Annotated in this window: 50 protein-coding genes (2 of these 50 cut by a window edge); 35 read left to right on the top strand and 15 right to left on the bottom strand. The window is 67.8% G+C overall.

The genetic code is table 11. The features are described from left to right. Both trmL and FURADRAFT_RS13205 read left to right on the top strand, forming a co-directional pair. Positions 1-305 carry the 3' portion of a tRNA (uridine(34)/cytosine(34)/5-carboxymethylaminomethyluridine(34)-2'-O)-methyltransferase TrmL gene (trmL, locus tag FURADRAFT_RS13210; RefSeq protein ID WP_008954667.1) on the top strand. 160 nt of this gene lie to the left of the window's left edge, so the window shows 305 of its 465 coding nt (coding positions 161-465); its start codon lies beyond the left edge, outside the window; its stop codon occupies positions 303-305. A 54-nt stretch (positions 306-359) separates the two neighbouring features. Further along, positions 360-1217 (top strand): septal ring lytic transglycosylase RlpA family protein, encoded by an 858-nt coding sequence (locus FURADRAFT_RS13205; RefSeq protein WP_008954666.1) that lies wholly within the window; start codon positions 360-362, stop codon positions 1215-1217. Between the two features lie 209 nt (positions 1218-1426). Here the strand turns inward: FURADRAFT_RS13205 and yihA are convergent, their stop codons facing one another. After that, positions 1427-2050, bottom strand: coding sequence for a ribosome biogenesis GTP-binding protein YihA/YsxC (gene yihA / locus FURADRAFT_RS13200; protein WP_008954665.1), 624 nt, complete (start codon positions 2048-2050; stop codon positions 1427-1429). 92 nt (positions 2051-2142) lie between these two features. Here yihA and FURADRAFT_RS13195 point away from each other — a divergent pair, with 92 nt between their 5' ends. From FURADRAFT_RS13195 to FURADRAFT_RS13165, 7 genes are all read left to right on the top strand, one after another. Next, the gene (locus FURADRAFT_RS13195; RefSeq protein WP_008954664.1) at positions 2143-2760 is read left to right on the top strand and encodes a c-type cytochrome; all 618 of its coding nucleotides are present in this window, start codon (positions 2143-2145) and stop codon (positions 2758-2760) included. 70 nt (positions 2761-2830) lie between these two features. Continuing rightward, positions 2831-4855 (top strand): cytochrome c biogenesis protein ResB, encoded by a 2025-nt coding sequence (locus FURADRAFT_RS13190; RefSeq protein ID WP_008954663.1) that lies wholly within the window; start codon positions 2831-2833, stop codon positions 4853-4855. Further along, a complete protein-coding gene (gene ccsB / locus FURADRAFT_RS13185; RefSeq protein WP_008954662.1) occupies positions 4855-5997 on the top strand; it encodes a c-type cytochrome biogenesis protein CcsB in 1143 nt (380 codons plus the stop codon). The genes FURADRAFT_RS13190 and ccsB overlap by 1 nt, the downstream gene beginning before the upstream one ends. Positions 5998-6155: 158 nt before the next feature. Further along, positions 6156-6440 (top strand): GIY-YIG nuclease family protein, encoded by a 285-nt coding sequence (locus FURADRAFT_RS13180; protein WP_008954661.1) that lies wholly within the window; start codon positions 6156-6158, stop codon positions 6438-6440. A gap of 352 nt (positions 6441-6792) precedes the next feature. Beyond that, entirely contained in the window at positions 6793-8037 is a 1245-nt protein-coding gene (locus FURADRAFT_RS13175; protein ID WP_008954660.1) for a maltoporin, read from the top strand. A 204-nt stretch (positions 8038-8241) separates the two neighbouring features. Beyond that, the gene (locus tag FURADRAFT_RS13170) at positions 8242-8637 is read left to right on the top strand and encodes a PA2779 family protein (protein WP_008954659.1); all 396 of its coding nucleotides are present in this window, start codon (positions 8242-8244) and stop codon (positions 8635-8637) included. 3 nt (positions 8638-8640) lie between these two features. Then, the gene (locus FURADRAFT_RS13165; RefSeq protein WP_008954658.1) at positions 8641-9603 is read left to right on the top strand and encodes a PA2778 family cysteine peptidase; all 963 of its coding nucleotides are present in this window, start codon (positions 8641-8643) and stop codon (positions 9601-9603) included. A gap of 250 nt (positions 9604-9853) precedes the next feature. Here the strand turns inward: FURADRAFT_RS13165 and siaD are convergent, their stop codons facing one another. Genes siaD through siaA form a run of 4 tightly spaced genes read right to left on the bottom strand, consistent with a single transcriptional unit; the run spans position 9854 to position 13622 of the window. Continuing rightward, on the bottom strand, positions 9854-10642 hold the full coding sequence (gene siaD, locus FURADRAFT_RS13160; protein ID WP_008954657.1) for a biofilm regulation diguanylate cyclase SiaD: 789 nt from the start codon (positions 10640-10642) through the stop codon (positions 9854-9856). 15 nt (positions 10643-10657) lie between these two features. Then, positions 10658-11035 carry a biofilm regulation phosphoprotein SiaC gene (siaC, locus tag FURADRAFT_RS13155; RefSeq protein WP_008954656.1) on the bottom strand — a complete coding sequence of 126 codons (378 nt, stop codon included), beginning with the start codon at positions 11033-11035 and terminating at the stop codon, positions 10658-10660. Between the two features lie 10 nt (positions 11036-11045). Then, complete coding sequence (gene siaB / locus FURADRAFT_RS13150; RefSeq protein WP_008954655.1) at positions 11046-11588, bottom strand: biofilm regulation protein kinase SiaB; 543 nt, start codon at positions 11586-11588, stop codon at positions 11046-11048. Positions 11589-11597: 9 nt separating this feature from the next. Beyond that, positions 11598-13622 (bottom strand): biofilm regulation protein phosphatase SiaA, encoded by a 2025-nt coding sequence (siaA, locus tag FURADRAFT_RS13145; protein ID WP_008954654.1) that lies wholly within the window; start codon positions 13620-13622, stop codon positions 11598-11600. A 175-nt stretch (positions 13623-13797) separates the two neighbouring features. Between siaA and FURADRAFT_RS13140 the strand changes: the two genes are divergently transcribed. Both FURADRAFT_RS13140 and FURADRAFT_RS13135 read left to right on the top strand, forming a co-directional pair. Further along, positions 13798-14448, top strand: a complete 651-nt coding sequence (locus tag FURADRAFT_RS13140; RefSeq protein WP_008954653.1) for an MBL fold metallo-hydrolase — start codon at positions 13798-13800, stop codon at positions 14446-14448. Further along, entirely contained in the window at positions 14448-14771 is a 324-nt protein-coding gene (locus tag FURADRAFT_RS13135; protein WP_008954652.1) for an MGMT family protein, read from the top strand. Before FURADRAFT_RS13140 ends, FURADRAFT_RS13135 begins: the two co-directional genes overlap by 1 nt. Before the next feature lie 77 nt (positions 14772-14848). Here FURADRAFT_RS13135 and pgi read toward each other — a convergent pair whose 3' ends face one another. From pgi to zwf, 5 genes are all read right to left on the bottom strand, one after another. Further along, positions 14849-16498 (bottom strand): glucose-6-phosphate isomerase, encoded by a 1650-nt coding sequence (gene pgi, locus FURADRAFT_RS13130; protein WP_008954651.1) that lies wholly within the window; start codon positions 16496-16498, stop codon positions 14849-14851. 9 nt (positions 16499-16507) lie between these two features. After that, positions 16508-17359 (bottom strand): transcriptional regulator HexR, encoded by an 852-nt coding sequence (hexR, locus tag FURADRAFT_RS13125; RefSeq protein ID WP_008954650.1) that lies wholly within the window; start codon positions 17357-17359, stop codon positions 16508-16510. Beyond that, complete coding sequence (locus FURADRAFT_RS13120; RefSeq protein ID WP_008954649.1) at positions 17352-18335, bottom strand: glucokinase; 984 nt, start codon at positions 18333-18335, stop codon at positions 17352-17354. Before FURADRAFT_RS13120 ends, hexR begins: the two co-directional genes overlap by 8 nt. Beyond that, entirely contained in the window at positions 18316-18993 is a 678-nt protein-coding gene (pgl, locus tag FURADRAFT_RS13115; protein WP_008954648.1) for a 6-phosphogluconolactonase, read from the bottom strand. The genes FURADRAFT_RS13120 and pgl overlap by 20 nt, the downstream gene beginning before the upstream one ends. Positions 18994-19335: 342 nt before the next feature. Further along, the gene (zwf, locus tag FURADRAFT_RS13110) at positions 19336-20808 is read right to left on the bottom strand and encodes a glucose-6-phosphate dehydrogenase (RefSeq protein ID WP_008954647.1); all 1473 of its coding nucleotides are present in this window, start codon (positions 20806-20808) and stop codon (positions 19336-19338) included. A gap of 254 nt (positions 20809-21062) precedes the next feature. Here zwf and edd point away from each other — a divergent pair, with 254 nt between their 5' ends. The 14 genes from edd to alaC all read left to right on the top strand — a co-directional run bounded on the left by edd (position 21063) and on the right by alaC (position 39404). Then, positions 21063-22898, top strand: coding sequence for a phosphogluconate dehydratase (gene edd, locus FURADRAFT_RS13105; protein ID WP_008954646.1), 1836 nt, complete (start codon positions 21063-21065; stop codon positions 22896-22898). 5 nt (positions 22899-22903) lie between these two features. Beyond that, positions 22904-23530: a bifunctional 4-hydroxy-2-oxoglutarate aldolase/2-dehydro-3-deoxy-phosphogluconate aldolase gene (locus tag FURADRAFT_RS13100; protein ID WP_008954645.1), complete on the top strand. Its 627-nt coding sequence runs from the start codon at positions 22904-22906 to the stop codon at positions 23528-23530. A 242-nt stretch (positions 23531-23772) separates the two neighbouring features. Next, the gene (locus tag FURADRAFT_RS13095; protein ID WP_008954644.1) at positions 23773-26235 is read left to right on the top strand and encodes a Lon protease family protein; all 2463 of its coding nucleotides are present in this window, start codon (positions 23773-23775) and stop codon (positions 26233-26235) included. After that, positions 26222-27022, top strand: a complete 801-nt coding sequence (locus FURADRAFT_RS13090) for a universal stress protein UspA (protein WP_008954643.1) — start codon at positions 26222-26224, stop codon at positions 27020-27022. The genes FURADRAFT_RS13095 and FURADRAFT_RS13090 overlap by 14 nt, the downstream gene beginning before the upstream one ends. A gap of 124 nt (positions 27023-27146) precedes the next feature. Further along, positions 27147-29024 carry a molecular chaperone DnaK gene (dnaK, locus tag FURADRAFT_RS13085; RefSeq protein WP_008954642.1) on the top strand — a complete coding sequence of 626 codons (1878 nt, stop codon included), beginning with the start codon at positions 27147-27149 and terminating at the stop codon, positions 29022-29024. Between the two features lie 36 nt (positions 29025-29060). Next, the gene (gene dnaJ, locus FURADRAFT_RS13080) at positions 29061-30155 is read left to right on the top strand and encodes a molecular chaperone DnaJ (protein ID WP_081455960.1); all 1095 of its coding nucleotides are present in this window, start codon (positions 29061-29063) and stop codon (positions 30153-30155) included. 88 nt (positions 30156-30243) lie between these two features. Next, a complete protein-coding gene (locus tag FURADRAFT_RS13075) occupies positions 30244-30927 on the top strand; it encodes a response regulator transcription factor (protein ID WP_008954640.1) in 684 nt (227 codons plus the stop codon). Between the two features lie 33 nt (positions 30928-30960). Next, positions 30961-32397 carry a sensor histidine kinase gene (locus FURADRAFT_RS13070; protein ID WP_008954639.1) on the top strand — a complete coding sequence of 479 codons (1437 nt, stop codon included), beginning with the start codon at positions 30961-30963 and terminating at the stop codon, positions 32395-32397. 307 nt (positions 32398-32704) lie between these two features. Further along, entirely contained in the window at positions 32705-33949 is a 1245-nt protein-coding gene (locus tag FURADRAFT_RS13065; protein ID WP_008954638.1) for an ABC transporter substrate-binding protein, read from the top strand. Between the two features lie 208 nt (positions 33950-34157). After that, a complete protein-coding gene (locus tag FURADRAFT_RS13060; protein ID WP_008954637.1) occupies positions 34158-35099 on the top strand; it encodes a carbohydrate ABC transporter permease in 942 nt (313 codons plus the stop codon). Then, positions 35092-35949, top strand: coding sequence for a carbohydrate ABC transporter permease (locus FURADRAFT_RS13055; RefSeq protein WP_008954636.1), 858 nt, complete (start codon positions 35092-35094; stop codon positions 35947-35949). The genes FURADRAFT_RS13060 and FURADRAFT_RS13055 overlap by 8 nt, the downstream gene beginning before the upstream one ends. Positions 35950-35953: 4 nt before the next feature. Next, on the top strand, positions 35954-37063 hold the full coding sequence (locus FURADRAFT_RS13050; protein WP_008954635.1) for an ABC transporter ATP-binding protein: 1110 nt from the start codon (positions 35954-35956) through the stop codon (positions 37061-37063). Beyond that, positions 37060-37959 carry an aldo/keto reductase gene (locus FURADRAFT_RS13045; RefSeq protein WP_008954634.1) on the top strand — a complete coding sequence of 300 codons (900 nt, stop codon included), beginning with the start codon at positions 37060-37062 and terminating at the stop codon, positions 37957-37959. The genes FURADRAFT_RS13050 and FURADRAFT_RS13045 overlap by 4 nt, the downstream gene beginning before the upstream one ends. A gap of 230 nt (positions 37960-38189) precedes the next feature. Beyond that, positions 38190-39404 carry an alanine transaminase gene (alaC, locus tag FURADRAFT_RS13040; RefSeq protein ID WP_008954633.1) on the top strand — a complete coding sequence of 405 codons (1215 nt, stop codon included), beginning with the start codon at positions 38190-38192 and terminating at the stop codon, positions 39402-39404. A gap of 37 nt (positions 39405-39441) precedes the next feature. On the opposite strand, the gene FURADRAFT_RS13035 is transcribed toward alaC, so the two are convergent. Then, positions 39442-40020: a TetR/AcrR family transcriptional regulator gene (locus FURADRAFT_RS13035; RefSeq protein ID WP_008954632.1), complete on the bottom strand. Its 579-nt coding sequence runs from the start codon at positions 40018-40020 to the stop codon at positions 39442-39444. Between the two features lie 304 nt (positions 40021-40324). Here FURADRAFT_RS13035 and FURADRAFT_RS13030 point away from each other — a divergent pair, with 304 nt between their 5' ends. Continuing rightward, positions 40325-42277, top strand: coding sequence for a sensor domain-containing diguanylate cyclase (locus FURADRAFT_RS13030; protein ID WP_008954631.1), 1953 nt, complete (start codon positions 40325-40327; stop codon positions 42275-42277). A 34-nt stretch (positions 42278-42311) separates the two neighbouring features. Then, the gene (locus FURADRAFT_RS13025; RefSeq protein ID WP_008954630.1) at positions 42312-43022 is read left to right on the top strand and encodes a pseudouridine synthase; all 711 of its coding nucleotides are present in this window, start codon (positions 42312-42314) and stop codon (positions 43020-43022) included. Between the two features lie 266 nt (positions 43023-43288). Here the strand turns inward: FURADRAFT_RS13025 and FURADRAFT_RS13020 are convergent, their stop codons facing one another. From FURADRAFT_RS13020 to hemC, 4 genes are read right to left on the bottom strand one after another with little or no spacing between them, the layout of a single operon-like run. Further along, positions 43289-44497 carry a heme biosynthesis HemY N-terminal domain-containing protein gene (locus FURADRAFT_RS13020; protein ID WP_008954629.1) on the bottom strand — a complete coding sequence of 403 codons (1209 nt, stop codon included), beginning with the start codon at positions 44495-44497 and terminating at the stop codon, positions 43289-43291. Further along, the gene (locus FURADRAFT_RS13015) at positions 44494-45534 is read right to left on the bottom strand and encodes a uroporphyrinogen-III C-methyltransferase (RefSeq protein ID WP_008954628.1); all 1041 of its coding nucleotides are present in this window, start codon (positions 45532-45534) and stop codon (positions 44494-44496) included. The genes FURADRAFT_RS13020 and FURADRAFT_RS13015 overlap by 4 nt, the downstream gene beginning before the upstream one ends. Beyond that, complete coding sequence (locus tag FURADRAFT_RS13010; protein WP_008954627.1) at positions 45531-46268, bottom strand: uroporphyrinogen-III synthase; 738 nt, start codon at positions 46266-46268, stop codon at positions 45531-45533. Before FURADRAFT_RS13010 ends, FURADRAFT_RS13015 begins: the two co-directional genes overlap by 4 nt. Continuing rightward, complete coding sequence (hemC, locus tag FURADRAFT_RS13005) at positions 46265-47200, bottom strand: hydroxymethylbilane synthase (protein WP_008954626.1); 936 nt, start codon at positions 47198-47200, stop codon at positions 46265-46267. The genes FURADRAFT_RS13010 and hemC overlap by 4 nt, the downstream gene beginning before the upstream one ends. A gap of 246 nt (positions 47201-47446) precedes the next feature. Between hemC and ppc the strand changes: the two genes are divergently transcribed. The 8 genes from ppc to FURADRAFT_RS21320 all read left to right on the top strand — a co-directional run. Next, positions 47447-50152 carry a phosphoenolpyruvate carboxylase gene (ppc, locus tag FURADRAFT_RS13000; RefSeq protein ID WP_008954625.1) on the top strand — a complete coding sequence of 902 codons (2706 nt, stop codon included), beginning with the start codon at positions 47447-47449 and terminating at the stop codon, positions 50150-50152. A gap of 274 nt (positions 50153-50426) precedes the next feature. Further along, positions 50427-50855: a type IV pilin protein gene (locus FURADRAFT_RS21075; RefSeq protein WP_008954624.1), complete on the top strand. Its 429-nt coding sequence runs from the start codon at positions 50427-50429 to the stop codon at positions 50853-50855. A 2-nt stretch (positions 50856-50857) separates the two neighbouring features. After that, positions 50858-51391, top strand: a complete 534-nt coding sequence (locus FURADRAFT_RS12990; RefSeq protein ID WP_008954623.1) for a GspH/FimT family pseudopilin — start codon at positions 50858-50860, stop codon at positions 51389-51391. Continuing rightward, positions 51385-52032, top strand: coding sequence for a PilW family protein (locus FURADRAFT_RS12985; RefSeq protein ID WP_008954622.1), 648 nt, complete (start codon positions 51385-51387; stop codon positions 52030-52032). The genes FURADRAFT_RS12990 and FURADRAFT_RS12985 overlap by 7 nt, the downstream gene beginning before the upstream one ends. Positions 52033-52042: 10 nt before the next feature. Next, positions 52043-53080: a pilus assembly PilX family protein gene (locus FURADRAFT_RS20725; protein WP_008954621.1), complete on the top strand. Its 1038-nt coding sequence runs from the start codon at positions 52043-52045 to the stop codon at positions 53078-53080. Further along, positions 53080-54078, top strand: a complete 999-nt coding sequence (locus FURADRAFT_RS20615) for a type IV pilus modification PilV family protein (protein WP_008954620.1) — start codon at positions 53080-53082, stop codon at positions 54076-54078. Before FURADRAFT_RS20725 ends, FURADRAFT_RS20615 begins: the two co-directional genes overlap by 1 nt. 121 nt (positions 54079-54199) lie before the next feature. After that, positions 54200-55582 carry an argininosuccinate lyase gene (gene argH / locus FURADRAFT_RS12970; RefSeq protein ID WP_008954619.1) on the top strand — a complete coding sequence of 461 codons (1383 nt, stop codon included), beginning with the start codon at positions 54200-54202 and terminating at the stop codon, positions 55580-55582. A 189-nt stretch (positions 55583-55771) separates the two neighbouring features. After that, on the top strand, positions 55772-56747 hold the 5' portion of the coding sequence (locus tag FURADRAFT_RS21320) for a methyl-accepting chemotaxis protein (protein ID WP_294867965.1). It continues 131 nt past the right edge of the window; 976 of the gene's 1107 nt are visible here — the first part of the coding sequence; it begins with the start codon at positions 55772-55774; its stop codon lies off the right edge, out of view.

The following is a 56747-nucleotide window of genomic DNA, read 5'->3' as shown; positions in this document are numbered from 1 at the left end:
ACGCTCGCCTGGTCGTCCACGAGAACTGGGAAGCCTGCCGCACCGCCCTCTCCGGCCGCCGCATCTTCGCGGCCACCACCAAGGGAGCGACGCGGCATGACCAGACAGCTTTCCGACCCGGAGATGTATTGTTGTTCGGCCCCGAATCGCGTGGCCTGCCGCAGGAAGTCCTGGATTCATTTCCAGCCGACCGTCGTGTCCGCCTGCCAATGCAACCCGAGTCACGCAGCATGAACCTGTCCAACGCGGTCGCCGTCATGGTGTTCGAAGCGTGGCGGCAGAACGATTTTGCGGGAGGAAGCTGAGCGTTCACCTGTTGGCCCAACAGCACAGGGAGGTGTAATGAAGCCTGTATTCCGATGGCTGTGGCTAGTATTTATAGTCTCGCGCTGGTGGCCTGCTCCACCGTCAGAAACGCCAGCGCAACCAGTCAACAAGCGTCGATCCGCTCGACCAAAAAGCCGCTTGCCAGCAACACCGGCAAGTACTTCCAACAAGATGGTCCGGCCGACCACATCCCGGCCAACCTGGCTCTGGTACCCGATGCCGTGCCGCAGGATGAGCCGCTGATCAAGGCGGCCAACCTGCCCTACTCGGCGCTGGGCATGAGCTTCCACCCGGATACCAGCGACAAGCCCTACGAAGCCAAGGGGCGTGCCTCCTGGTACGGCAAGCAGTTCCACGGCCGCCATACCACGTCGGGCGAGCCCTACGACATGTACGCCATGACCGCGGCCCATCCGACGCTGCCGATCCCGAGCTACGCCCGGGTCACCAACCTGAAAAACGGCAAGGCGGTGATCGTGCGCATCAACGATCGCGGCCCGTTCCACAGGGGGCGCCTGATGGACCTGTCCTACGCCGCCGCCTACAAGCTGGGCTTCGTGCATCAGGGCAGCGCACCGATCAAGGTGGAACGCGTCTGGCCGGACGGCAACGACGACAGCGTTGCCGCCACCGCGCCGAGCCGTGCGCTCAAGGCCAGCGGCGACGACAGCTACCTGAAGCTGGGCAGCTACAGCCGCCTGGCCCAGGCCGAGGCCCGCATGAGCAAGATCGAGAAGGAACTGGACGCCAAGAACGATGCCAAGCTCGGCATCGTCAACCGCAACGGTCGTTACACCGTGCAGCTGGGACCGTTCCGGTCACGCCAGGCGGCGCGCACCGTGGCCGAAGCGCTGAACGTGGAGAGCACGGTGATCAGCGGCGGTATCTGACGCCGCGCGGGAAACCGATCCGAAGGCAGGGCGCCCGCCCTGCCTTTTTGTTTGCCTGGCGTCCCCGCCGGGTGCCGGCAATAAAAAACCCCGGCACCTGGGTGCCGGGGTAAACAGCCTTTAGTGTCAGCAAAAGGCACCCGCTCAGGGAGGCAAGCGGGAGGTGAGATCACCTGCCGATTAGGCTTGCCACCCCTGGCAAAGTTCCGTCACGCCGACGGCATCTCGTCCTGGCCCTGCGCCAGGTAGGCGTCGAACCAGCGCTCCACCACCTCTTCCACCGTCTCGCCGCCGGTCTTCTTCAGGCTGGAGAACAGCTGGATGCTCACCGCCGGGTAGTCGGCCAACGCTTTTTTGACCGAGGCCAAGGTTTTCTGCTGTTCCATCCGTGATAATTTGTCGCTTTTCGACAGCAGGATGTGCACCGGCCGCCCGGTCTCGCGGAAGAACTCCAGCATCTTCCAGTCGAGCTCCTTCAGCGGGTGACGGCTGTCCATGATCATGATCAGGCCGACCAGGTTCTGCCGGGTCTGCAGGTAACGCCCCAGCAAGGCGACCCAATGCGTGCGCACCGCCTCCGGCACTTCGGCGTAGCCGTAGCCCGGCAGGTCGACGAGATAGCGCTCTTCGCCCAGGTCGAAGAAGTTGATGTGCTGGGTCCGCCCCGGGGTCTTGGAAACAAATGCCAGACGGGTACGATTGGCCAGGGTATTGATGGCGCTCGACTTGCCGGCGTTGGAGCGCCCCACGAAGGCCACCTCGGCGCGAGTGGGCGGCAAATCCTTCAGGTGGTTGACGGTTGTATAAAAGCGCGCGTTCTGGAAAATCGTCATAGTAGTAACGGTGTAAGCAGTTGGTATAGAATAACAGGTTTGAAATTGCCACTTTTACAGATATTTACGAAATCTCTCTCTGAGGAGCGACCATGAAACGCAAGATGCTGTTGGCGCTGGCTGCCATGACCCTGGCCGGTAGTGCACTGGCCGCCGCCGCCCCGGTAGACAAGGGCGACCCGGTCAAGGGCAAGCAGATCGTCGATCAGGTATGTGCCGCCTGCCACGGCGCGGACGGCAACAGCGTGGCTGCCGCCAACCCGACGCTGGCCGGTCAGCACCAGAAGTATCTGTACAGTCAGCTCAAGGCGTTCAAGGCCGGCACCCGCAAGAACCCCATCATGATGGGCATGGCCGCGCCGCTGTCCGACGATGACATGTGGAACGTGACCGCCTACTTCAGCCAGCAGAAGGCGAAGCCGCGCGAAGCCGCGGACAAGACCCTGATGGAGCTGGGCAAGAAAGTGTACCGTGTCGGCAACCCGGTCACCGGCGTTCCGGCCTGTATGGCCTGTCACGCCCCGAACGGCGCCGGCATGCCGGACCAGTTCCCGCGCGTGGGCAGCCAGCACGCCGGCTACATCCTCAAGCAGCTGAACGATTTCAAGGCCGGCACCGACCGCCAGCATCCGACCATGTCGGACGTGGCTTCCCGTATGAGCGATGCCGAAATGAAGGCAGTGGCCGACTACATCTCCGGCCTGCGCTAAGCGCAACTTCCGCCTCATGCCTTACTCAAAAGGGAAGCCTTGACGGCTTCCCTTTTTGTATGTGAAACCCATGAAAAAACCAAGCCGCCACGCCAGCTTCAGTTATTCCCTGTACGAGCTGTTGAGCTCGATGCGTTTCGCCATCGGGCTGTTGACCATCATTGCCATCGCCTCGGTGATCGGCACCGTGCTCAAGCAGAACGAACCCTACCCCAACTACGCCTTCGAATTCGGCCAGTTCTGGTTCGTCGCCTTCGACTGGCTGGGCCTTTACGACGTCTACCATTCGGCCTGGTTCCTGACCATTCTGGCCTTCCTGGTGATCTCCACCAGCCTGTGCATCCTGCGCAACGGCCCCGGCTTCATCAAGGACATGAAGGCGTTCCGCGAGAAGGCCACTGACAGCTCGCTGGCTGCGATGCAGCACAGCGAGGAGTTCGAGGCGGCCAACGCCTCGCCTGAGCAGCTGCAGGGCTACCTCGCGGCCAAGGGCTTCCGCCTGCGCCAGCACCGCCGCGACGACGGCACCCTGGTGCTGGCCGCCAAGAAGGGCGCCGCCAACAAGCTGGGCTACTTCTTCGCCCATATCGCCATGGTGGTGATCTGCCTGGGCGGCCTCTTGGACGGCAACCTGCCGCTGAAACTAGGCGAGCTGTTCGGCCGGGTGGTGGCGGAAACGCGCGACCTGCCGCAGTCGCAGATTCCGGAGCAGAGCCGGCTCTCCACCCGCAACCTATCGTTCCGCGGCAACGTCACGGTGGCCGAGAACAAGAGCGCCGACGTGGTGTTCCTCAACTCCGGCAACGGCTACCTGGTGCAGGAGCTGCCGTTCATCGTCACGCTGAAGAAGTTCCACGTCGACTACTACAGCAACGGCATGCCCAAGCTGTTCGCCAGCGACATCGTCGTGACCGACAAGGCCACCGGCAAGGAAACGCCGGCCACGGTGCGCGTCAACCACCCGCTGATCGTCGACGGTGTGGCGATCTACCAGGCGAGCTTCGGCGACGGCGGCTCGCCGCTGAACTTCAAGGCCTGGAACCTGGCGTCGCCCGAGATGCCGCCGGCGCCGATCACGGGCGTGTCGCTGAGTTCGCAGCCGCTGCGCGCCAACGGCCACCAGTACAGCCTGGAGTTCGGCGAGTTCCGTCAGTTCAACATCGAGAACATGGAGCGCAGCAAGGCCGAAGGCGCCAAATCGCTGTCCGAACGCATGCACGACGCACGCGAGGTGAAACGCGACAAGAACCTGAAGAACGTCGGCCCGTCGATCACCTTCAAGCTGCGCGACGAGCAGGGCCAGGCGCGCGAGTACCACCACTACATGTCCCCGATCGAGCAGGATGGTGCCAGCTACCTGATCGCCGGCATGCGCAAGACGGTGTCGGAGCCGTTCCAGTATCTGCGCCTCCCGCTCGACGACGAGATGAAGATCGACACCTTCATGCGTCTCAGGGCGGCGCTGAAGAACCAGGCGCTGTACGACGAGATCGCGCGGCGCAGCACCGCCAAGGCGATGCAGGGTTCGGCGATCAGCCCGGCGATGCGTCAGCAGTTCGAGGAGAGCGTGAAGTGGATTCTGGCGCGCTTCGGCGAAGGCGGCTTCAGCGCGCTCGAGCAGTTCCTCGATCAGCGCGTGCCGGCGGACAAGCGCCAGGCGGTGGCGCAGACCTATATCAAGATTCTGCAGGGGGCGGTGGTGGACGTGATGGCGGTGGCCAACGAACGCGCCGGCGCCAAGCCGCTGACGCAGGATGGCCGTCACTACCGCTTCCTGCTCGACAGCCTGGTGGCGGCGAGCAGCCTCAACGACTACGGTGTGCCGGTGTTCCTGCAACTCGACGGCTTTACCCAGGTCCAAGCTTCCGGTCTGCAGATGACGCGCTCGCCCGGCAAGACGCTGGTCTACCTGGGCTCGCTGATGCTGGTGATCGGTATCGTACTGATGTTCTATATCCGCGAAGTGCGACTGTGGATTAGGCTGGGCAATGGCCGGGTGCGGCTGGCGATGACCTCCAATCGTCACAACCGCGATCTGGACGAGGATTTCCGGCGTCACCGCGACGCCATTCAACAGCTTGTACGGGGTGCCTGATGGAACTCGCTTATTCCTTTGACGAACGGCCGCTGTGGCAGCGGCTGAACCTGGCCGACTGGCTGTTCGCCGCGCTGCTGGTGGTGGCCGCCGGGGTCACCTATTACCGTTACGGCGCCTACATGGACGTCTACGAGCAGGGCATCCTGGCCGGCAGCACCGTCGGCCTGATCGCGCTGGGCTGGTTCTGGAAGGCCTGGCGCCTGTTCCTGCCGCTGGCCGGCGCCATCGCACTCGTGGCGATCCAGCTCTACCAGGGCGACCTGGCGCGCGGCCAGAGCGCGTTCTGGCTGCGCTTCGTGCTGTCGAGCCAGTCCGCCATCATGTGGATGTGCACGCTGTTCTTCCTCGCCACCGCGGTGTACTGGATGGGCCTCCTGACACGCTCGGCGCTGCTCGGCCGCATGGGCACAGGGCTGACCTGGAGCGCGGCGGTGCTGGGCTTTGCCGGCATGCTGACGCGCTGGTACGAGAGCTACCTGATCGGCAGCGACATCGGCCACATCCCGGTCTCCAACCTGTACGAAGTGTTCGTGCTGTTCTGCCTGATCACCGCGCTGATGTACCTGTACTACGAGGCCAAGTTTGCGGCGCGCCAGATGGGCGCCTTCGTGCTGCTGGTGATCTCGGCCGCGGTCGGCTTCATCCTGTGGTACACCTTCGATCGCCAGGCGCACGAGATCCAGCCCTTGATCCCGGCCTTGCAGTCGTGGTGGATGAAGATCCACGTGCCGGCCAACTTCGTCGGCTACGGCTCGTTCTCGATCGCCGCCATGCTCGGCATCGCCCAACTCTTGGTCAGCCATGGCTGGCTCAAAGACAAGCTGCCGTCGGCCGAGTTGCTGGACGAGGTGATGTACAAGGCGATCGCGGTCGGCTTTTTGTTCTTCACCATCGCCACCATCCTGGGTGCGATGTGGGCGGCCGATGCCTGGGGCGGCTACTGGAGCTGGGACCCCAAGGAGACCTGGGCGCTGATCGTCTGGCTCAACTACGCCGCCTGGCTGCACGTACGCCTGGTCAAAGGCTGGCGCGGCACGCCGCTGGCGTGGTGGGCGGTGATCGGGGTGTTCGTCACCAGCTTCGCCTTCCTCGGCGTCAACATGTTCCTGTCCGGCCTGCACTCCTACGGCACGCTGTAATAGTTGAAGGTTGGCCGAAGCCCTCCCGCCGCGGCCACTCCCACCCCCGACGCCCGGCCCCGTGCCGGGCGTTGTCGTGTGAGCGATGGGCGGTCCAAGCGCTTGGCCAAAACGCCGCGCTGCGCTAGCGTAGCGGGGTCTTGTCCTGGCAACCCCGAATGAGCTGGTTTCTCTACATGCTGCAATGCCGTGGCGGCAGTCTCTACACCGGCATCACCACCGACGTGGCGCGACGCTACGCCGCACACGCCGCCGGCAAGGGTGCGCGCTACACCCGTCTGCATCCTCCCGAACGCATCGCCCTGGTGCTGGCGTTCGACGACAAGTCGGCCGCGCTCAAGGCCGAATACGCCGTCAAGCAGCTCTCTGCGACACAAAAACGCGCCTTATGCGCGGCTCACGGCGCCCCGGACGACACCACACCGGACCACCACCCCCTCTGAGCCCTCCCCTCGCCACACACCCCGCCGTTGGCGGCCGTGGAAGAAAAACGACATTTTCTTACAGTTCCTTACAATGTAATTTTGCGACAACATAAAGTTTTGTCATGATCCAACACACCTCGGCGCCCCCGCCGTGGCGCGATTGCGACGGCGCTATTCTGTGCCGTGGCAAAGGCCAGCCACCTGGGGACGGAGCGCGCTGAAATCGGCATAAATAGCGGATTTCATGGCGCCACGGGGACGCATCACCCCGCCGCGATGACGGACCACCCCACGGCAACGCACCGGCCACCAGAGCAGGGAGGGGTGAAGCACCACACAATAAGTAGCAAAACTACAATCAGGAGACATCATGAAGCACATCTCGGCAAGCCTGCTGGGCGCAGCCCTGCTGGCCGGCGCCCTCGCCCCGGCCCAGGCCTTCGACTTCCACGGCTACGTACGCGCCGGCGTCGGCAGCAGCGATGGCGACAGCCAGGCCTGCTTCAAGCTGGCCGGCGCCCAGAGCAAGTACCGTCTGGGCAACGAATGCGAAATCTACAGCGAACTGACCGGCGAGCAGGACCTGGTCCAGTTCGACAACGGCATGAAACTGTCGGGCCTGGCCATGGCCAGCCTGTACAACGAAAACGACCGCACCCCGACCTTCCACAACAGCGACGGCAACAGCGGCAGCCTGCGCCTGCCGCAGTCCTACCTGCAGCTGACCAACATTCCCGGCCTGCCGGGTGCGCGCCTGTGGGCCGGCCGCATCTACTACCGTCGTAACGACGTGCACATCAACGACTTCTTCTACTGGAACCCGAGCGGTCTCGGCGCCGGTCTGGAGAACTTCGCCATCGGCGACAAGCTCAAGCTGAGCTACGCCTTCTTCCGCAACGACGGCATCTTCCAGGAATACGACTCCAACCGCCACGACCTGCAACTGTCGGGCATCGACGTCAACCCCGGCGGCGAACTGCAACTGGGCGTGAGCTACATGGACCCGTCCGGCAAGGTGGACGTCAACGGCCAGAAGGTCGATCCGCACAGTGGCTGGGCGTACACCGTGCAGCACATCCAGAGCGGCGTGCTGGGCGGCAAGAACAAGCTCGCGCTGCAGTACGGCACCGGCAGCGGCACCAGCCTGTCCGGCACCGTCGGCCCGATCACCAACGACAGCAGCGACAAGAGCTGGCGCGTGCTGGACGCCTTCGACTGGCAAGCCACGCCGAATTTCGGCGGCCAGCTGGTGGGTCTGTACCAGCGGGACCGCGTCGACGGCGGCACGCAGAAGTGGATGTCGTTCGGCATCCGCCCGAGCTACGCCTTCACCGAGCACTTCAAGCTGGTGACCGAACTGGGTCACGACCGGGTACAGCCGGCCAGCGGCCCGACCCGCACCCTGACCAAGTTCACCATCGCGCCGACCCTGGCCATGGGCAAGTCGTTCTGGAGCCGCCCGGAGCTGCGCCTGTTCTACACCTACGCGCAGTGGAACCAGGCCGCCCAGGACGCCGCCGGCGACAATGCCAACGACCCGCTGTCGAGCAGCGGCGTGTTCGGTTCGCGCCGCCACGGCTCCACCGTCGGCCTGCAAGTGGAAAGCTGGTGGTAAGCCGCCAGCCGGCCTGACGCCGCGCCAACCGCCCCGGGATGCCTCGTGCCCCGGGGCGGTTTTCATTTGACGGATCGAACAGGCCGGCAAAGTGCCCGGGTTGACTTCCTCTCCCCGCTTGCATATCTGTTAAAGAACTTATCCGGCGCGCCGCGCTCTTATCCACTCTTCGACACTACCCCCACCTGAGAAGAAGGACGAACCATGCTCGCACGCAAAACCTTTATCGCCACCTCGCTGGCCTTGTCGATCGGTTTCGTCGGCATCACCCAATCCGCCCAGGCGGCGATGATCGGCGTGGAACAGCTCAACCAGGGCGCCACCAGCGCCGGCGACGCCAACCGCGCCCGCATCCTGGAAACCCTCAGCCGCGCCGACGTCGTCGCCGAGCTGGAACGCCAGGGCGTGTCGCCGGAGCAGGCACGCGAACGCATCGCCGCCCTGAGCGACAAGGACGCCGCGCTGCTGGCGGAGAAAGCCGCCAAGGCCCCGGCCGGCGGCGACATCGTCGGCGCCGTGCTGTTGGTGTTCTTCGTGCTGCTCCTGACCGACATCCTCGGCCTCACCAAGATCTTCCCGTTCACCCGCTCCATCCGCTGAACGATGGCGCGCTCCTGGTCGATACCGCTGTGGCGCGGCCTGCTCCTGGCGGCCGTGCTGCTACTCTCCGCCTGCGCGACGCCGGTGGTGCGGCAGCAACTGGCACGCACCGACCTGCCGCGCCAGGTCGAGCTCACCGACACCCCATTCTTCCCGCAGGAGGAGTACCAGTGCGGCCCGGCGGCGCTGGCCACGGTGCTGACGGCGTCCGGCAAGACGGTGGCGCCGGACGAGCTGATCAGCCAGGTCTACGTGCCGGCACGTCAGGGCAGCCTGCAGATCGAGATGCTGGCGGCGGCGCGCCGCCACGGCCGGGTGGCGACCGTGCTGCCGCCGCGGCTGGACGCGCTGCTCGACGAGGTGCGCGCCGGCCACCCGGTGCTGGTGATGCAGAATCTGGGGCTGTCGTGGTGGCCGTCGTGGCACTACGCCGTGGTGGTGGGCTACAACCTGGAGCGTGACGAGATGGTGCTGCGCTCCGGCACCTTCCGGCGCCAGCTGATGAGCCTGACCGCCTTCGAGAACACCTGGGCGCGCAGCGAGCACTGGGCGGTGGCCGTGTTGCCGCCGGGCACGCTACCGGTGAGCGCCGACGAGGCCGGCACGACGGCGGCGCTGGTGGCGTTCGACCGCCTCGCCACGCGCGCCGACGCGCGCAGCGGCTATGCCACGGCGATCAAACGTTGGCCGAACAACCCGACGCTGGCGATCGGCCTGGGCAACACCGCCTACGCCATGCATGACCTGCCAGCCGCACGCCACGCGCTGGAACAGGCGCTGGTGGCTCAGCCCGACAACGCCGCCGCGCACAACAATCTGGCCGTGGTGCTGGCCGATCTGGGCGAGCTGGAACAGGCGCGGAGCCACGCCGAACGGGCGCTGGCGCTGGGCGGGCCGTGGCAGGAGACGGCACGCGCCACCTTGCAGGAAATCGAGAAGAAGGCGGCCAAACCTGGCGTGCGCTAGGGTAAATGCCGGAGCCGGGGCGGACTACTGGAACCGCCCGGCAAGCGGGCCTTGAAAAGGCTGGGGACGGCCGGGACGCCGGCACCGGAATGGATACGGCGCACATGGGGATGGCGCATCGCCGGCTCATACCTACCCCGGCCTGGCAAGCGATGACGCGCCACATCGGACGTGGTGGACGCGGATTAAAGAGGGTGCGCCGTGCGCTGGCACCCAAGACGGGCCGGCGCCGCCGCGTGAAGCGGGGCGCTTAGCCGATGACGACGCAATCCCGCCCTTGCCCCTTGGCCTGGTACAGCGCCTGGTCGGCGCGCTGCAGGATGGCGTCGAGCGGTTCGGCAGCGTCCCGGCAGAGGGTGAGCCCGAACGACAGCGTCAGCCCGGCGGCACCGGCCGGCAACAGCTCGCCGCTGAGCACCCCTACCTGGCGCCGCAACCGCACCAGCACGCTCTGCACTTCCTCGATGCTGGAGTGCGGGAACAGCAGCAGGAACTCCTCGCCACCCCAGCGCGCGCAGACATCGTAGTCGCGCACCCCTTCGGACAAACCATGGGCAATGGCCCCCAGCACGCGGTCGCCCACGTCGTGGCCGTAGCCATCGTTGATGCTCTTGAAGTGGTCGACGTCGGCCAGCGTCAGGCAGAACTGGCCGCCGCTGCGGCCCAGCCGCTGCAATTCCTCGCGCAGGCGAACCAGCGCGTGGCGGCGGTTGGGCAGGCCGGTGAGTTCATCGCGGCTCGACAGCCAGTGCAGGCGCTGGTTCATGTCGCGCAGCATGTTCTGGTAGCGGTCGCTGATGCGCACGATCTTCTCGACCTGGCGCAGCTGGCGCTGATAGCGCGCGGCGTAGCTCAGGCCTCGGTCACGCTCGGCATCCTGGTAGCGGTCGGCGATGCGGCTCACCCGCTCGATCTGCCGGGTCTGCTCGCGATAGCGCTCGAAGAGCGAGGCGAGCGCCTCGTGCAGCGGATGGTCGGCGTAGGCCGGGTCTGCCAGCAGGGTTTCGATGCGGCTTTCCAGCTCCTCGTGCTGTTTCATCGCGGCTCCGCGGGTTCAGTCGTGGGCGAGGATATCGAACGGGAAGGTGTAGTCCTCGCGGAACTCCTCGGCCAGTTCGGCCACCCGTTCGTTCTCGCGCTCGTAGCGCCATTCGACGCCGACCGTGCGGCCGTCGTCGAAGGCGCCCTGCAATTGGTCGAGCATGTCCATCATGGCGCGAATGCTGCTGGTATTGAGGTAGAGCAGTTGCAGCTGCAGCCGCAGCGGGCGGTCCTCGCGTGCCAGGAAGGCCTCGATCCAGTCGATGACCGGCTGGTACAGTTCGAAGGCGTTTTCCGGGTAGGAATCGCCCTTCATCACCACACATCCTGCTTCCCAGTCTGCCCGGATGGCCGGAATCGAACCGGTCCCCTCGACGATCAGATCTTGCATGTCAACCTCGTCAAATCACTACGCGTAAACTGAAAAACGCCACACCGCCATCCAGCGCGGTGAGCGAGCACTGCAGCGGCTCGTAGGCGCGGCGCGCCAGGTCGATCAGGCCGAGCCCGGCGCCGGTCTTGGCGGACGGATCGCGCGGCTGGCGCAGCTGGTTCTTGTACTCGGCCTTGAGCCCGGCCTTGTCGAGCCGCGCCAGCGCCGCGATGCGCTCCACCAGCGCGTCGCCATCGGCCGGCAGCACCACGTTACCGGCGCTGACCACGTAGCGGCCGTCCTCCGAGCGCGACACGATCAGCGTGGCGTGCGCGTCGGCCCCCTCCAGGCCGTGCAGGGCGGTGTAATGGCGGATATTCTGGGTCAGCTCGATGTACACCGAGAACACGTCGGTCACCGCCGACTGCGATTCCTGCAAGCCCTGCATATGCTTGCGCAGCGCCTGGCCAATCTCTTCGATCAGCGTTGCCGAGAACGGACCGTTGAAACACAGCATGATGCCCTGCTGGATGAAGGCTGCCCTCAGCGATAGTACATCGACCTGCTCCATGGACTCTCCTTATCTGTCGTGATCACCCGGCAACGCGGGCTGATCGGCCTCGTCCTGCCGACCGAAACGGAACCCCAGCACCGTGATGTCGTCGCGCTGGGCGCGCTCGCCCTGGTACTCGGCCAGGCACTGCTGGAACGCCTCGCGCTGCTCGGCCACCGGCAGCTGGGCGTGGTGGCGCAGCAGCTCGGCGAAGCGTCGCCGGCCGAAACCGTAGCCCTTGTCGCCGCCGGACTGGTCGAGGAAGCCGTCGGTGGTGAGGTAATAACTGACCTCCGGGCGCAGCGTCATGACGTGGTTGCGGAACGACGTCGGCTTGCGGTCGGCGATGCCGCCGCGCTCGCCGGCCACTTCGCCGACCTGCGCGCCGTCGCTCCAGTGTAGCGACAGCCGCGCCCCGGCAAAGGTCAGCGTGTTGTTGATCAGGTCGACCGCGCACAACCCGGCGTCCATGCTGGTGGCAAGATGGCGCGCCCCGGTTTCGTGGCGCAGCATGGCGCGCACCACCTGGTCCATGCGCTCCAGCAGCGCCGCCGGGTCGGCGAGGCCCAGTTCGCTCACGGCGACGTCGAAGGCGGTCTGCGCGATCATGGTCATGAACGCACCTGGCACGCCGTGACCGGCGCAATCGACCACGCCCAGGAGGCAGCGGCCGGGGCCGGTACGGCACACGAAGAAGTCGCCGCCGACCACGTCGCGCGGCTTCCACAACAGGAAGTGCTGCTCGCCCAACAGTTCGCTGAGCGGGCCGTGCGGCAGGATGGCGTTCTGGATCAGGCTGGCGTAGCGGATGCTGTCCTGCATCGCGCGGTGCGCCTGCAGCACCTGCTCGTTGGCCTGGGCCAGGTCGCGCGTGCGCTCCTCGATGCGCTGCTCCAGCTTCTCGGTGTGGACGCGAATCTCGCCCGCCATGTGGTTGAAGGCGCGCGTCAGGTCGCCCAGTTCGTCGTCGCGGCGCGAACGCAGTTCGATGCGGTAGTCGCCGGCGGAGAGCTGGGCCACCGAGCGGTGCAGCCGCGCCAGCGGGTTCAGCACCAGGCGGTCGAGGCCGAAGATGACCAGCAGCCCCAGCGCCAGCAGCACCACCAGGCCGCCCGCCGCCAGCGTGGCCAGCAGGCGTTCGTCCAGCACCGCGGCGGTGGAGAGGTCGACCGCGCTGATCACGTACCAGTCGAGCTGGGGGATGTACGAAATGCCCAGCAGCCGCGGCTGGCCTTGCAGCGTGACGCTGGCGGTCTGGGTGCCCTCCGGCGTGGCCTTGAGCGCGGCCAGGGCGCCGGCCAGGCCGGGCTGCTCCTCGGTGCGGATCAGCCGGTACACGGTCTTGGCGGAATTCAGGGAGGAGACGGAAGCGTACTGGATCAGGCGGGCGTCCGGGTGGGCCTGGATCACCCCCTGGCCGTTGACGATGATGTTGCTGACGCCGCGCTGGTGCGAGGCCACCAGATCGCGCAGGAAGTGCGACAGGTCGAGGCCGGTGCCGGCCATGCCGAGCACCTCGTCGCCGTCGTGGATCATCACGTTGAACCACACCTTGGTGACGCGCACCTTGCCGTCCACGTTGACGTTGAGCGCGTAGTCGCGCACGTTCTGGCGCGTGGCGAAGTACCAGCCGTCCTCGGCGTCGTTCGGCTTGAGGCGGTAGCGCGGCACGGCGGCGTTGGCCGCCAGCTTGTCGTCGCTGAAATAGTAGCTGAGCGAGCGATCGGCGACGACGGAGAAGGAATGATCGGCAAAGGCCTGGCGGAAGTTTTCGGCTTCGCGGAAGAACGCCCGGCGCTTGGCCGGGTCCTGCTCGTCGCGCAGCCAGTCGCGCGTGACCTCGAGCCCGGCCAGGCGCTGCGACAGCGCCAGTTCGCGCGACAGCTGGGTCACCAGGGTCTGCTTTTGCAGCAGGGCATGATCGCGCGCGAAGGCGGCGCCGTAATGCTGGCGGATCGAATGCACCGCCAGGTTGCCGGCAAACAGCGCCAGCACCAACAGCACGGCGAACAACGCGGCCAGCGCCAGCGCCGATTTCCATCTCAAGCTCAAGTGACACTACTCCGCAGATTGCCGTTCCAGCGACGTCGACGGCCAATGCCGCATGTTACGCCAGAGCCCTGTCCGCCGTCATGCAGAATCCGTTCATCATGTCACCCCCGGCGATACCCGCTCCCTTGACGGCGTGGCACAATGCACTTTTGCCATTCCCAGCCCCGCCCCCGCCATGAGCCTGAAACTGCACACCGTTCCCGTCACCCCGTTCGCCCAGAACTGCTCGCTGTTGTGGTGCGACGTTACCCTGAACGCCGCCATCGTCGATCCGGGCGGCGATATCGAACGCATCCTGGCCGAGGTGGCGGCGCGCGACCTCACGGTGGTCAAGATCCTGCTGACCCACGGCCACATCGACCACGCCGGCGCCACCATGCCGCTGGCGCGCCGCCTCGGCGTACCGGTGGAAGGCCCGCAGCGCGAGGAGAGTTTCTGGCTCGATCAGTTGCCGAACCAGGGACAGATGTTCGGCTTTCCGCCGGCCGAGGCGGTGACGCCCGACCGCTGGCTGGAGGAAGGCGACACCGTGACGCTCGGCGAGGAAACGCTGGCGGTGCTGCACTGCCCGGGCCACACCCCCGGCCACGTGGTGTTCTACAGCGCGGCGGCCGGCCTGTTGATCGCCGGCGACGTGCTGTTCCAGGGGTCGATCGGGCGTACCGACTTTCCGCGCGGCAACCACCAGCAGTTGATCGACGCCATCCGCGGCAAGCTGTTCGTGCTGCCGGAGGAGACCGTGGTGGTGCCGGGCCACGGCCCCTACACCACCATCGGCGACGAGAAGCGCCACAACCCCTTCGTCGCCGACGCGCGCTACCGCTGATGCCGCCGGAGTTCGCGCGCGCGGTGCTGGGGCTGGTGGCGCGCATCCCGCCAGGCCGCGTCAGCACCTACGGCCGGCTCGCCGAACTGGCCGGCTGGCCGCGCCATTCCCGCCATGTCGGGCACCTGCTTGGCCATCTGCCGGACGGCGTCAGCGTGCCGTGGCAGCGTGTGGTGGGCGCCGGCGGCCGCATCGCCCGCCCCGGCACGCCCGGCGCCGACTACCAGCGCCTGCTGCTGGAACACGAGGGCGTGGTGCTAAGCGCCAGCGGCCGCGTCGACCTCAAGCGCTACGGCTGGCCGGCGGCGGCGGAAGATGTCTGATCCCGGCTTCGGCCAACCGTGCGAAATAAAAAACGCCACCGGCAAGCCGGTGGCGTTTTTGCGAGCAAAACATACGGTCAACCGCGCCCGTTGGCCTGCTTGTAGGCCGCGATCAGCCGCGCCGTGGAGCTGTCGTGCGGCGCCGGGCCGCTCTTGCCGGCCAGTTCGGCGTGGATGGTCTTGGCGAGCTGCTTGCCCAGCTCCACTCCCCACTGGTCGAAGCTGTTGATGTGCCAGATCACGCCCTGCACGAAGATCTTGTGCTCGTAGAGCGCGATCAGCGAGCCCAGGTTGCGCGGATCGAGGCGCGACATCAGCAGGGTGTTGGTGGGGCGGTTGCCGCCGAACACCTTGTGCGGCACCAGCTTCTCCAGCGCCTCGCCCGTCACGCCCTGCGCCGTCAGCTCGGCGCGCACTTCGTCGGCGGTCTTGCCGCGCATGAAGGCTTCGGCCTGGGCGAACACGTTGGCGAGCAGGATCTCGTGGTGGCCGGGCAGCGAGCTGCGATTCTCCAGCGAGGCGATCAGGTCGATCGGCGAGATGTGCGTGCCCTGGTGCAGCAGCTGGAAGAAGGCGTGCTGGCCGTTGATGCCGGTCTCGCCCCAGATGATCGGCGCCGTTTCGAAATCGACCGGGTTGCCGTCGAGCATCACCTGCTTGCCGTTGGACTCCATGTCGAGCTGCTGGATGAAGGCCGGCAGGCGGTGCAAGTACTGGTCGTACGGGGCGATGACGTGCGAGCCGCCGCCGTAGAAGTTGATGTACCACACCCCGATCATCGCCAACAGCACCGGCATGTTGGCTTCCAGCGGCGCGTTGCGGAAGTGCTGGTCCATCAGGTGCGCGCCGTTCAGGAGCTCGACGAAGTTCTCTTCGCCGAGGTAGAGCATGATCGGCAGGCCGATCGCCGACCACAGGCTGTAGCGCCCGCCGACCCAGTCCCAGAATTCGAACATATTGGCCGGGTCGATGCCGAAGTCGGCCACCGCCTGCTGGTTGGTCGACACCGCGACGAAGTGCTTGGCGACTGCCTTTTCGTCGCGCGCACGCTGGACGAACCAGTCGCGCGCGGTGAGCGCGTTGGTCAGGGTTTCCTGCGTGGTGAAGGTCTTCGACTCGATCACGAACAGCGTGGTCTCGGGGTGCACGCGCTTGAGCGTTTCCTTGAGCTGGGCGCCGTCGACGTTGGAGACGAAGTGCATGTTCATGCGCGGGTGGGCGTACGGGCGCAGCGCGCTGCACACCATGAGCGGGCCCAGGTCGGAGCCGCCGATACCGATGTTGACGATGTCGGTGATCGGCTGGTTGGTGTAGCCCAGCCACTCGCCCGAGCGCACGGCGTGGGCGAAGCGCCCCATGCGTTCCAGCACGCGGTTGACCTTGGGCATGACGTCTTCGCCGTCGACCAGGATCGGCGAATTGGTGCGGTTGCGCAGCGCCACGTGCAGCACGGCGCGGCTCTCGGTGACGTTGAGCTTCTCGCCCTTGAACATGGCCTTGATGCGCGCCGGCAGGCCGGCTTCGCGCGCCAGCTGCACCAACAGTTTCAGGGTGTCGTCGGTGAGGCGGTTCTTGGAGTAGTCGAGCAACAGCCCGCCCACTTCCAGCGCGTAACGTTCGGCGCGTTCCGGGTCGCTCTCGAACAGCTCGCGCATGTGCAGCTGTTTCGCGTCGGCAAAGTGTTCCCACAGCTGTTGCCAGGCGGGCAGTCGGGTCAGTTCGCTCATGCCATCCCCTCAGTAGTCGTCGTGCCGGCTGCCCTGGCGTTTCGGGCGCAGGCTCAGCTTGGTTTTTTCCAGTTGGCCGATCACGCCCGGCCCGCGCCGCAACGCCACGCCGACGGCGAGGATGTCGATCAGCACCAGGTGCACGATGCGCGAGATCATCGGGCTGTAGGTCTCGGTGTCTTCCGGGGCGTCGGCCACCAGCGTCACCGTGGCCTGCTTCGCCAGCGGCGAGCCGCTGGCGGTGATCGCCACCACCTTGGCGCCGGCGTGCAGCGCCACCTCGACCGCGTCGAGCAGCTCGACGGTACGGCCGGAGTTGGAGATGGCCACCAGCACGTCGCCCTCGCCCAGCACCGAGGCCGCCATGATCTGGGTGTGGGTGTCGGCGTAGGCGACGGTGGGAATGCCGAAGCGGAAGAATTTGTGCTGGGCGTCGGCGGCGATGATGCCGGAGTTGCCCAGTCCGTAGAACTCGATGCGGTTGGCGTTGGCCAACAGCTCCAGCGCGGCGTTGACCGCCGCCGGGTTGACGTCGTTACGGCACTTGAGCAGCGCCGACACGGTGTTGTCGAATACCTTGGCGGCGATCTCGGAGGTCGGGTCTTCCGGGCGCACGCTGGAGTGCACGTACGGCACCCCGGTGACCAGGCTGCCCGCCAGCTTGAGCTTGAAATCCGGCAAGCCGGTACAGCCCATCGAGCGGCAGAAGCGGATCACCGTGGGCTGGCTCACCCCGGCGCTGGCGGCGATGTCGGCCACCGCCGCCTGCATCATGGTGTAGGGCTGTTCCAGGACCAGGTCGGCGACCTTGCGTTCGGCCGCCGACAGGCTGCCCAGCTGATTGCGGATTCGTTCAAGCATGCTGCTCCTCCAGGTGCGCGGCCAGCGCGGCGGTGGCGCCCAACAGCGCCGGCATGGCGTGCGTCATGATGTACACCGGCACCGCCGCGAGGTAGCCGGAAAAGCGCCCCTTGTCTTCGAAACGGGCACGGAACGGCGAGCTCTGGAAATAATCGAGCAGGCGCAGCACGATGCCGCCGCCGAGGTAGACCCCGCCGCGGGCGCCCAGCGTCAACGTCAGGTTGGCCGCCGCGGTGCCGAGCATGGCACAGAATGCGTCCAGCGTCTCGCGGCAGCGCGGGCATTCGCCGGACAGGGCGCGGGTGGAGATGTCGGCGGCGCGCAGGTCTTCGGCCTCCTCGCCGGCCAGCGCGGCGAGCGCCTGGTAGATCAGCACCAGGCCGGGGCCGGACAGCAGGCGCTCGGCCGAGACGTGGCCGTAGCGCTCGCGCGCGAAGTGCCAGATCTGCGCCTCGCGCTCGTCGAACGGGGCGAAGCTGACGTGGCCGCCCTCGCCCGGCACCGGGGTGGCGCCGTGGGTGTGCGGCACCAGCGCCGAGACGCCGAGCCCGGTGCCGGGGCCGATCAGCGCGCACGGTGCGCCGGCTACGGCCTCGCCGCCGCCGACCTTGATCAGCGCGTCGGCCGGCAGGTGCGGCAAGGCCAGCGCCATCGCCGCCCAGTCGTTGATCACCAGGAACGACTCCAGCGCCAGCGCCTGGCGCGTGGCTTCGATCGAGAACGCCCAGTGGTGGTTGGTCATCTGCACCCAGTCGCCGGTGACCGGGTTGGCGATGCCGATGGAGGCATGCCGCACCGTGGCGCCGACGTCGGCGAGGTAGGCGCGCACCGCCGCTTCCAGCGTCGGGTAGTCGGCGCAGGCCAGGACCTTGATCTGTTCCGGTTCGGTGCCGCCGGTATAGAGCGCGAAACGGGCATTGGTGCCGCCGATATCGGCCACCAGCCAGGGAAAGCTATCAGGACGCCCAGTAAACATCGAGCGGTACCTCCGTGTGGTGCAGGACATGACTGATCGGCAGCGCGTCGTCGACGGCCTGCCGCGCTTGTTCGAATACCCGGCGCTTGGCCGGCCCCTGGATCGCCAGGAACAGCCGGCCGCAGGCCAGCAGCGCGGCCAGCGTCATGCTGAGGCGCGTGTGCGACGCCGCCGGCGGGGTGACCGTGAGCAGCCGTTCGGCCGACGGCAGCGCGAGCCCGGCGGCGAGTTCCGGCGCAGCCGGGAACAGCGAGGCAGTGTGGCCGTCGTCGCCCATGCCGAGCACGGCGACGTCGGGCTGGCGCCAGGCGGCGCGCGCGGCGGCCAGGCTGGCGGCGGCGTCGTCGGGGTGGAGCGCCAGCGGCAGGAAGCGCGCCGCGGCGGCGGCGCCGGTGAGCAGGTGCTCGCGCACCAGCGCGGCGTTGCTGTCCGGGTGGTGTTCCGGCACCAGGCGCTCGTCCACCAACGTCACCGTCACGTGCGCCCAGTCGAGGCCGCTTTCGGCCAACCTTTGCAGGAAGGCCACCGGCGAGCGCCCGCCGGACACCGCCAGCACCGCCTCGCCGCGTTCGCGGATCGCCGTCGCGAGCGCGCCGCTCACCGCCTCGGCCAGCGCCGCGGCGGCGTCGGCAGGCGTATCGAATTCAAACCATTGCATGGTGTTGTCTCTGTCTCTTCTATCTCTTTGTGGTGTTGCCGACCGGCCCGTGCCAAGGCCGGCGCCAGGATTGCGCCGGGTTATCCCCGGCGCCGATGGGCTCCGACACAAGGCGCCTCCACCCATCCTGCCCGTACCTCAGAAGTCGCCCTCAATGTGTAGTGAACGACCACACAGCAACGTTGAGGCAGGCTTCTGCAAACTTGTGAAAGAAATCGTCGCGAGCGGCCCTCAGCGGGGTGAAGAGCAGCACAGGAACCGGAGTGGACACAGGGTCCATGAGGATTCCGAGCAGCACATGAACCCCGATCAGGGACGCGCAGCAGATTTATTCACAAGTTCTCAACTCTCCTCGTGCCACGACACCCCATCCCGCGACAGCAGCGCGCTGGAGGCGGCCGGGCCCCAGCTGCCGGCGGTGTACTGCTTGGGCGGCGTGGTGCTGTGCTGCCAGTGGTCCATGATCGGCTCCACCCAGCGCCAGGCTTCCACCAGCTCGTCGCGGCGCATGAACAGCGCCAGCTTGCCGCGGATGACGTCGAGCAGCAGGCGCTCGTAGGCGTCGGCGCGGCGCACCTTGAACGATTCGTGGAAGTCGAGGTTGAGGTGCACCGGCTGCAGGCGCTGGGTGTCGCCCGGCTCCTTGGACAGGAAGTAGAGGCGGATGCTTTCTTCCGGCTGCAGGCGGATCACCAGGCGGTTGGCGGTGTTCAGGCCCATCGGGCTGGGGAACAGGTGGTGCGGCACGTCACGGAAGTTGATCACGATCTCGGCCAGGCGTTCCTGCATGCGCTTGCCGGTGCGCAGGTAGAACGGCACGCCGGCCCAGCGCCAGTTGTCGATCTCGGCCTTGATGGCGACGAAGGTCTCGGTCTGGCTGCTGGCGGGGATGCCCTGCTCCTGCAGGTAACCCACCACCGGCTGGCCGTTGGCGGCGCCGGCCTTGTACTGAGCGCGCACGGTCTTGGCGGCGACATCCTGCTCGCTGAACGGGCGCAGCGCTTTCAATACCTTGAGTTTCTCGTCGCGCACCGCATCGGCGCCGAGGTTGGCCGGCGGCTCCATCGCCACGATGCACAACAGCTGCAGCAGGTGGTTCTGCACCATGTCGCGCAGCGCACCGGTATTATCGTAGAAGTCGCCGCGCGTGCCGACGCCGAGCTCTTCGGCGATGGTGATCTGCACGTCGTGGATCCACTCGCGGCGCCACAGCGGCTCGAACAGCGCGTTGGCGAAGCGGATCGACAGCAGGTTCTGCACCGATTCCTTGCCGAGGTAGTGGTCGATGCGGTAGAGCTGTTCTTCCTTGAAGTGACGCGCCACCGCTTCGTTGATCTCGTTGGACGATTCCAGGTCGTGGCCGAGCGGTTTTTCCAGCACCACGCGTACCTTGTCGTGGTTCAGGCCGACCGCCGCCAGGTTGTCGCAGATGCCCTCGAACAGGTCCGGCGCGGTGGCGAGGTAACAGACGGCGACACGCTCGCTGTGCTGGTTCAGCACCTCGGCCAGCGCCGGGTAGTGCTTCGGCGTGGCGGCGTCTACCTTGAGGTAGTCCACGCGCGCGAGAAAACCCTGCCAGGCGGTGTCGGAAAAGTATTCCTTGATGTGGATGCGCGCGCTCTTCTCCACCATCGCCAGGTAGTCTTCGCGCGCCATGTCGCGGCGACCCAGCGCCAGGATGCGGCCTTCTTCGTTCAAGAGGCCGGCGGCATGAGCCTGGTACAGCGACGGCAGCAGTTTGCGCATGACCAGGTCGCCGGTGCCCCCGAACAGCACCATGTCGAAGGCCGGGGTGTGCAGATTAGCGTTGTCCATCCTGAGTGTTCTCTCGCACAGTGGGTTGTGATGTAGTTATATTACCATTCGACGTGCCGCTGTCTATGGCAATTACACGGCCAAAGACAACAATTTCGATGCTGCAAAGCAACATGGAAATCAACGAAAATCCTTTATAAGCAATGGTTTTCAGCATTTGCACCACAGCCGCAGCGAGAAACCCGCTGCAACGTATTGCATTTTGACTGTAGTAAAACTACCATTCATCGCACATTACCCACCGGGATTACACCATGGCCTTACATCCCGTCATCGCCGACGTCACCGCCCGTATCGTTGCCCGCAGCCAGCCGCGCCGCGCGGCTTACCTGCAGCATCTCGACGCCGCCGCCAAACGCGGCCGCGTGGAGCGCACCCAGCTGTCCTGTACCAACCTGGCGCACGCCTTCGCCGCCATGCCGGACACGGTCAAGATCCATCTGAAGGAAGCCAGCCGGCCCAACCTCGCCATCGTCTCGGCCTACAACGACATGTTGTCGGCGCACCAACCGCTGGAGGCGTTCCCGGCCTGGATCAAGGACGAGGCGCTCAAGGCCGGCGCCACCGCGCAGTTCGCCGGCGGCGTGCCGGCGATGTGCGACGGCGTGACGCAGGGCCAGGCCGGCATGGAACTCTCGCTGTTCTCGCGCGACGTGATCGCCATGAGCACCGCCGTGGCGCTGTCGCACCAGATGTTCGACGCCGCGCTCTACCTGGGCGTGTGCGACAAGATCGTGCCGGGCCTGCTGATCGGCGCGCTGACCTTCGGCCACCTGCCGGCGGTGTTCGTGCCGGCCGGGCCGATGACCACGGGCATGTCCAACGACGAGAAGGCGCACATCCGCCAGCTCTACGCCGAGGGCAAGGTCGGCCGCGACGTGCTGCTGGAATCGGAGGCGCAAAGCTACCACGGCCCCGGCACCTGCACCTTCTACGGCACCGCCAACTCCAACCAGATGCTGATGGAGATCATGGGCCTGCACCTGCCGGGCACCGCCTTCGTCACTCCGGGCACGCCGCTGCGCGAAGCGCTGACGCGCGCCGCCGCGCACCGTGCCGTGGCGATCAGCCCGGGCCGCGAGCACTACACCCCGGTGGGCCGCCTCGTCGACGAGAAGGCGGTGGTCAACGGCATCATCGGCCTGTTGGCCACCGGCGGCTCGACCAACCACACCCTGCACCTGGTGGCGATCGCCCGCGCCGCCGGCATCGACATCAACTGGGACGACTTCGACGAGCTGTCGGCGGTGATTCCGCTCCTGGCGCGCGTCTACCCCAACGGCAAGGCCGACGTGAACCACTTCCACGCCGCCGGCGGCATGGGTTTCCTGATTCGCGAGCTGCTCGACGCCGGCCTGCTGCACGAGGACGTCACCACCATCATGGGCCCGGGCCTGCGCGCCTACACCACGGAACCGTGGCTCGACGACGGCGAGCTGAAATGGCGTCCGGCGGCGGCCACGAGCCACGACAGCGGCGTGCTGCGTCCGGCGGCGGAGCCGTTCTCGGCCGACGGCGGCCTGCGCGTGCTCAAGGGCAATATCGGCCGCTCGGTGATCAAGGTCTCGGCGGTCAAGGCGGAACACCGCGTGGTAGAAGCACCGGCGGTGATCTACCACGACCAGGACGAACTCCTGGCCGCGTTCAAGCGCGGCGAGCTGGAGCGCGACTTCGTCGCGGTGATCCGCTTCCAGGGCCCGCGCGCCAACGGCATGCCGGAGCTGCACAAGCTGACGCCGACGCTGGCGGTGTTGCAGGAGCGTGGCTTCAAGGTGGCGCTGGTCACCGACGGCCGCATGTCCGGCGCCTCCGGCAAGGTGCCGGCGGCGATCCACGTCTCGCCCGAGGCCGTGTCCGGCGGCCCGATCGCCAAGCTGCGCGACGGCGACCTGGTGCGCGTCGACGCCAACAGCGGCGAGCTGACCGCGCTGGTGGCGGAGGCCGAATGGGCCGCGCGCGAGGTGGTTTCGGCCAACCTTGCAGGTAATGATTTCGGCGTCGGCCGCGAACTGTTCGCCGGCATGCGCACCTTGGCCGACGTCGCCGAACACGGCGCGATGACCTTCCACCACCCCCTGTGGAGAGATTGAAAGCAATGGATGCACTGACTCTGTTACGCCAAAGCCCGGTGATGCCGGTGATCGTGGTCAACGACGCCGCGGTGGCGGTCGACCTCGCCCGCGCGCTGGTCGCCGGCGGGATTCGCACCCTGGAAATCACCCTGCGCACCAAGGCCGCGCTGGCCGCGATGCGCCGCATCCGCGACGAAGTGCCTGACGCCCTGGTCGGCGCCGGCACCGTGCGCACCCGCGCCCACCTGGAAGCCGCGCTCGACGCCGGCGCCCAGTTCGGCCTCAGCCCGGGCCTGACCCCGGAGCTGGCCGCCGCCGCGCGCGCCTCCGGCGTGCCGTTCATCCCCGGCGTGGCCACGCCGTCCGAGGCGATGCACGCCCAGGACGAAGGCTTCAACATCCTCAAGCTGTTCCCGGCCGAGGCGGTGGGCGGCATCAAGCTGCTCAAGGCGCTGGCCGGCCCGCTGCCGGAGCTGCGCTTCTGCCCGACCGGCGGCATCGACGCCAGCAACGCGCCGGCCTACCTGGCCCAGCCCAACGTGCTGGCGGTGGGCGGCTCGTGGCTGACCCCGGCCGACGCCCTCGCCGCCCAGGATTGGGAACGCATCACCCAGCTCGCCCGCGAGGCCAGTGCGTTGGCGGTACGCTGACCCCCGTTTTTGTTGCTTGTTGCTTCCTTGCAGGGCCTGCCGACTCTCCCGGACAGGCCCTTTTTTTCTTCCCGTCCCGCCACGCCCCGTCGCCGCGTCAGCATAGCGCCAGGCGCGCCGCTCCACCCGATCGCCTGAAACCCGCTCCCGCGCTGTCTATAGTTGTGGCAATCGCGCGATGCCCGGCCCGCCGGGCGCGGCATCGGCGCCCTCACCGCCCCATCACAAAGGAACGTGGCGCCATGAGCCACCTCGCCCCCCTGCCCGTGGTGCAGCTGTACCGGCGCTGCGACCCCGAGCTGTTTGCCTTCGACACCACCGCCGAGCTGGAAGACCTGACCGACATCATCGGCCAGCTGCGCGCCGTCGGCGCCACCCGCTTCGGCCTCGGCATGCGCCACCACGGCTACAACGTCTACGTCATGGGCCCCAGCGGCAGCGGCAAGCGCACCATGGTGCGGCAGTTGCTGGCGCAGCAGGCGGCCGGCGCGGCGCCGCCGTGCGACTGGTGCTACGTCAACAATTTCGCCCAGCCGCACAAGCCGCGCGCCATCCGCCTGCCTGCCGGCCGGGGGGCGACGCTGCGCGACGACATGCAGCAGCTGGTGGACGAGCTGCGCGCCACCATCCCCGCCATCTTCGAGGGCGAGGAATACCGTCGCCGCCTCGACCAGATCAACGAGGAATTCACCCAGCAGCAGACCAAGGCGTTCGAGGAGGTCGGCGACGCCGCGATCCAGCACGGCATCGCCCTGCTGCGCACCCCCAACGGCTTCTCCTTCGCCCCCGCCAAGGACGGCGAGGTGATCAGCCCGGAGGAGTTCGCCAAGCTGCCGCGCGAAGAGCAGGAACGCATCGAGCGCGACACCGACACCCTGCGCGTGCAGCTGGAAAAGGCCATCCGCCAGGTGCCGCGCTGGCGCCGCGAGCGTATCGAGCGGGTGCGCCAGCTGAACGAAGAGGCGGTGCTGTTCGCGGTGGGCCAGATGATCGACTCGCTGCGCGAGGACTACGCCGATTTCGAACCGGTGCGGCTCTACCTCGACGAGGTGCAGCAGAACATCATCGCCAGCATCGACGACTTCCGCCAGCCACGCGACGGCGCGCCCTCCCAGTCCGGCTTGCAGGGCCTGGGCGACGGCGCCGACTTCAACCGCTTCCGCGTCAACCTGCTGGTCGATCACGGCGGCCACCCGGCACCGCCGGTGATCGACGAGGAACACCCCACCTGGCAGAACCTGATCGGCCGCGTCGAGCACCTGTCGCAGATGGGCACGCTGATCACCAACTTCCTGCAGATCAAGCCCGGCGCGCTGCACCAGGCCAACGGCGGCTACCTGCTCTTGGACGCCATCAAGCTGCTGAGCCAGCCGTTCTCGTGGGAGGCGCTCAAGCGCGCGCTGGCCACGCGCGAGATCCGCATCGAGTCGCTGGGCCAGATGTACAGCCTGATCAGCACGGTGTCGCTGGAGCCGGAGCCGATCCCGCTCGAGGTCAAGGTGCTGTTGCTGGGCGACCGCATGCTGTACTACCTGCTGGCGGAATACGACCCGGAGTTCGGCGAGCTGTTCAAGGTGGCGGCCGATTTCGAGGACGAGGTGGCGCGCACCGGCGACAACGCCCTGCTATACGCCCGCCTGATCGCCACCCTGACGCGGCGCGACGGGCTGCGCCCCTTCGAGCGCGGCGCCGTGGCACGCGTCATCGAGTACGGCGCGCGCCGCGCCGAGGACGCCGAACGGCTCTCGCTGCACATGGAAAGCCTGGCCGGGCTGGTGCGCGAGGCCGATTACTGGGCGCAGCAGGACGGCCTTGCCAACGTCGGCGCCGAGCACGTCGAACGCGCCATCGCAGCGCAGATCCACCGCGCCGACCGCCTCAAGGAACGCGCGCACGAGGCCATCCTGCGCGACATCCTGCGCATCGACAGCAGCGGCGCTCAGGTCGGCCAGATCAACGGCCTGTCGGTGTTCGAGCTGGGCCAGTTCGCCTTCGGCCAACCTTCGCGCATCACCGCCACCACGCGCCTGGGCGACGGCGACGTGGTCGACATCCAGCGCGAGGCCAAGCTGGGCGGCGCGATCCACTCCAAGGGCGTGCTGATCCTGTCCTCGCTCTTGGCGACGCGCTACGCCGCCGAGCAGCCGCTGTCGCTGTCGGCGAGCCTGGTGTTCGAGCAGACCTACGGCATGGTCGAGGGCGACAGCGCCTCGCTGGCGGAATTGTGCGCGCTGCTCTCCTCGCTCTCCGGCCTGCCGCTGCGCCAGGCGCTGGCGGTGACGGGTTCGGTCGACCAGTTCGGCCGGGTACAGGCGATCGGCGCCGTCAACGAAAAGATCGAGGGCTTCTTCGACATCTGCCGCCAGCGCGGCCTGAACGGCGAGCACGGCGTGCTCATCCCCGCCGCCAACGTGCTGCACCTGATGCTGCGCCGCGACGTGATCGAGGCCGCGACGGCCGGACTGTTCCACGTCTACGCGGTGGAAACCGTGGACCAAGCCATCGCCTTGCTCACCGGCGTGGAGGCCGGCGCCGCGGACGCGAGCGGCCTCTTCCCGGAGGGCAGCGTCAACCGCCGCGTGGCGGACCGCCTGCATGGCCTGGCCGACATCGCCCGCGCCTACAGCCAGCCGGACAAGGGCGACCAGGCCGGCAGCGCGCCGCCCCCCGCTCCCAAAGCAAGGCACGGCCATGGACAAGCCTAGCCCCGGCAAGGTGCTGCTGGCGCTCGACGTCTCGCCACGCAGCCGCGCCGCGCTGGAACTGGCGGCGGCGCTGGCCGCCGCGCGCGATGTCGAACTGGCGGGATTGTTCATCGAGGACATCAACCTGCTGCACCTGGCCGCGCTGCCCTTCACGCGCGAGATCGGCCAGTTTTCCCGCGCCTCACCGCTCGCCACGCCACAGCTGGAGCACGCCCTGCGCTGCGAGGCGGAGCAGGCGCGCCACCTGCTCGCCGACACCGCCACCCGGCTGCAACTGCGCTGGTCGTTCCAGCTGGCGCGCGGGCAGATCGCCACCGAACTGTTCGCGCGCGCCGACGAACCCGATCTGGTGGTGCTGGGCAAGAGCGCGCGCATGGGCACCATGCCGCTGTGGACGCTGCTGTGCGAGGCGCCGCCGCCCCCGCCGCGGCAGCACGTCACCCGACCGCGGCTGCTGGTGCTGTTCGACGGCTCGCCGGGCGCCGCACGCGCCCTGGCGTTGGCCCGGGACCTGGCGCAAAGCCAGGACGGCGAGCTGCGCGTACTGATCCCGGCCGACAACGAAGCCGACTTCCTACGCCACGCCAACGCCGCCATGGCGCTGGCGCCGGCCAGCGCCGGCAGCTGCCGCCGGCTGCTCCCCGGCGACACCCGCGCGCTGGCCGCCGCGGTGCGCGAGGAAAACGCCAGCAGCCTGGTGCTCGACGGCAGCCGCTCGCTGCGCAGCGGCACGGGCTTCGCCGCCCTGCTCAACGACATCGACTGCCCGGTGATCCTGGTCAGCTGAGGCGACGTGCCGTCCGCCGGGACGCGGGCGCCACGACCAGGCCGGCTGCCTATACTTCAGCCATGCACGGCCCCGTGCCGCGACAACAACACCATCGGGCACGATCCGACAGGAAGGTATCAACATGGCCATCATCGGTATTGATCTGGGCACATCCAACTCGGCCGCCGCCGTGCTGCGTGGCGGCCGCCCGGTGCTGATTCCCAGCGCGGAAGGCGTCAGCCTCGGCGGCAAGGCGTTTCCCAGCTACGTCGCGATCACCGCCGACGGCCAGATGCTGGTGGGCGAAGCGGCACGGCGCCAGATGGCGGCCAACCCGGAAGGCACCGCCACCGCCTTCAAGCGCCAGATGGGCACGCGCCAGCGCCTGCGGCTGCGCGACCGCGAGTTTTCGCCGGAGCAGCTCTCCGCCTTCCTGCTGCAGAAGATCAAGCGCGACGCCGAAGCCTTTCTCGGCGAACCGGTGAGCAAGGCGGTGGTCACCGTGCCGGCCTATTTCGACGACAACCAGCGCAGCGCCACCAAGGACGCCGCCGCCATCGCCGGGCTGGACGTGGTGCGCCTGGTCAACGAGCCCACAGCCGCCTCGCTCGCCTACGGCCTCGACCGCGCCGGCCAGGAGCTGCGCATCGCGGTGATCGACCTGGGCGGCGGCACCCTCGACGTCACCATCATGGAATTCGGCCAGGGCGTGTTCGAGGTCAAAGCCACCAGCGGCGACACCCGGCTGGGCGGCACCGACATGAACCAGGCGATCTTCGAGGCGCTGGCGCAGCGCTTCTACGAACAGAGCGGCATCGACGTGCGGCGCGACACCAAGGCGGCGGCGCGACTCCTGGAGGCCGCCGAGATCGCCAAGGTGGAACTGTCCAGCAGCGTCACCACCCACTTGAGCCTGCCCTATATCGGCGTGGCCGGCGGCGAGCCGCGCCACCTCGAGATGGACCTGGGGCGCGCCGAACTGGAACGGCTGGTGCGCCCGGTGATCGAGCGCTGCCGGCGCCCGGTGGAGCAGGCGCTGCACGACGCCGGCATCACGCCCCAGGCGGTCGACCGCGTGGTGTTCGTCGGCGGGCCGACGCGCATGCCGGCGGTGCGCGCCTTCTTCGAGGAGCTGTTCGGCAAGCCGGCCGAGATGGGGGTCGACCCGATGGAATGCGTCGCCAGCGGCGCCGCGATCCAGGCCGGCGTGCTGTCGGGCGAGGTCAGCGACATCGTGCTGGTCGACGTCACCCCGCTCACCCTCGGCGTGGAAACCCTGGGCGGCGTGGCCACCCCGCTGATCGCACGCAACACCCCGGTGCCGGTGCAGAAGACCGAGACCTTCACCACCGCCTCCGATCTGCAGACCGCCGTCACCATCCACGTCTACCAGGGCGAGCGCGCCATGGCCGCGGACAACGTCAGCCTCGGCGAATTCAACCTCGACGGCATCCCGCCGGCGCCGCGCGGCGTGCCCAAGATCGAAGTCAGCTTCGACATCGACGCCAACGGCATGCTCAACGTCGCGGCCCGCGACGTCGCCAGCGGCAAGAGCCAGTCGGTGCGCATCAGCGGCTCGACCAGGCTGGCGCACGACGTCAAGCAGCGCATGGTCGAGGAGGCCGAACACTACGCCGAGGCCGACAAGAAACGGCGCGAGGAGGCGGAAACCCTGAACGAGGCCGACGGGCTGTGTTACCAGGCCGAAAAGCTGCTGGCCGACTTCGGCGACAAGCTCACCGCCGACCTCAAGCAGCGCCTGGAACAGGCGCGGCGCGCCACCAAGGAGGCCTGTACCCAGCATGACGCGGCGCGCGCCAAGAGCCAGGCCGACGAGCTGCGCAAGCTGCTCAAGGAGGCCGGCAGCTCGATCTACGCCCAGAGCCAGCCCTCCGGTGCCGGACCCTACCAGGAAGTACGCTACGGCCCCGACGCCCAGCCCGAGGTCTCGACCGGCGGCGAGCCGCGCCCGAGCGGCGCCGGACCGCGCGGACGCGTGGTGGACGCCGATTACCACTGAGCCCTGCCACCGGACAGCCGCTGAACGGGGGCCACCATCGATACCGCCAACACCACGGCCAAACGCGATTACTACGAGGTGCTCGGCGTGGCGCGCGACGCCGACGCCAAGGCGATCAAGGACGCCTTCCGCTCCCTCGCGCTGAAGTACCACCCCGACCGCAACAAGGCGCCGGAAGCCGAGCAGCGCTTCAAGGAGATCGCCGAGGCCTACGCCGTGCTGTCCGACCCGAAGAAGCGCGCCGACTACGACGCCGGCGGCTTCGCCGGGCTGGAAGGCATGCCCCCCGAGGACCTGTTCGGCGGCGTCGACTTCGACACCCTGTTCGGCGGGCTGGGCTTCGATCTCGGCGGCGGACTGTTCGAGCGTTTCTTCGGCGGGCGCCGCCGCGCCGCGCCGGCGCACGGCGACGACATCGAGGTGCTGCTGCGCGTCCCCCTGGAGCGGGCGCTGCACGGCGGCGAGGAGCCGGTGCCGATCGCCCGCCGCGAGCCCTGCCCGACCTGCCACGGCAGCGGCGCCAAGCCGGGCACCGCGCCGCGCGTCTGCGCCATGTGCCACGGCAGCGGCCAGGAAGTGAAAAAGAGCCAGAAGCGCGGCATCGTGTTCCAGCAGGTCACGCCCTGCCCCGCCTGCGCCGGGCGCGGCCGCATCATCGACGAGCCCTGTGCCGAGTGCCACGGAGAGGGACAGACCACGCGCAGCGAAACCCTCACGGTGAAAATTCCGCCCGGCGTCGAGGAAGGCATGGTGCTGCGCATCCCCGGCCACGGCCAGGCCGCCACGCCGGCGGGCGTGCCGCCCGGCGACCTGCTGGTGGTGGTGCGCACCCTGCCCGACGCCCGCTTCGAGCGCGACGGCGCCGACCTGTGGTGCCGCCAGCCGCTGCCTCTCACCGACGCCGTGCTCGGCACCGAACTCGCCGTGGCGACGCTGGATGGCGAGGCGCGCGTCACGGTCCCGCCCGGCACCCAGCCCGACACCGTGCTGCGGCTGCGCCACAAGGGCCTGCCCTACTTCGGGCGCGACGAGCGCGGCGACTTGCTGCTGCGGCTGCAGGTGCAGATTCCCGAACGGCTCTCCGCGGCCGAGCGCCGGCTCTACGAGCAATTGCGCCAGCTGGCGCGCTGAACGCGCCGTCCACCCCCTCGCCAAACTGCGCCGCAGCTTCTAACATCGCAGCATGATCCGTAGCCAGCCCGCGAGGCCTTGACTCCCCATGAAACTGTTTCTGGCCGAAGACGACGCCGTCCTGGCGGACGCCCTGCTCACCCGCCTCACCCAGCTCGGCTTCGACACCGCGCACGCCGCCGACGGCCTCGACGCGCAGCAGCGCCTGCTCGCCGAGGACTTCGACGCCGTGGTGCTCGACATCGGGCTGCCCGGGCAGGACGGCCTGGCCGTGCTGCGCAACGTGCGCGTGCACAAGCCGGCGCTGCCGATCCTGCTCTTGACCGCGCTCGACAGCATGGAAGACCGCGTCGCCGGGCTCGACGCCGGCGCCGACGACTACCTGGTCAAGCCGTTCGACTTCCCCGAGCTGGAAGCGCGCCTGCGCGCCCTGCTGCGCCGCCAGCGCGTCGCCGACAGCCCGCGTGACGAGCCGCGCTTCGGCCGCCTGCGCCTGGACCGCATCGGTCAACGCGCCTGGGCCGACAACGTAGCGCTGGAACTGTCGGCACGCGAGCTGCAGCTGCTCGACATCTTGATGAGCCACGCCGAGCGCGTCGTCACCAAGGAACAGATCGCCACCGAACTGTCCGGCACCGGCGAGGAAGTGGGCGCCAACGCGGTCGAGGTCTACGTGCACCGCCTGCGCAAGAAGCTCGACGGCAGTGGCGTCGGCGTGCGCGCGGTGCGCGGCCTGGGCTATCTGCTGGCCAGCACCGACGCGCCCCGCTAAAGGTTGGCCGAAGCCCGACGACAAGGAGCCCCGATGTCCCCTCCCCGCCAGTTGTCGCTGCGCCGCCAGCTGCTGCTGTGGCTGCTGCTGCCGCAGCTGGTGCTGTGGCTCGCCGCCGCCTACCTCGCGTACGCCATGGCGCTGGGCTACAGCAACGAGGTGATCGACCGCAGCCTGGCCAAGTCCTCGCGCGCGCTGGCGCGCCAGGTCAAGCCGTTCGGCAACGGCTTCTACGTCGACTTCCCGCAGGCGGCGCGCGAAATCCTCGAGGAAGACCCCAACGACCGCGTCTACTACATGGTCAGCTCGCCGCCGGAGGCCTTCCTGCTGGGCGACCCGGCCATGCCGCGCCCGCCCGCCGGGCTGCCGGTGCGGGCCGGCGCCAGCTACTTCTACAACGCCGCCATGGCGAAACAGGGGAACAAGCTCGAGGTGCGCGTGGCGGCGCTCTACCTCAACGCCGGCACCCCGGACCAGCCGCAGCTGATGCTGGTGCAGGTGGCCAAGAGCCGCGCGCTGAGCGCCGAGCTGGCGCACAAGATCCTGTTCGACATGGGGCTGCCGCTGTTGGGCCTGATGCTGCTCACCAGCGTGCTGGTCTGGGCCGGCATCAGCCGCGGCCTGTCGCCGCTCAGGAACCTGCGCCGCAGCGTGGAACACCGCTCGGCGCGCGACCTGGCGCCGATCGAGGCGGAAAACGCCCCGTCCGAGGTGCGCGCCCTGGCCACCGCCATCAACACCCTGCTGGCCGAGGTGCACGGCCAGGTGGCGCAGCAGCGCCGCTTCATCGCCGACGCCGCGCACCAGCTGCGCACCCCGCTGGCGGGGCTCAAGTCGCAAAGCGAGCTGGCGCAGGACGAACTGCGCCAGGCGCAGCCGGACGTGGCGCGCGCCTGCCGCCAGCTGGAGCAGGTGCACACCAGCGTCGAGCGCTCCATCCGCCTGGTCAACCAGCTGCTGGCGCTGGCGCGCGCCGAGCCCGAGGCCGGGCTGCAGCTGGCGCCGCTCGACCTGGCGCAGCTGGTGCGCGAGGTGAGCGCCGAGGCGGTGCCGCGCGCGCTGGCGCGCGACATCGACCTCGGGGTGGAGGGCGGCGCCGCGCCGCTGACCATCGATGGCCACGCCGGCCTGCTGCGCGAACTCGTGGCCAACCTGCTCGACAACGCCATCCAGTACACCCCAGCCGGCGGCGAGGTCACCGTCGCGCTGCAGCCGGGGCCGGGCGAGGTGTGGCTGCGCGTCAGCGACAGCGGTCCCGGCATCCCGCCCGCGGAGCGCGAGCGCGTGTTCGAGCGCTTCTACCGCGGCAGCGCCGAGGGCAAGGGCAAGGGCTGCGGCCTCGGGCTCGCCATCGTGCAGGAGATCGCGCGGCGCCACCGCACCACGGTCACGCTGTCCGAGCACCCGCCGCATGGTCTCACCGTGTCGTTGCGCTTTGCCCTGAGCGGGCCCCCCGGCCCCGCCCGCTGACCCCTGTTCTCCGTCCCGATGCTGCTTTGCCGGCACGGCGCCGGCCCGTGCCCGGGCCGGCCGTCGTGTAGTTGGTACACTACGGCGCCCCCTCGTGCTGCATCGCATCATCCGTATCCCCCAGCATCGGCCGGCTTCGCCGTTTATTCATGCTGCATTGCACCCAAAACCGTTCAAGTTCTTACGCCATCTAGACGCAAAACTTACGCAAAACTTACAGCAACTCGCTATAGTTTTCGCAAGCCGTCACGGCAGGCCGCCCCACACGCCACGCGACGGACTGACAACAATACCGAGGAGATAGAGCATGAAACTGAAGCGCCTGAGCGCGGCCCTGCTGGCCGCCAGCCTGCTGCCCGCCACCGTGATGGCCGGCAACGTCGAAGTGCTGCACTGGTGGACCTCCGGCGGCGAAGCCAAGTCGGCTCTCGAACTGAAGAAGATGATGACCGCCAAGGGCCATACCTGGCGCGACTTCGCCGTGGCTGGCGGCGGCGGCGACAACGCCATGACCGCGCTGAAGACGCGCGTGGTCTCCGGCAACCCGCCCACCGCCGCCCAGATCAAGGGCCCGGCGATCCAGGAATGGGGCGCCGAAGGCGTGCTCGCCAACATCGACCCGGTGGCCAAGGCCGGCAACTGGGACAAGCTGCTGCCGCCGGTGGTGAGCCAGGTCATGAAGTACAAGGGCCAGTACGTCGCCGCCCCGGTCAACGTGCACCGCGTCAACTGGCTGTGGGTCAACCCGGAAGCGTTCAAGAAGGCCGGCGCCACCGTGCCCAAGACCTGGCCGGAATTCTTCGCCGCCGCCGACAAGCTGCAGAAGGCCGGCATCCAGCCGATCGCCCACGGCGGCCAGCCGTGGCAGGACGCCACCCTGTTTGAATCCGTCGCGCTCGGCGTCGGCGGCGCCGGCTATTACAAGAAGGCCTTCGTCCAGCTCGACCAGGCCACGCTGGCCGGCCCGACCACGGTCAAGGTGTTCGAGACCCTGCAGCGCGTGAAGGGCTACATCGACAAGGGCGCGGCCGGCCGCGACTGGAACCTGGCCACCAACATGGTCATCACCGGCAAGGCCGGCATGCAGTTCATGGGCGACTGGGCCAAGGGTGAATTCACCGCCGCCAGCAAGCAGCCGGGCAAGGACTACCTGTGCGTCGACGCCCCGGGCACCGCCGGCATGTTCACCTTCAACATCGACAGCCTGGCGATGTTCCAGCAGAAGGACCCGGCCTCGGTCAAGGCGCAGGCCGACCTCGCCGCCACGGTGATGAGCCCGGCGTTCCAGGAAACCTTCAACCTCAACAAGGGCTCGATCCCGGCGCGACTCGACACGCCGATGGACAAGTTCGACGACTGCGCCAAGAAATCCAAGGCCGACCTGACCACCGCCTCCAAGAGCGGCGCGCTGGTGCCGAGCTTCGCGCACAAGATGGCGATGCCGTCGGCCACCGAAGGCGCCATGGTGGACGTCATCTCGCAGTTCATGAACTCCAGCATGACGCCCAAGGCTGCCGCCGAACGACTGGCCAAGGCCGGCAAGGTCAAGTAAGAGCGGCATCAGGCGGCTGCGCCTTTGCATCTTGAGCGCCGGCGCTGCTCGGAATCCTCATGGACCTCATGTCCATTCCGGTTCCTGTGCGGCGGCGGCACTCAACCTGCTCTGGCTCGCCCGCCTGCTGAAAGCCTCTCAGCCGATGACGGAAGCGGGGAGCCCCTCCCCGCCGTGTTCCCCGCTCTCGCTACGCTAAGGAATTCCCATGTCCCATTCTTCGTCTCCGGCCGGAGTCCGTGCCCTGGCCGACGCCGCGCCCGCGGCCGCCAGTCGTCAGCGCCTGGCCGACCGCTGGCTGCCCCGGCTGGTGCTGAGCCCGACGATCATCATGAGCCTGGTGTTCGTCTACGGCTTCATCGCCTGGACCGCCTGGCTCTCCTTCACCGAATCGCGCCTGCTGCCGCGCTACGACTGGGCCGGCCTGACCCAGTACCTGGCGCTGTTCGACAACGAACGCTGGTGGACCGCCGTTGCCAACCTCGGCGTGTTCGGCGGCCTGTTCATCCTGTGCACGCTGGTGGTGGGCCTGCTGCTGGCGGTGCTGCTCGACCAGAAAATCCGTGCCGAAGGCGCGCTGCGCGCCATCTACCTTTACCCGATGGCGCTGTCCTTCATCGTCACCGGCACCGCCTGGAAATGGATGCTCAACCCCGACATGGGGCTGCAGAAGGTGCTCAACGACTGGGGCTTCGCCAACTTCACCTTCGACTGGCTGGTCGACCCGGACCGCGCCATCTACACCGTGGTGATCGCCGGGGTGTGGCAGTCGTCCGGCTTCGTCATGGCGCTGTTCCTCGCCGGCCTGCGCGGCGTGGACGACTCCATCATCAAGGCGGCGCAGGTGGACGGCGCAAGCCTCCCCACCATCTACCGCCGCATCGTGATCCCGTCGCTGCGCCCGGTGTTCTTCAGCGTGCTGCTGATCCTGTCGCACATCGCCATCAAGAGCTTCGACCTGGTGATGGCGCTCACCGGCGGCGGCCCGGGCACCTCGTCCGACGTGCCGGCCATCTTCATGTACCAGTTCGCCTTCACGCGCGGCCAGCTCGGCCTCGGCGCGGCCTCGGCGATGATGATGCTGATGACCATCGTGGCGGTGCTGGTGCCGCTGATGTACCTTGAAACGAGGAGTGCGAAACGTGGCTAACAAGCTCTCAATCGGCCGGCTGCTGGTCTACGCCGCGCTGGCGCTGGTGGCGCTCTATTACCTGCTGCCGCTCTACGTGATGCTCACCACCTCGTTCAAGACGCTGGACGACATCCGTCAGGGCAACCTCTTGTCGCTGCCGCACGCCTGGGACGGCGGCGCCTGGGCCAAGGCCTGGGCCTCCGCCTGCACCGGCATCGAATGCGGCGGCATGAAGGGCTTCTTCTGGAACTCGGTGAAGATGACCGTGCCGGCGGTGCTGATCTCGACCATGATCGGCGCGGTCAACGGCTACGTCGTCTCGATGTGGCGCTTCAAGGGCTCCGACGCGCTGTTCACGCTGTTGCTGGTGGGCTGCTTCATCCCGTTCCAGGTGGTGCTGCTGCCGATGGCGCAGCTCTTGGGCTGGCTCGGCCTCGCCAACACCACCGCCGGCCTGGTGCTGGTGCACGTGATCTACGGCACCGCCTTCACCACGCTGTTCTTCCGCAACTTCTACGTCACGGTGCCGGACGAGTTGGTTAAGGCGGGCCGCATCGACGGCGCCGGCTTCTGGACCATCTTCTTCCGCATCCTGCTGCCGGTGTCCGGGCCGATCTTCGTGGTCTGCGTCATCTGGCAGTTCACCCAGATCTGGAACGACTTCCTGTTCGGCGTGGTGTTCGCCGCCGGCGAAGCGCAGCCCATCACGGTGGCGCTGAACAATCTGGTCAACACCTCCACCGGGGTCAAGGAATACAACGTCGACATGGCTTCCGCCATCATCGCCGCCCTGCCCACCCTGTTCGTTTACATGGTCGCCGGCCGCTACTTCGTGCGCGGACTGACGGCCGGCGCCGTGAAAGGTTAAGACAATGGCCTCGCTCTCCATCGACAACGTTTGCAAGACCTACAACAACGGCACCGACGTGCTCAAGGGCATCGACATCGCCATCGACGACGGCCAGTTCCTGATCCTGGTCGGCCCCTCCGGCTGCGGCAAGTCCACCCTGCTCAACATGATCGCCGGGCTGGACGACATCAGCTCGGGCGACATCCGCATCGGTGCGCGCCGCGTCAACGACCTCTCGCCCAAGGACCGCGACATCGCCATGGTGTTCCAGAGCTACGCGCTCTACCCCTCGATGAGCGTGCGCCAGAACATCTCGTTCGGGCTGGAGATTCGCAAGCAGCCCAAGGCCGAGATCGACGCCACGGTGAACCGCGTGGCCGAGATGCTGCAGATCACCCACCTGCTCGACCGCAAGCCCTCGCAGCTCTCCGGCGGCCAGCGCCAGCGCGTGGCGATGGGCCGGGCCCTGGCGCGCAACCCATCGATCTTCCTGTTCGACGAGCCGCTCTCCAACCTCGACGCCAAGCTGCGCGTGGAGATGCGCACCGAGATCAAGCTGATGCACCAGCGCCTGAAGTCGACCATCGTCTACGTCACCCATGACCAGATCGAGGCGATGACGCTGGGCGACCGCATCGCGGTAATGAAGGACGGCATCGTGCAGCAGTTCGGCAGCCCGCAGGAGATCTACGACAACCCGGCCAACCTGTTCGTCGCCGGCTTCATCGGCTCGCCGTCGATGAACTTCATCCCGGCCACCGTGGTGGAAGCGCCCGGCGGGCTCGGCGTCAAGGTGTGCGACGACCACGGCTGCGTGGTGCTGCCGCTGCCGCACGACCGCGCCAAGCTCTCGGCCTGGATCGGCAAGGAGGTGATCTTCGGCATCCGCCCGGAACAGATCACCGACGCGCGCACCGCGCACCGCGAGGGGCTGCCGCAGATGGATTGCCACGTCAAGGTGATCGAGCCCACCGGCCCGGACACGCTGATCTTCGTCACGCTCAACGACACCAAGGTGTGCTGCCGCGCCCACCCCACCGAGGCCAAGCGCCCGGGCGACGCCATGCAACTGGTGTTCGACGTCTCCAAGGCGGTGTTGTTCGACCCCAAAACCGAGGTGCGCATCGCATGAGCGCGGCGGTCGGCACCACAACGTTGGCCGAACACGGCCCGCAGCTGTCGGCGCTGGCGGTCGGGGCGTGGCGGCTCGACGCGTGGGACTTCGACGACGCCGCGCTGGCGGCGTGGATCGAGCACGCCATCGCGCAGGGCCTCACCACCTTCGACCACGCCGACCTCTACGGCGGCTTCACCTGCGAGGCACTGTTCGGGCGCTGGCTCAAGGCCAATCCGGCGAGGCGCGGCGAGATCCAGCTGGTGACGAAATGCGGCATCAAGCCGGAGGACGCGGCGCGTGGCTGGACGGTGAAGCACTACGACACCGGCCGCGCCCACATCCTGGCCTCGGTCGACAACTCGCTGCGCCAGCTGGGCACGGACTACCTCGACCTGCTGCTGATCCACCGCCCGGACCCGCTGATGGACCCGGACGAGGTGGCGGAGGCCTTCGCCGCGCTGAAGGCTGCCGGCAAGGTGCGCCACTTCGGCGTCTCCAACTTCAGCCCGAGCCAGTTCGCGCTGCTGGCCAGCCGCACCCCGCTCGTCACCAACCAGGTCGAGGCCTCGCTATTGCACCTGGCGCCGCTGTTCGACGGGACCTTCGACCAGTGCCTGGAGCGCCGCGTGCGGCCGATGATCTGGTCGCCGCTGGCCGGCGGCCGGCTGTTCGACGCTTCGGCCAACCCCGTACTGCAGCGGACGCTCGCCACCCTGGCCGAACAGCTCGGCGTCACGCCCGCCACGCTGGCGCTGGCCTGGCTGCTGCGCCACCCGGCGCGGCCGCTGCCCATCGTCGGCTCGCGCCGGCTCGCCTCGCTCGACGACGCCGCGCGCGCCGCCGCGCTGCCGCTCGAACGCCAGCACTGGTTCGCGCTGCTCGAAGCGGCGCAGGGCCACGCCGTACCCTGACCCCGCTGTTCTTCGCTCCACCCGGGACGATCGCCTTGGTCGTCCCGTTTTTTTGCCCGGCCCTTCCGCCACCCCGTGCGCGGGACCCGGCCCGCCGCTGCGGCAGCGGCGCCACAGTACCGCGCACCCCCGCTGGACGCCGCCATGCCGGACGCTTAGTATCGATCCACCTCCTGTGTCGGGAGGACGTCGCTCGGACGGTTCCGGGCGCTTACGTTCAAGGAAAAATCATGTCTGCATCGGGCAAGCGCCGCTTTGCGCGCATCGACCGCCTCCCCCCCTACGTCTTCAACATCACTGCCGAACGCAAGATGGCCGCCCGCCGCCGTGGCGAGGACATCATCGACATGAGCATGGGCAACCCCGACGGCGCCACCCCGCCGCACATCGTCGCCAAGCTGGTCGAAGCCGCGCAGCGCCCCGACACGCATGGTTATTCGGCCTCCAAGGGTATCCCGCGCCTGCGTCGCGCCATCGCGCACTGGTACCAGGAGCGCTACCAGGTGGAGATCGACCCGGACAGCGAGGCCATCGTCACCATCGGCTCCAAGGAAGGCCTGGCGCACCTGATGCTGGCCACGCTCGACCGCGGCGACACCGTGCTGGTGCCCGACCCCAGCTACCCGATCCACATCTACGGCGCGGTAATCGCCGGGGCCGACATCCGCTCGGTGCCGCTGATCCCCGGCGTCGACTTCTTCGCCGAGCTGGAACGCACCATCCGCGGCAGCTACCCCAAGCCCAAGATGATCGTGATCGGCTTCCCGTCCAACCCCACCGCGCAGTGCGTCGAGCTCGACTTCTTCGAGCGCGTCATCGCGCTGGCGAAGAAGCACGACATCTTCGTGGTGCACGACCTGGCCTACGCCGACATCGTGTTCGACGGCTGGAAGGCGCCGTCGATCATGCAGGTGCCGGGCGCCAAGGACATCGCGGTGGAGTTCTTCACGCTGTCGAAGAGCTACAACATGGCGGGCTGGCGCATCGGCTTCATGGTCGGCAACCCGGACTTGGTGGCGGCGCTGGCGCGCATCAAGAGCTACCACGACTACGGCACCTTCACCCCGCTTCAGATCGCCGCCATCGCCGCGCTGGAAGGCGACCAGCAGTGCGTCAAGGACATCGCCGCCACCTACCAGAAGCGCCGCGACGTGCTCTACAAGGGGCTGTGCGAGGCGGGCTGGGAGGTCGACCTGCCCAAGGCCTCGATGTACATCTGGGCGCGCATCCCCGAGCCCTACCGCGCGCTGGGCTCGCTGGAATTCGCCAAACAGCTGCTCGACAAGGCCAAGGTGTCGGTGTCGCCCGGCGTCGGCTTCGGCGATTACGGCGACGACTACGTGCGCTTCGCGCTGATCGAGAACGAAGCGCGCATCCGCCAGGCGGTACGCGGCATCAAGACCATGTTCCGCGCCGACGGCCTGATCCCGCAAAAGGGCCATTGAGCCCGGCGGCCGGCGCAGCGCCGCACGGCCGCGCCGGCTATGCCTGACCCGGCGGCGCCAACGCCCGCGTTGCCTCCTCCAGAAAGCGCTGCGACAGCGCCGGATCGCTCACCGCGCGCGACAGCAGCAGCGCCCCCACCATCAGCGCCAGCGCCACGCAGGGCGTCGGCGCGCTCCCTTTTTCGCCCGGCGGCACGCACTCCTGCAGCAGCGCCAGTTGCGCCTCGATTCCCGCGGTGAAGGCCTGCCGCGACGGCTGGTCGCGCCGCGCCATCTCGCCCCCCAGCGCCGCCGCCACGCAGCCGTCGTCGGGTCGGTCGCGGTGCGCCAGGCTCAGGTAATGCTGCACCAGCGCCGCCAGGCGCTGCTCGGGCGGTACCGCGTCCAGCACCCCGGCGAGCCGTTGCTGCAGCTCGTCGAAGCCGTGCCGGCAGGCTTCGGCGACCAGCGCCTCCTTGTCGCGGAAGTGGCTGTAGAAGCCGCCATGGGTCAGACCGAGGTCAGCCATCAGGTTGGCGATGCCGACCGCGTCCATGCCCTCGGAGCGGAAGCGGTAGGACGCCGTACGGATGATTCGCTGCCGGACGTCGGCCTTGTGGAGGGGGGAATAACGCATCGCCGTCCTTTCAAATGCCCCTTAGCATGATGGCCATCATGCTAAAAAGCTTGCGCTATATCAAACAGATATCGCAAGCGCCCACGATGCGCCCCGCACTGGACTACACGCCGTCGCCACGCCAGCACGAGGGACCGCTGCCGCCGCTGTGTTTTTTCCGCCACACCCGGGGCACCGTAGAAACCGCAGAGCCGCACTTTCTTTGCTGCCGAGTCTCGCTTTCTGTCCGCAACCCCAATATGCTCGGCGGATTATGACAACATGGTTGCCCCCGCCGCCACGGAGGAGCAACCGGGATAAGCGCATGCTCGCTTCGCCGCACACATCCAGACAGAAGGTCCGCTACGCCCTGGTACTGCTGTCCCTCGGACTGCTGTATGGCGCCTGCGGCTGGCTGATCGACCACTTCTTCACGCCCGACAATCCCTTTCCGTTCACCGTGTGGCTCCCCGCCGGCCTCGCCGTGGCCGCCGTTATCCGCTGGGGCCACCGCGTCTGGCCCGCCCTGCTGCTGGGGGCGCTGGCACTGCAGACCCTGATCCTCGGCACCACGCTGCCCGGCGCGCTGCTGGCCGCACTGGGCGCCGCCGTGGGGCCGCTGCTGGGCGGCATGCAGATCCGCCGTCACTGCTCGGGCCGACTGCCGTTCTACCGCCTCGGCGACGTGTTCCGTTTCCTCTGGGCCGGCGTCGGCCTGTCCGCGCTGGTCTCCGCCAGCGGCAGCCTGCTGGCGCAGGCCTGGTGGCACTACCCCGGCGCCAGCGCCGCCTTGCAGATGCTGTGCGCCGGCTGGCTCGCCGACGCCGCCGGCACATTGTTCTTCGCCCCGCCGCTATTGTTCCTGCGACGGCGCGGTGATATCGACCCGCTGCCGGCGCGCGCCTCGCCGCTGGAGCTGGCGTCGGGCAGCACCGCCACCCTGCTGGCGGCGGCCCTGCTGTTCCTCGGCCTGAACGACCCCCACGGCCTCTACACCGCGCTGCCCTACCTGCTGATCATCCCGCTGATGTGGACCGCGGCACGGATCTCGCTGCGCTCGGCGCACTGGCTGGCGTTCGGCATCCTGCTGCTGGCGCTGGCCGGCGCGGCCAGCGGCCGTGGCGTGTTTTTCGGAGACACCCCCGGTCTCGCCTTGCTCAACGCCGGCATGATGGTGCTGAGCCAGTCGGTGACGCTGCTGATCATGGGCGCGCTGATCGCCGAGCGCGGCAGCGCCGAAGAGCGCCTGCGGCGCGCCAACCACGGCCTGGAGGAGAAAGTCGCGGAGCGCACCGCCCAGCTCGCGGAGAGCGAGGCGCGCCAGAAGCAGTTGGTCGACGCCGCGCCGTTCCCGCTGGTGCTGAGCCGGCTCTCCGACGGCGTCATCACCTACGCCAACGAGCGCGCCGAGCGCATGTTCAAGGGGCGCCTGCGCAGCACGCAGGGCCTCACCGTGGACGACTTCTACGTCAGCACCCAGACCCGTGACGAGGTCGCCGCGCTGATGCGCGACAAGGGTCAGTTGCGTGATCACGAGGTGCGCCTGCAGGACACCGGCGGCCGGGTATTCTGGGCGCTGATTTCCTGCACCCTGGTGCGCTCCGCTGGCACGCTGCACGTCATCACCGGCATCAACGACATCAGCGAGCGCAAGCGCCTGGAGCACAGCCTGAAGACCGCCAACGAGGCGCTGCGCCAGCACCTCAACGAGATCGAGTCGCTGCAGTCGGGGCTCAAGGAACAGCTGGTGCGAGACCCGCTCACCGGAGTGTTCAACCGGCGTTACCTCGACGATGCCCTGCCGCGCGTGCTGGCGCACACCCTGGCGCTGGGCAAGCCGGTGGCACTCCTGATGCTCGACGCCGACCACTTCAAGCGCATCAACGACACCTACGGCCACAAGGCCGGCGACTGCGTGCTGAGCACGCTGGGCGCGCGCCTGCGCGACAGCCTGCGCAGCAACGACATGGTGTGCCGCTACGGCGGCGAGGAGTTCCTGATCGTGCTGCCCGGCATGAGCCTGGAGCACGCCATCGCCAAGGCCGAGCAGTTGCGCAAGGTGGTGCAGCAATGGCCGATCGAGGCGCTCGACCACACCCTCAACGTCACCGTCTCGATCGGCGTGGCCTGCAGCCCGCTGCACGCCGAGGACGCCGAAAGCCTGGTGCACGCCGCCGACACCGCGCTCTATGTCGCCAAGAGCAGCGGCCGCGACCGCCTCTGCGTGGCCGAGCCGCCGGCAGGGGTGAGCCCCCACCCCGCCAGCCTGTCGAGCTGAGCCGGCACCCTGCCGCCGTGCTACCATCGCGGCCATGGAACTTTACCGACTGATGCAACAACAAGGCTTCGGCAGCCGCAAGGAGTGCCGCAAGCTGGTAGAGCACGGCCTGGTCGAACTCGATGGCGCGGTGGTGGACGATTACCGCCTCGAGATCGATCCCGCGGCCATCGACGAACTGGTGATCGACGGCGAGCCGTGGGAAATCCTGATGCTGCCGCTCTACATCCTGCTCCACAAGCCGGCCGGCTACGAAACCTCGCACAAGCCGATGCACAACCCGAGCGTGTTCACGCTGCTGCCGTGGCAGTTCTCGCAGCTCGGCATCGCCGCCGTGGGCCGGCTCGACGTCGACACCACCGGACTCTTGCTGCTGACCACCGACGGCCAGTTCGTGCACGCCCTGACCTCGCCCAAGAAGCACGTGCCGAAATGCTACGAGGTCACACTCAAGCACCCGGTGAGCGAGGCGCTGGTCAAGCACCTCAAGGCCGGCGTGTTTCTGAAAGACGACAACGAGAAGGTGGTGGCGGACCAGGTCGAGGTGGTGGACGAGATCACCATCCGGATGACCATCACCCAGGGCAAGTACCACCAGGTCAAACGCATGATCGCCGCCGCCGGCAACCGCGTGCAGGAACTGCACCGCGTCGCGCTGGGCACGCTGCAATTGGGCGAACTGGACGAAGGCGAGTGGCGCCACCTCGATGCTGCCGAGCTGGCGGAGCTGGGTTTCACCCGCTGAGAACCTGTTTCCGATCTTGCGGCGCATCCCTGATCGGGGCTCATGGGCACCGCGTGCCAATCTATCACTGAGCCAATCGAAGATTGGCACGTAGTGATTGGCTCAGCGATCAGGAATCCTCAGGTACTCCGGTACATTCCGGTTCCTGCGCGGCTCTTCACCCCGCGGAGGGCGGCTCGCGACAGATTGTGAACTGGTGCTGAGGCAGCACATGCCAGAGATGAAAAAAGGTCGCCGAGGCGACCTTTCTTGCTTCTGGACAACGCTTAACAGCCCTGCTGCAACGCCAACTCCAGACTTTGCTGGTAATGCCGTTCGGCCAGCTCGGGCTTGTCGATGGCGGTGAACAGGCGCGACAGCTCGGCGTGCGCGCACAGCGTCGGCTCGATCGAGGCGCTGGCCTCCAGATAGCTCTGCGCCTTGCCCCACAACTGCTGCGCCAGGGCGAGACGGCCCAGCGCCAGCAGCAACAGGTGGTCGCGCGGACGCAGCTTGAGCCAGCTCTCGGCGTCCTTCAAGAGCTCCAGGCGCTTCTCGGCGGTGAGGTGCTCGGCCAGCTGGCCCAGCTCGCGCGCGAGTTCCGGAGTAGCCTGATCGTCGTTGCCCAGGGCGCTGGCGATCAGAGTGGCGGCGTAATCCGCCTCGCCCAGCACGATCAGGCGCTCCACGATACGGCTGACCAGCGTCGGATTGTTGCGCTCCACTTCCGGCACGCGACGCAGCCAGTCGCGAATCTCCTGCCCCTGGACAAAACCGTCCAGCTGCTGGGTGTAGGCCGCCAGACGGTAACGCCGCGCGCGGTCGGGCTCCAGCGCCTCGGCCTTGAGCAGTTTCTCGGTCAGCGCCAGCACCGCTTCCGGCTGTTTCTGCAGTAGGCGCACCTTGAGTTCCAGCTTGAGGGCGTTGGTCAGGTTGGGCGAGATGGCGCGCGCGCGCTCGATGGCGGACAGCGCGCCCAAGGTATCCTTGGCGTCCAGTTTCAGTTCGGCGTCGAGCATGTGGCGCGCCAGCTGCAGCCGCTCCGGCAGGGCGTCGAGCTGGGACAGGTAGCCGTCGCGCTTGTCCAGGTCCTGCATCGCGGCTGCCGAGCGTGCCGCCATCAACAGGGCCAGCGCCTTGTTTTCCGGTGCCGACTCGTCGGCCAGCGCCCGCACCGCCTCACGTTCGGCGCGCTGGAAACGCCCCTCGAAGAAGGCGATGCCGGCCTCGCGCAGGGCATGGCGCGCCGCCTTCAGCTTCTTCTGGCGCTGGAAGCGCCGCACTTCCTCGGGCAGGCCGGTGGCCAGGCCGATCAGGCGCAACACCAGGTGCGCCACCACGATCAGCAGGATCACCGCCACGATCAGCAGGTTGAACGACACCTCGAGCCGGTACGGCGGCAGGAACAGGATGGCGTAGCCGGTATTCAGCGTGGAGGCGAGCCCCACCAGCACGGCGAGCGCGAACAGGCCGGTAATCCACAGCACGAATTTCACGGCGTACCCCCTGCGCTGCCCTGCGCCTCGCGCACCACCTTGAGGCTGGCGGAGAGGTCCGGCAGCGCCACGTCCAGCGGCGCGCCCTTGAGTTCGGCGAGCAGCGACAGCCACGACTTGGTGACCGCGGCGTCGCCGTCGTAATAGCGCTCGACGTAGCTCTTGGCGGCTTCGACATCGGAATTGAAGGTCTGGCCGTCACGCTGGGTCAGCGCCAGGCGGGCGTCCAGCAGGCGCAGCTTGAGGTTCTCGCGCAGGAAGAACGACTGTTCCGGCGACAGCAGCAGCGCCTCCGGCTTGTCCATGCGGCGGATGCGCACCAGCTCGCCCAGGCTGCCGGTGATGTCGGCCAGCAGGCGCTCCCAGAACGGCGCGTCGGCGGCCGGCCGGGCCGGCTGGATCAGGCCGTCCTTGGCGCTGCCCAGGCGATGGTGCCCCACCACCAGGGGCAGGGTGTCGGCGCCCAGCAGCAGGCGATCGATTTTCACCGTCAGGCCGACGGTGTCGAGATAAGGCAACGCCTTGAGTTTTTCCAGGTCGGTGGCCACGGCCTTCTTCACCGTGATCAGCTGCGGCTGGTCGAAGCGCGCCAGGCGGGCGTCGACCATTTCCAGCGCCTGCAGCGCCGCCGGCACGTTGCCGGCCAGCTGCAGCTGCTGGCTGGCGATGGCGAGCGTGTGCTCGACCTCGGACAAGAGCCAGTCGGAGCGGTTCTTGGTCAGCTCCTGGTACATGCCGTTGAGCGTGGCGTACTGGCCGGCAGACTCGTTGACGCGCGCCTCGAGCAGGGCCAGCTTGCCGTCGCTGGCGCGCACGGTGGCCAGGGCCTGATCGACCAGCACACGGGTTTCCTTGGCGCTGCCGCCGGACTCGGCCAGACGGCGTGCCAGTTCCTGGCGCGTGGCGGCCAGCTCCTGCTGGGTGGAGTAAAGCTGCCAGCCGGACAGGCCCAGCGCCGCCAGCGCCACCAGCAGCGCCAGCGGGAAGGACTTCTTCACGGCCGGTTTGCCGATCTCGGCAGTCTGGATTTCGTTCATGGGTGACGGGTGAACCATTCGCTGAGGCCGGCGACCAGTGCGGCGTCGTCGGCCTGGGTTGTCACGATGCGTGTCACGCCGTGCGCCGCCAGCGTGGCGGCAATGCGCGGATGCGGAACGCAGTACAGCAGGCATTGTAACGTCAGGCTACGGGAGCGGCCAGCCAGACGGAATAATCGTTCGGCGGTATCGCTGGAGGTCAGCACCAGGGCGTCCACCGGCTGCTCCAGCAAGGACCAGTCGGGCTCCCCGTCGACGCGGCGGTAAACCTCGGCCAGGGTGAGACGGGCACCCCGCGCGGCGAGGGTCTCCCCCAGTTCCGCCCGGCCGCCGACGCCGCGCACAATGAGCACGCGTTGCCCGGTCAGGCGCTGCAGTTCCGGCAGCGCCAACAGCGCGGCGCTGTCGCTGCCGTCGCGCGGATGCAGCACGGCGCGGCCGGACAGGGCCGCCAGCTTGGCGGCACTGGCGGCGCCGACGCAGGCGAGCCGGGCCTTGAGCTTGCGCCGCGCCAGCACCGGCCAGGCGGCGTCGATGGCGCTGGGGCTGACGAAGATCAGCCAGTCGGCCGCCTCGGCCAGGGTGGGCAGCGCCGCCAGCGCGCGTTCGTCGGGCACGATGTCGAGCACCGGCAGCGGCAACGGCTCGGCGCCGGCGTCAGAGAGCAGCGCCATCAGGCGCGCGCTCTGCGCCGGCGGCCGGGTGACGAGGATGCGCCGCCCGGCCAGGCTCACCGGCCCTGGCCTTCGTCGATGACGGCCTGGATCAGCGGCGCGGCGCCGGCGTCGAGCAGCTTCTGCGCCACGGCGCGGCCGAGCGCGTCGGCGTACTCGCGCGGCGCGGAGGCCGAGGCGGTGAGCATCACCGAGCCGTCCGGATGCGCCACGAAGCCGCCCAGCGTGATGACGTCGTCGCTCAGCGTGGCAAAACCGCCCAGCGGAATCTGGCAGCTGCCGCCCAGCACGCGCGACAGCGCACGCTCGGCGCTGACGCAGGCGTGGGTGTCGGCATGGTCGAGCGGCGCCAGCAGTTGCATCAGGTCGGCGCGGTCGGCGCGAATCTCGATGCCCAGCGCGCCCTGGCCGACCGCCGGCAGGCTTTCCGACGGCGCCAGCTCGCAGCGGATGCGCGCACTCAGTTCCAGCCGCTTGAGGCCGGCCGCGGCGAGGATGATGGCGTCGAACTCACCGTCGTCCAGCTTGCGCAGGCGGGTCTGCACGTTGCCGCGCAGCGGCTTGATCGTGAGGCGCGGGAAGCGCGCGCGCAGCTGCGACTCGCGGCGCAGGCTGGAGGTGCCTACCACGGCGCCGTCCGGCAGCTCGGAGAGGCTGGCGTAGGTGTTGGACACGAAGGCGTCGCGCGGGTCCTCGCGCTCGCAGATGGCGGCCAGCGCGAAGCCTTCCGGCAGGTTCATCGGCACGTCCTTGATGGAGTGCACCGCGAGGTCGGCGCGGCCCTCCTGCAGGGCCAGCTCCAGCTCCTTGACGAACAGGCCCTTGCCGCCGATTTTCGACAGCGTCTTGTCGAGAATCTGGTCGCCCTGCGTGGTCATGCCGAGAATCTCGACGGCGAGCTGCGGATAGAGTTGCTCGAGCCGGGCCTTGATGTGCTCGGCCTGCCACATGGCGAGCTTGCTCTCGCGGCTGGCGATGACGATTTTGTCCATGGACGCGGTCCTGTAGAGGGAAACGATTGCCAATGATTCTAGCACGGCCGCTCGGCCGCCAACCCTAGCCCAAAAGGGTGAGCCGGCCACGCGGGCGACGCGGGAGTAGCAGGAGCGCGGGGGACATGGCACTATTCTTGACATAATTAGAGTGACGCCGCACGACCGTCGGGCGACGGCGCCCGGACAGCAAGCCGCAAGCGACAAAAATAACTTCACACTTCACACTACAGACGGAGTAATCGAATGACGGACCAGGACAAGGACCTCCCCCTACGAGCGAGCATCGCGCGGCTGGAGCGCTTGCTCGGCGAGGTCTTGCTCGAACAGGAAGGCGAGCAGGTATACGAAGAGGTGCGCGCCATTCCGGCCGACGCGCTGACCGGCGGCGAGCGTAGCCGCTCGGTGCTGGAGCGCCTGTCGCCCGGCGCCACCACCGCGCTGGTACGCGCTTGCGGCCTGTATTCCCAGCTCTTCAACATCGCCGAGGACCTGCACCACACGCGCCGCCGCCGCGCCCACCAGATCGCCGGCTCGGCGCCGCAACAGGGCAGCCTGGCCGGCGCCCTGGCGCGCCTCAAGCAGGACGGCGTCGACTTCGGCCAACTGGCGGCCACCCTGGCCGACGCCTCGGTGGTGGCGGTGCTGACCGCGCACCCGACCGAAGTGCAGCGCCAGAGCGTGCTCGACGGCCACCGCGCGGTGCGCAAGTTCCTCTCCCAGCTCAACTCGCCGGAGCTGACCCCGGAAGAAGAGAGCGAGCTGGAAGCCAAGCTCAAGCGCGTCATGCTGACGCTGTGGCAGACCTCGGAGATCCGTCCGTTCAAGCTGTCGATCCGCGACGAAATCGAAAACGGCGTGGCCTACCATCCGCTGACCTTCTTCAGCGCCATGCCCAAGCTGTACGAGCGCCTCGGCCGTCTCATCGCCGACCACTGGGAGCAACAGGTCGAACTGCCGTCCTTCCTGCGCGTCGGCAGCTGGATCGGCGGCGACCGCGACGGCAACCCCAACGTCGACGCCGGCGTGATGCGTCATGCCATCACGCGTCAGGCCGAGGAAGCGTTCCGCCACTATTTCTACGAACTGGCCGGACTGTATCGCGAGCTGTCGCTGTCCGAGCGCCACGTCAGCGTCAGCGCCGCGGTGCAAGCACTGTCGGCGGCCTCGCCGGACCTGGCCGAGAGCCGCCGCGAGGAACCGTACCGCCGCGCGCTCGCCACCATCGAAGGCCGGCTCTCGGCCAGCGCCGCACGCCTCGGCGTCGAGTCGCGCGGGCGCTGGACGCTGGGCGAGCCCTACGCCGACTGCGCCGCGCTGGTGGCCGACCTGCAGGCGCTGGTCGATTCGCTCAGGGAACACGGCAGCGGCCTGTTGGCCGAAGGCCGCCTGGGCCGCCTGCTGCGCAGCCTCGACGTGTTCGGCTTCTTCCTGATGCCGCTCGACATGCGCCAGCACGCCGCCATCCACGAGGCGGTGGTGGGTGAACTGTTCGCGCGCGCCGGGCTGGAAGAGTACGTGGCGCTCGACGAGGCGGCGCGGGTGCGCGTGCTGCTGCGCGAGCTGGCCACGCCGCGCCTGCTCTACTCGCCCTACCTGACCTACAGCGCCGAGGCCGAGAAGGAACTGGCGATCTTCCGCGAGGCGGCGCGCATCCAGCGTGAATTCGGCGTGGATGCCATCGCCCAGAGCATCATTTCCAACTGCGCCACGGTGAGCGACATCCTGGCGCTGGCGCTGCTGTTGAAGGAAGCCGGGCTGATCCGCCTCGACAACGGCATCCCGCAGGCCAGCATCAACCTGGTGCCGCTGTTCGAGACCATCGCCGACCTGCAGAACGCCACCTTGGTGATGGACGCGCTGTTCGCGCTGCCGTGGTACCAGCAGCTCTTGAAGAGCCGCGGCATGATCCAGGAGGTGATGCTGGGCTACTCCGACAGCAACAAGGACGGCGGCTACCTCACCAGCCAGTGGGAGCTCTACCTGGCCGAGCAGCGCCTGGTGCAGAGCTTTGCCGCCGCCGGCGTCAAGCTCAAGCTGTTCCACGGCCGCGGCGGTTCGGTCGGGCGCGGCGGCGGCCCGTCCTACGAGGCCATCATGGCGCAGCCGGCCGGCAGCGTGGCCGGGCGCATCCGCATCACCGAACAGGGCGAGGTGATCGCCTCCAAGTACTCCGACCCGGACATCGGCGCGCGCAACCTCGAGGCGCTGGTGGCCGCCACGCTGGAAGCCAGCCTGTCGCCGCACGCCTGCCACGCGGTGGACGAGGAGGTGTTCAACGAACTCTCCGGCCACGCCTTCACCGCCTACCGCGAACTGGTCGAGACCCCGGGCTTCATGCAGTACTTCCTCGAGGCCACGCCGATCAGCGCCATCGCCAAGCTCAACATCGGCAGCCGCCCGGCCTCGCGCAAGAGCCTGAACTCGATCCGCGACCTGCGCGCGATCCCGTGGGTGTTCTCCTGGGCGCAGTCGCGCGTGATGCTGCCGGGCTGGTACGGCTTCGGCTCGGCGGTGTCGGCCTACCTCGGCCGCCACGGCGACGAAGGGCTGGCGCGCCTGCAGCAGGCCTATGCCTCCTCGCCGTTCTTCCAGGTGGTGCTGTCCAACATGGAGCAGGTGATGGCCAAGGGCGACCTCAACATCGCCAAGGGCTTCGCCGACCTGGTGTCGGACCGCCGCCTGGCCGACAACCTGTTCGGCCGCATCAGCGAGGAGTGGCACAAGACCCAGCAGGCGTTCTTCGCCATCAGCGGCCAGCAGAAGCTGCTGGAAAAGAACCCGACGCTGGGGCGCAGCCTGGATATCCGCCTGCCTTACCTCGACGCGCTCAACCTGCTGCAGACCGAGCTGTTGCGCCGCCTGCGCGAGCAGCCCGAGGACGCCGAGGCGCTGTATGCCATCCACCTCACCATCAACGGCATCTCGGCCGGGCTGAGGAACAGCGGCTGAGCTCTTCGGCCAACCTGCACACACGACGGCAGCCCGCGGGCTGCCGTTTTTTCTTGCCGTCGCGACACAGGGCCGGCGCTGGCCCGACGCCGATCCGAGCTTGGCCACGGTCAACGTAGCGCCCCCTGCCACACGCCTTCTGCGCCAGATCAACTTCAAATCAAATAGTCATATGGGAATATGGTACCCGCCATAAAAACCATTTAGCATTACGCTTAAATCATTGAAATAATTAATAAAACAAAGCAAATCAAGCCATGATTAATAAGAAAAAATGAACACTGAGACAAAACCGCCCTCCCCGCTCGGCCGCTGTGCCGGTTTCACCCTGATCGAACTGCTGATCGTGCTCGTCATCGTCGGCATCCTTGCGGCGATCGCCGTACCGGCCTACCAGAGCTCGGTGCAGAAAGGCCGCCGCAGCGACGCCACGACCGCCATGCGCGCCATCCAGCTTGCCGAGGAAAAATACCGCGCCAACAACAGCAGTTACGGCACACTGGCGCAGCTGGGCATGAGCTCCGCCAGCGACAGCGGCTACTACACGCTGGCGGTAAGCAGCGTCTCGGGCACCGGCTACGCCGTCACCGCCACCGCGGTGAGCGGCACCTCGCAAGCCTCGGACAACGGCTGCACCACGCTCACGCTGCAACAATCCGGCGCCATGCTGACCACCACCCCGAGCGCGTGCTGGAGCAAGTGACGATGCGCGGCCACGGCTTCACCCTGATCGAACTGCTGGTGACGCTGGCGGTGCTCGCCATCGTGCTGTCGCTGGCGGTGCCGTCGTTCAACGACCTCATCGACCGCGGCCGGCTTACCTCGGCCGCCGACACGCTGTACGCCGACCTGCAGTTCGGCCGCTCGGAAGCCATCCGCAACAACCAGAATGTCACCGTCAGCTTCCAGAGCGGCAGTGCCTGGTGCTACGGCCTGGTGCGGGGCAGCAGCGCCTGCGACTGCAGCGTGACCAACAGCGCCGCCGCCAACTACTGCGCGCTGAAGCGGGTCAGCGCCAGCGACTTCAGCAAGGTGTCGATCCCCGACGCCGCCAGCATCACCTTTGCCGCCAGCCAGACCGGCTTCGACCCGGTGCGCGGCGTCGCCACGAGCGCCGGCGCCGTCACCCTGCAATCGACGCAGGGCAAAGAGGCCAGGGTCAGCCTGGCGCTGCTCGGCCGCGTCAGCCTGTGCTCCCCCGCCGGCAGCGGCTTCACCAGTGCCTACCCGTCATGCTGACCCGCTCCCGACAACACGGCGTCTCGCTGATCGAGCTGATGGTCTCGGTCGGCCTCGGCCTGGTGCTGCTGCTAGGCATGACCAGCTTTCTCACCACCAGCCTGAAAAGCAACACCAGCACCATGAAGGCCGCCCGCCTCGACCAGGAGCTGCGCGCCATCCTGCTGCTGATCAGCCGCGACGTGCGCCGCGCCGGCTACTGGGGCAACGCCAGCAGCGGCGTCGGTGTCGGTGCGGCCGCGTACAGCAACCCGTTCGGCACGGTGAACACCGCGACCGCCGGCTGCATCCTGTACAGCTACGACCGCAACGGCGACGGCAGCCAGGGCAACGACGAGAAGTACGGCGTGCTGCTCAGCAGCGGCACGGTCATGCTGCGCAGCGGCGGCACGAGCTACAACTGCACCCCGGGCGCCAACAACAGCTGGGAGGCGCTGTCCGACAGCAACGTCACCAGCGTCACCACGCTCACCTTCAGCCTGGCCTTGACGCCCTACTATCAGAGCGGCTCGTCCGGTCCCAACGTGCTGTCGCGCACCGTCACCATCACCCTGGCCGGCCAGTTGAAGAGCGACAGCAGCGTCAGACAGACGCTGAGCGAAACCGTCAAGCTGGAAAACGACCTGTTCCAGGCCAGTTGAGGCACGCCCGATGAGATCCCGCCCCTACCCGCCCTCGCGCCAGCACGGCCTCGCCACCCTGGCCGTCGCCCTGATCATGCTGTTCATGGTGAGCCTGCTGGTCTTCAACACCAGCTCGGGCATGCTGCTCGAGCTCAAGACCGGCAACAACCACTACTTCCAGGCCAAGGCGCTGGAGGCGGCGCGCGGCGGGGCCGAGTACGGCATTTCCTGGCTGAACACCCCGAGCAACAGCGCCACCAGCTGGACGGCCGATGCCACCGGCCCCTCCGGCAACAACCAGAAGGCCACGCTGTCGCTCGCCAACCCGCAAACCATCGGCGGCCATAGCGTCACCATCAGCATGTGGCGCAACTCGGCCACGCCGAGCATCATCGAAGTGCAGGCCATCGCCACCGAAACCAGCAACGGCGACGCCACTGCCACGGTGCGCGAAAAGGTCTATCTCAACCGCGTGCAGTTCAACAGCGTGAGCATCCCGCCCTTGGTGATCAATGGCTGCCTGAGCGGCGTCACCGGCAACCCGGACATGCACCCGGTCAATAACGGCGACGTCGTGATCCAGTCGTCGCAGGCCACCAGCTGCCTCGATAATGGCCACCTCGGCCTCAATGGCGGCGTTATGCAGCAGACCGCCTTCTCCAGCAGCGCCTGGGATTACGTGTTCGCCACCTCCAAGGCCGACATGAAGGCGCTGGCCGACGGAGTGAACATCCTCTACTACGACAGCAGCAACCCCTACTCCGGCAACTGGCACGACGATCTCGGCACATCCACCAGCCCCGCCATCCTGATCTTCGACACCGGCGCCGGCTGCCCCAAGATCAACGGCAACGTCACCATCTGGGGCATCGTCTATTACGCCGCCGAATGCGGCAGCAACCAGGGTTGGGGCAATACCACCCTCCATGGCAGCATTGTCTCGGAAGGCAGCATCACCAAGCTGAGCGCCAACACCGACTTCTACCCGTGGAGCGGAGCCACCACGTCCAGCAACTACCAGGTCGTGAACGTGGCCAAGGTGGTGGCCTCATGGAGGGACTTCTGATGCGCATCGCGAGCCAACGGCGCCAGCGCGGCTTCAGCCTGCTCGAAATCCTGATCACTCTGGTGGTGCTGGGGGGGGGTCTCCTGGCCGTCGGCAACCTCTACGGCAAGGTGATGAACGGCAGCGCCGCCGCCAAGGAGCGCAGCGAGGCCGTGGTACAGGCGGAGAAGAAGCTCGACGAGTTGCGCTACACCGCCTACGCCAGCATCGCCAGCGGCTCGGACAGCGTCAACGCCGCGACCGGCAGCGGCAGCAGCGCCAACTACAGCCGTCGCTGGACGATCACCGCTTCGACCAGCCCGGCCTACAAGGACGTGGCCGTCACGGTCAGCTGGACCGACAGCCGCAACCAGAGCCAGAGCGCCGTGCTCACCAGCCGCATCAGCAGCATCGATCCGGCGCGCTCGGCGGCCGTGATCGCCACGGTGAGCAGCGGCTCCGGGAGCAATACCGGGACCGGCAGCAGCGGCACAGGCAGCGATAGCGGCACGGGAACGGGGACCAACAGTGGTACCGGCACAGAAACCGATACCGGAACGGGGACAGGAACCGATACCGGCACCCCCGTCACGACCTGCAGCACCAGCTACAGCGTCACCGCCACCTCGAGCTCGTCCACCATCAGCGGCAGTCCGGTTTCCTGCAGCCACAGCAGCGGGCAATCGTGGACCTGCAGCACCACCGCGAGCTCCGGCACCAGCGTCACCATCAGCGACGACAAGGGCTATGCCACCGCGTCGATTCCGGCGGCCAACTGCGCCAGCAACGCGGTGACGTTCCAGTGCTCCACGACCTTCAGCATCACCGCCCAGACCGGTGCCTCCAGCATCACCGCCAGCTCCGGCACGTGCAGCAATACCAGCGGCAAGTCCTGGACCTGCACGTCGTCCGCCGCCAAGGACACGACCATCACCATCACCGACAGCAAGGGCTCGGGCAACAGCGCGGCCAGTTGGTCCAGCGCGGCCAGCTGCGGCTCCCTTAGCCATTCTTTCTAAGTCACGAGTCCCCCTGCCGTCGCATTGTGGGCGGGTAGCCGATCCGGGCTACCCGCTATAGCCCGCTTTTCCCCTATAATTACCGCTTCCCCTTTGCCTAACTCCTCAGGTATCCACCGCCATGCAAGACAGCCACGCCTGGTCCGGCCGCTTCTCCGAGCCGGTCTCCGAACTCGTCAAGAAATACACCGCCTCGGTCGACTTCGACAAACGTCTGGCCGAGTTCGACATCGAGGGCTCGCTGGCCCACGCCACCATGCTGAACAAGGCCGGGGTACTGTCCGACGACGACGTGGCGGCGATCCGCCAGGGCATGGCCGAGATCCTGGACGACATTCGTGCCGGCCGCCTGGAATGGAGCGTGGACCTAGAAGACGTGCACATGAACGTGGAGCGCCGCCTGACCGACAAGATCGGCGACGCCGGCAAGCGCCTGCACACCGGCCGCTCGCGCAACGACCAGGTCGCCACCGATATCCGCCTGTGGCTGCGCGCCCAGATCGACGCCATCGTGGTGCTGATCGCCGAGCTGCAACAGAGCCTCTTGGACCTGGCCGAAGCCAACGCCGACACCGTGATGCCGGGCTTCACCCACCTGCAGGTGGCGCAGCCGGTGACCTTCGGCCACCACATGCTGGCCTACGTCGAGATGCTCTCCCGCGACGCCGAGCGCATGACCGACTGCCGCAAGCGCGTCAACCGCCTGCCGCTGGGCGCCGCCGCGCTGGCCGGCACCACCTTCCCGATCGACCGCCACTACACCGCGCAGCTGTTGGGCTTCGACGACGTCTGCCACAACTCGCTCGACGCCGTGTCCGACCGCGACTTCGCCATCGAATTCACCGCCGCCGCCTCGCTGGTGATGGTGCACCTGTCCCGCCTGTCGGAAGAGCTGATCCTTTGGATGAGCCCGCGCGTCGGCTTCATCGACATCGCCGACCGCTTCTGCACCGGTTCGTCGATCATGCCGCAGAAGAAGAACCCGGACGTGCCGGAACTGGTGCGCGGCAAATCCGGCCGCGTGGTGGGCCACCTGATCGCGCTGGTGACGCTGATGAAGGCGCAGCCCCTGGCCTACAACAAGGACAACCAGGAGGACAAGGAGCCGCTGTTCGACACCGCCGACACGCTGATCGACACGCTGCGCATCTACGCCGACATGATGCGCGGCATCACGGTGAAGAAAGAGGCGATGCGCGCCGCCGTGCTGCAGGGCTTCGCCACCGCCACCGACCTCGCCGATTACCTGGTGAAGAAGGGCCTGCCGTTCCGCGACAGCCACGAAGTGGTGGCGCTGGCGGTACGCTTTGCCGAAGGCCAAGGCGTCGATCTGGCCGACTTGAGCCTGGACAAGCTGCGCGAGTTCTCGCCGCTGATCGAGGCGGACGTGTTCACGGTACTGACGCCGGAAGGCTCGCTGGCGCAGCGCGACCACGTCGGCGGCACCGCGCCGAACCAGGTGCGCGCACAGATCGCCCGCCACCGCGCGCGCCTGGCCGGCTGAAGCGCTGCGATACGAGCAGGACAAGGACACAGGCCGGGAGTCGTCTCCCGGCCTTTTTCTTGCGCGCCGGTCGCGAAACCGCAACGGTCCGGGATTATTTTATCCGGGTCAATTTCTTCCGCCGCATAACTCGGTAAGATGAATGCCTATTCGACGCGTCACCACCGCGCCTTGCACCCGGGAGACACCGTGTTATTCAGCAAAACTCGCACCGCCCTGCAGCAATCCGAAACCACCAACGCCAGCCTGCAGCAGGAGAACGCCCTGCTGAAGCAGCGGCTGGCCCAGATGGAAAGCGCCCACGCCGAGCAGGCCGAGGAACTGGCCCGGCTGCAGCGCGAGCGCACCATGCTGCAAGGAGTGTTCACCAACGTCGGGCGCTTCGGCGACACCCTCGACGGCGTGCGCCAGTCCTTCCTCGAGCTGGCCGACTCGCTGAGCCAGGAAAAGCGCTCGGCGCGCGACGTGGCGGCGCAATCGGACGCCAACCGCCAGGGGTTCGAACGCATCGCCACCAACCTGAAAAGCATGTTCGAGCGCATCCAGCAGGCTTCGGCCAACGTCGAGGCGCTCTACCAGCAGGCCGAGGAGATCGGCGGCATCGTGCGCCTGATCAAGGACATCGCGGACCAGACCAACCTCTTGGCGCTGAACGCCGCGATCGAAGCCGCCCGCGCCGGTGAATCGGGCCGCGGCTTCGCCGTGGTGGCGGACGAGGTGCGCAAGCTGGCGGAACGCACCGCCAAGGCCACCACCGAGATCGCCGGGCTGGTCGGCACCATCCAGGGCGAAACGCAGAGCGCCAAGCAGACCATGCAGCTGGGCGCCGACGACGCCAGCCGCTTCTCGGCGGAGAGCCAGGAGGCGGTGGGCAGCATGCAGCGCCTGTTCGCGCTGTCGCAGCAGATGGAAAAGGCGATCGCCGCGGCGGCGCAGCTGTCCGGCGTCGAACTCGCCAACCTCGACGAACTGACCGTGAAGCTCGAGGTGTACAAGGTGTTCATGGGCATCGCCAAGACGCGCCCGGAAGCGCTGCCGGACGAAACGCAGTGCCGCCTCGGCCAGTGGTACTACGGCGGCGAGGGCAAGGAAAGCTTCTCTCGCCTGCCCGGCTACGCCGCGCTGGAAGCGCCGCACCGCAACGTGCACGAGCACGCCCGCCGCG

Origin of the sequence: Pseudogulbenkiania ferrooxidans 2002, from assembly GCF_000174355.1 — a bacterium.
Classification (GTDB): Bacteria; Pseudomonadota; Gammaproteobacteria; order Burkholderiales; family Chromobacteriaceae; genus Pseudogulbenkiania; species Pseudogulbenkiania ferrooxidans.
The sequence above is the reverse complement of the archived record's forward strand: the minus strand, read 5'-3'. Positions and strand labels throughout refer to the sequence as shown.

Bases quoted from the DNA above. Each gene is read 5' to 3' on its own strand.
- FURADRAFT_RS13205 (WP_008954666.1), top strand. From the start codon at position 360: ATGGCTGTGGCTAGTATTTATAGTCTCGCGCTGGTGGCCTGCTCCACC.
- yihA (WP_008954665.1), bottom strand. From the start codon at position 2,050: ATGACGATTTTCCAGAACGCGCGCTTTTATACAACCGTCAACCACCTG.
- FURADRAFT_RS13195 (WP_008954664.1), top strand. From the start codon at position 2,143: ATGAAACGCAAGATGCTGTTGGCGCTGGCTGCCATGACCCTGGCCGGT.
- FURADRAFT_RS13190 (WP_008954663.1), top strand. From the start codon at position 2,831: ATGAAAAAACCAAGCCGCCACGCCAGCTTCAGTTATTCCCTGTACGAG.
- ccsB (WP_008954662.1), top strand. From the start codon at position 4,855: ATGGAACTCGCTTATTCCTTTGACGAACGGCCGCTGTGGCAGCGGCTG.
- FURADRAFT_RS13180 (WP_008954661.1), top strand. From the start codon at position 6,156: ATGAGCTGGTTTCTCTACATGCTGCAATGCCGTGGCGGCAGTCTCTAC.
- FURADRAFT_RS13175 (WP_008954660.1), top strand. From the start codon at position 6,793: ATGAAGCACATCTCGGCAAGCCTGCTGGGCGCAGCCCTGCTGGCCGGC.
- FURADRAFT_RS13170 (WP_008954659.1), top strand. From the start codon at position 8,242: ATGCTCGCACGCAAAACCTTTATCGCCACCTCGCTGGCCTTGTCGATC.
- FURADRAFT_RS13165 (WP_008954658.1), top strand. From the start codon at position 8,641: ATGGCGCGCTCCTGGTCGATACCGCTGTGGCGCGGCCTGCTCCTGGCG.
- siaD (WP_008954657.1), bottom strand. From the start codon at position 10,642: ATGAAACAGCACGAGGAGCTGGAAAGCCGCATCGAAACCCTGCTGGCA.
- siaC (WP_008954656.1), bottom strand. From the start codon at position 11,035: ATGCAAGATCTGATCGTCGAGGGGACCGGTTCGATTCCGGCCATCCGG.
- siaB (WP_008954655.1), bottom strand. From the start codon at position 11,588: ATGGAGCAGGTCGATGTACTATCGCTGAGGGCAGCCTTCATCCAGCAG.
- FURADRAFT_RS13140 (WP_008954653.1), top strand. From the start codon at position 13,798: ATGAGCCTGAAACTGCACACCGTTCCCGTCACCCCGTTCGCCCAGAAC.
- FURADRAFT_RS13135 (WP_008954652.1), top strand. From the start codon at position 14,448: ATGCCGCCGGAGTTCGCGCGCGCGGTGCTGGGGCTGGTGGCGCGCATC.
- pgi (WP_008954651.1), bottom strand. From the start codon at position 16,498: ATGAGCGAACTGACCCGACTGCCCGCCTGGCAACAGCTGTGGGAACAC.
- hexR (WP_008954650.1), bottom strand. From the start codon at position 17,359: ATGCTTGAACGAATCCGCAATCAGCTGGGCAGCCTGTCGGCGGCCGAA.
- FURADRAFT_RS13120 (WP_008954649.1), bottom strand. From the start codon at position 18,335: ATGTTTACTGGGCGTCCTGATAGCTTTCCCTGGCTGGTGGCCGATATC.
- pgl (WP_008954648.1), bottom strand. From the start codon at position 18,993: ATGCAATGGTTTGAATTCGATACGCCTGCCGACGCCGCCGCGGCGCTG.
- zwf (WP_008954647.1), bottom strand. From the start codon at position 20,808: ATGGACAACGCTAATCTGCACACCCCGGCCTTCGACATGGTGCTGTTC.
- edd (WP_008954646.1), top strand. From the start codon at position 21,063: ATGGCCTTACATCCCGTCATCGCCGACGTCACCGCCCGTATCGTTGCC.
- FURADRAFT_RS13100 (WP_008954645.1), top strand. From the start codon at position 22,904: ATGGATGCACTGACTCTGTTACGCCAAAGCCCGGTGATGCCGGTGATC.
- FURADRAFT_RS13095 (WP_008954644.1), top strand. From the start codon at position 23,773: ATGAGCCACCTCGCCCCCCTGCCCGTGGTGCAGCTGTACCGGCGCTGC.
- FURADRAFT_RS13090 (WP_008954643.1), top strand. From the start codon at position 26,222: ATGGACAAGCCTAGCCCCGGCAAGGTGCTGCTGGCGCTCGACGTCTCG.
- dnaK (WP_008954642.1), top strand. From the start codon at position 27,147: ATGGCCATCATCGGTATTGATCTGGGCACATCCAACTCGGCCGCCGCC.
- FURADRAFT_RS13075 (WP_008954640.1), top strand. From the start codon at position 30,244: ATGAAACTGTTTCTGGCCGAAGACGACGCCGTCCTGGCGGACGCCCTG.
- FURADRAFT_RS13070 (WP_008954639.1), top strand. From the start codon at position 30,961: ATGTCCCCTCCCCGCCAGTTGTCGCTGCGCCGCCAGCTGCTGCTGTGG.
- FURADRAFT_RS13065 (WP_008954638.1), top strand. From the start codon at position 32,705: ATGAAACTGAAGCGCCTGAGCGCGGCCCTGCTGGCCGCCAGCCTGCTG.
- FURADRAFT_RS13060 (WP_008954637.1), top strand. From the start codon at position 34,158: ATGTCCCATTCTTCGTCTCCGGCCGGAGTCCGTGCCCTGGCCGACGCC.
- FURADRAFT_RS13050 (WP_008954635.1), top strand. From the start codon at position 35,954: ATGGCCTCGCTCTCCATCGACAACGTTTGCAAGACCTACAACAACGGC.
- FURADRAFT_RS13045 (WP_008954634.1), top strand. From the start codon at position 37,060: ATGAGCGCGGCGGTCGGCACCACAACGTTGGCCGAACACGGCCCGCAG.
- alaC (WP_008954633.1), top strand. From the start codon at position 38,190: ATGTCTGCATCGGGCAAGCGCCGCTTTGCGCGCATCGACCGCCTCCCC.
- FURADRAFT_RS13035 (WP_008954632.1), bottom strand. From the start codon at position 40,020: ATGCGTTATTCCCCCCTCCACAAGGCCGACGTCCGGCAGCGAATCATC.
- FURADRAFT_RS13030 (WP_008954631.1), top strand. From the start codon at position 40,325: ATGCTCGCTTCGCCGCACACATCCAGACAGAAGGTCCGCTACGCCCTG.
- FURADRAFT_RS13025 (WP_008954630.1), top strand. From the start codon at position 42,312: ATGGAACTTTACCGACTGATGCAACAACAAGGCTTCGGCAGCCGCAAG.
- FURADRAFT_RS13015 (WP_008954628.1), bottom strand. From the start codon at position 45,534: ATGAACGAAATCCAGACTGCCGAGATCGGCAAACCGGCCGTGAAGAAG.
- hemC (WP_008954626.1), bottom strand. From the start codon at position 47,200: ATGGACAAAATCGTCATCGCCAGCCGCGAGAGCAAGCTCGCCATGTGG.
- ppc (WP_008954625.1), top strand. From the start codon at position 47,447: ATGACGGACCAGGACAAGGACCTCCCCCTACGAGCGAGCATCGCGCGG.
- FURADRAFT_RS21075 (WP_008954624.1), top strand. From the start codon at position 50,427: ATGAACACTGAGACAAAACCGCCCTCCCCGCTCGGCCGCTGTGCCGGT.
- FURADRAFT_RS12990 (WP_008954623.1), top strand. From the start codon at position 50,858: ATGCGCGGCCACGGCTTCACCCTGATCGAACTGCTGGTGACGCTGGCG.
- FURADRAFT_RS12985 (WP_008954622.1), top strand. From the start codon at position 51,385: ATGCTGACCCGCTCCCGACAACACGGCGTCTCGCTGATCGAGCTGATG.
- FURADRAFT_RS20725 (WP_008954621.1), top strand. From the start codon at position 52,043: ATGAGATCCCGCCCCTACCCGCCCTCGCGCCAGCACGGCCTCGCCACC.
- FURADRAFT_RS20615 (WP_008954620.1), top strand. From the start codon at position 53,080: ATGCGCATCGCGAGCCAACGGCGCCAGCGCGGCTTCAGCCTGCTCGAA.
- argH (WP_008954619.1), top strand. From the start codon at position 54,200: ATGCAAGACAGCCACGCCTGGTCCGGCCGCTTCTCCGAGCCGGTCTCC.